The sequence below is a fragment of the Arthrobacter sp. OAP107 genome, assembly GCF_040546765.1.
Classification (GTDB): domain Bacteria; phylum Actinomycetota; class Actinomycetes; order Actinomycetales; family Micrococcaceae; genus Arthrobacter.
In genome coordinates this window covers 1-57,671 of the sequence record NZ_JBEPOK010000002.1, presented here as the reverse complement: position 1 = coordinate 57,671, position 57,671 = coordinate 1, and the positions used below count along the sequence as shown (strand labels likewise).

The following is a 57,671-nucleotide window of genomic DNA, read 5'->3' as shown; positions in this document are numbered from 1 at the left end:
GCGAAAGCCTTCAGGCGAGAGCCGCCCGGAACGGGAGAAATCCTGGGTCATGTACTCGGCCGTCAGCGACTGACTGGGTACGAGGATCTGGGTTGCCATACGGCGGCCCTTCCCGGATTGGGCTCGTGGATCGTAGCCCCAAAAATCGACCGCAAGACCCAACGCGCTGCCAACCGCGAAGAACAGCAGCTTCAGGACGACGGCGAGCCCGAAGTTGGCGGTGAGTAGGATCCATGACGAATCACCCATCGTCGACACGAGCGCTGCGACGACGGAGCCAAAGGACACCCCGCTTCGGCCGTACATTGACACGACTGCAATGACCCCGCTGCATCCAGGCGGGAGGGAGAGAACCGCGGCGAAGATCGGACCGGTCCGGCGAAACTTCGAGGCTATGCGCGCAACTGATGACGCCCAGCGGTATTGCAAACAGCTGAACACGGCGAGCATAGTCGCCACGAAGACGCCGACTTCCATGAATGAATCGACGAGTGAACCAACCGCAGCTTCAACCATCGTTGATTGCTACCTTTCGTATGTACTCTGCCCGAACTGACGAAACTGCAGGGCATGCAGTACTCCCGTGACTCGGTCGGCGCCTGAAATTCATTCAGCATGCACATATTTGGAGTCCGTAGTGTCTGGGATCACAATCTACCGGTACGCCCGCCCGATCGCAACCAAATAGCCTAAATGGGCGCCCCATTGCTCCTGATACTCAATGCCTCCGCATGATTGGTCAGGATGGGGATGCCGCCCTTACCTCTCAAATCCCCCCGGAATAAACCGAGACGTGGCCCTGGAGAAAGCCTTCTACCTTCGCAGGACGTCGTCGTCCGGAGCCATTACGAAGAGGCAGCGATAGGCCTTGGAGGTTGGTCTCCCTGTCCTAAACGGAAAGGTCAGAAGACGGCCAGCGGTTTGACGGTTTGACCACCGATCCCGTAGAAACCTTTGTCCTATTGGGGGCGCAGACGAAGAGGAACCCGTTGGTTCCGAGCCCCCACAGGCTTCCGGTTTTCTGATGAAAGAGGTGAACATCGCCCCGTAGAAGCCCCCATCTCCAGGACGCGGGCCAGCTCGACGACTTTGCCGTCACGAACCGGATTGATCGCGTCGAGCCTTCTTTCCGAGCTCGCTCGCTGCCCGAGCCAAACACATCATCTGCGCCGTAACCAGAGGGCCATCGTTGGTCCGTCGCCGAGGTGTTGGCGTTGAACCGGCCCTCAGCTGGGGGAAGGCCGTTGCTCGCTACCATCGGAGGTGTAGCAGGCGTCTTGTTTGCTTTTGGTTCCCTCGAGATCGTTGCCTCATTGGAACAGGTCGTAGATCAGGCTGTGCCAAAGGCGGGGTGACTCTACTTGCAACGCACGACGCTTTGCAACCTTTTGAGGAAAGGTCGGGACTACGCGCCCCCGTGGTTTCACCCTTTCAGCACGCTGAAAAAAGTGCCAACAAGCTTCCAGGCCGAACCATCGTTCCGCCGACTTGTTGAAATTTGGAGGCAGATTTGGTTGGCGGGAGGCACTCAAATGGTGTACCAATGACTTGTGGCTACAGCAACAAGCAGTCACTCCACGGACCGACCCGGAACATGCGACGGCCGTTGCTCACCTGATCAAGATCAAGAGGTGAGCCTGTAACAGCTGAAGTAGGCCAATATGTCCTTTCCCGAGGCCGCCTCTTCCGCGTAGCAATGCCGGCTTCCACCGGGGGCGTACGTGTTCTGAACGGATGACGCCGTGAGGAACACAGCCTCATACAGTCTTGGCAACAGAACTCCCACCCACCTGCATCTCTTCCTAAATGTCCCCCAGGAGCCGGCACCAGTAGTTCATTAAATAAGGAAAATGACACGCTCCTGAACGGACTTCAATCCGCTCCGAGACATCGGCGCCTTTGAGCGGGGCGAGGCATCAATGATGCGAACTGGCCAAGGAATACAAGTGAGTTGGTGGGTGGATCCATACGTCTTGCCTGGTCCAACTGATGGGCAAGCCGAAGTCCTTCGTTCCTGCAACCGATTCGCAGCTCCGAAGATCATTCAGGTGATAACCGACACTTCCGCGACAAGGCTGAGGCGACATTCCACTCAAAACGGTGCACCATCAGCCGATCGGTACATTCTCAGGCATATTTCCGCAGCTTTGACTCGTAGCCGGTCGCACCTTCAACCAATGACTGGCATGTAACGTGCGGAACACTTACTAGCACAGAAAAGGCGGTAACAATGAAAGAGTCAAATCAAACTGAAAGTACCATGACTTTCGAATCGAGTCATGCACCATCCCGAAGTAGTGACGATATACATCAGATGACCCGTGGTTCGCTCACGATGGCCTGGCAGGGAATGAGCGGGACGCTCTTCTGGGTTTACACAGGGGCCGTTTTGGCTGTGGCCTATGGGACGATGGACGCTCTGATTGGCTTGGTTTTAGCCGCGGCTTTCTACAGCATTGTCACAGCTGTCGTTTCGCGATATGCCATCGCCAATAGGACTACCGTCGCGGAGTTCTCCCGAACCATTCTTGGCGTCAAAGGCGCGATAATAACATCAATCATATTTGGTCTGGTTGCGATATACTATGCCCTCTTTGAGGGACAAATTGTCGCCTACGCCTTCCAAGCTACCTTCGGTGGCGAAACGTGGGTGTGGAATTTGGTAGTAGTGCTCTATTCGACGCCCCTCGTACTCGGTGGCGCCCGTAGGTTCATGGACAAAATCAATGGCTGGCTAATGCCGATATACTTTCTAGGGCTGATCGGTGCTGTGGTTTGGGCAGGTGCGGTCTACGGTTTTGGAGATGCGTGGATGCACCACACTGCTGCAAAACCCCTTATTTTCGCTGCAGGTGGACCGGGGTGGCTAGCGACTTTTGCCGGCTATCTTGGGGCTTTCGTCATCGTGATGTACGCAATGGATTTTGCCGCACTCGCTAAGCGCAAGGATTCCAAGTTCCACTTGGCCGTTAACTTTGGGCCGTTCTTCTATTTCTTCGGATTTGGCTTTAATGCCATTATTGGCATTCTGCTCACGTTCCTGATCCCGGGAACACAGGCCTCTGGTATCGGTGTTGCCGGCGGCATCATGAGCCTCATGGGGGTTCTGGGGCTAGTTGTATTGTTTGCCACCCAGACGCGTCCTAATGCGATTAACTATTATGTGGCAGCAGCGAATCTGCAGGCGTTTGGAAATAGGGTTTTCCGAGCGAATCTGCCTAATACTTTCTGGGTGGTCACTTCTGCAGTGCTCATCTACTTATTGATGACGCTTCCGGTTATTCAGTATGTGTTGTTGGCACTGTCTTGGCAGGGTGTGCTTTGTGCTGCGTGGGTCTCTATTGCCGTGACGCATGTTCTTCTGCTCAGAGGGAAGAATGAGGAGTGGGGCGGTATCCCCGATAGCCGCTATCGCCAGATAAATGCTTCTGGACTGATAGCGTGGTCAATCTCAACCCTGATTGGCGTTCTTGCGTTGCAGATCGGGGTCTTCATTCCTGAACTAGGACATCTTAGCTCAACGTGGAGCCCTATCTTTACTGCCGTATCTGCGGCGGCAATTTACGCTTTGTTGTGGAACTCCCCCTTAAAAAGGACAGGCCTCATCAACGAAGACACGGATTCCTTGGTAGTTTCAGTACGCTGACGTGTTCGAGTGCAGGGGACCCGGGCAGACGAAGCGGGTCCCCTTCACTGCGTCGCCGAAGCACCGTCTTCGTGTGACAAAACGGGGCATGGCAAGCGGCGGTGCGTTGAGCCGTGGATGAGTAGAATCCGGCCGCACCAGGGGCCCGGCCGAACTGTTGCCGCTGGGCGGCGAAGTGCACGGCCGCTTCATATCATGCGGTGGCGTGCCCAACGGCCGACCGACCAGGTAACCCCAAAGCTAGTGGCGAAAAGCATACGGGCGGTGTCCTTGAAGGAATTGGCGCCGGCAAGTTGGTTCTCCAGCTGGGTGTGAGCCTGCCAGGTTGGGCGCAGGCACATCTTGCCCTCAAACACACTTGCCGTATAACTCCGAAAATCCTGGGGACCAGTTAGCCGTGGACCGCCATCTTCAGCATGCGCAGACCACGGTGATGCCACCAATTTAGCGCCCGGAAGTGGGCACGGCCGTTGTTTCCAAGTCGACAAAGTCGGGCCCGTGGGTGGGTTGGGTTCGGTAAGTGCGAAGGCCCCGCAGTCATCGCCCCGGGATAGTGCCGTCAACCAGCGTTGTTCTGCTCATCCGACCCACACATGGCGGTGGAGCGCAGGGCCAGGCCGCCCTGCGCCTCAACTACGGCGCCTATGGACCTGCACCTCAACTACGGTGGCTAGGGAACCGTCACCGCGGCTGATTTCCATGTCACTACTAGGCCAGCGGCCATCTTGGACATCAGGGCAAAACCTTCCACCGCTATGCCGTCACGAAGCCACTCAAGTTCGCCCACGCGCTTGAGCAAGTGCAGCGTATTCTGCCCGCTCCCAGTATCCGTTTGTCACCGGGAGCTCCTCTGCCTGGACGATTTTACGCGCGGATCCCGGTAGCCGAGGCCTTCGGGCCTGGAGTGCCTTTAGGACAGAGGCCGGATCTGGGTCAAGGGCTTGGGTAAGACAATATATGGGTTCGATGGTTCCGGCGGGAAAGCCTTCCGGTGTCTCTGGTGATAACTGCTGGGAAGAGGGCGCCGAGATTGTCAGTTATCACTGATAAGAAGCCGGCGACAGCAGGAGGGTGAACCACAAGGATGCCCCGGCCGCGGAATTCGGCCAGCCTGGCCAGGAAAACGACCCAGCCCTGGTTATGCGCGCCGCGCCAGACTGCGGCTCCCAGTCAAGGTCCGCAAGATTATCCCGCTGATCCAGGTTCTCCCATGCCACCGGACTTCGCGCCCCGACAACATCGTTCAGTACGTGGGTGATCTCGTCTCGTGGGTTGGTCACACCGGCAAGGTCACCAACGATGAACAAAGCCGCCCCAGCGGAACCGATCGTCTGTCGTTGATGCCGATCACACCCGGCCGCGTCCGCCGGCGATAGCGTGTGTCTCAGGACGAGTGCCGTTGGTGACGTCCACGATGGCCACCAGCTCGCCTGGGATGGATGTCCCGCGGGTCTCGTATGCACGCTTTGCGTTGCAGGAACGTTTGAGCGGGACCTCGGCTTACGGGTGGACCTCGCCCGAAGAATTCCGGGGGTCGCTTGCGGCCGTAAACGCAGGCAGGAAAGGCGCGAAAACTTGGTATCCGTCGTCACGGAAAATCATCTGCCTCAAGTAGGGCCCTTCCGCTGAAATCCACAGAATTGAATCGTCCGGCGTTACAGCCTCCACCATTCCTTCCCGGATCAGTTCCCAGCCTCTCCAAATCTCCACACGCTGCCCGAGTGCACGTTGCCATTGTGGCTGTAGGTGAAGGTCCATAGTTTGCTCCTAAATACAGGCAGTGGGATTTGGACAGCTGTCGTGCGGACGGGCTGTGAACCGCCATGTGGATGATGTGATTAGTTGATGACCGGGCGGACATCCGGCACCCACGCTGAGATGGGCAGTTGAAGAAGTTACGGTTTGAGGGAGCACTGCCCGGGGCCGATGTAAGCGCTCAGCGATGGGCATGAACGTGGGGGCGTCGAAGCCCAGGAGGTGGGAGGTGAGCGCGGCGGGGTAGTCGAGGTTGGGCTTAATGGCCTTTGCCTCGTCCATGGCCTACTCGAGACCATCGCGGCCTTCATTGTAGGAACACGGGAGTCACCGTGCTTGTAGACGCAGTGTCCAAACCCATGACTTTTTTCGTTTTGCGCCAGGCGTCTTCCATCCAGGCCTTGGCTCCTGCCGCCGCCTCTTTTAGCGATTCATCGCTGCGGATGCCGATCTCGTCAAACGTGCGCATGACAGCCTCATTGGCTCCGCCCTGCAGGGGACCTTTGAGGGCTCCGCTGGCGGCTGTCACGGCCGAGTGCAGGTCCGAGAGGGTTGAGCTCACAACCCGGGCGGGGAAGGTGAGGCGTTGAACGGTGCTCTGCGTAAGAGTCATGGAGGCGTTGAAGCTTCGACGACCTCTTCCACGGGATTTTCGCCGAAGGTCATCCACAGGGAGTTGGCCGAATATCCGAGGTCGTCGTGGGGTTCCACTGGGTCCTGGCCGCGCCGGTGGCGCTGATCGTACGCCATGGCTGCCGGCATCGCTCCCCACAGATCGATGGCCTTGTTCATGTTGGCCGGGGGCGGAGTCCTCAGCCCAAGGGTGCCGCGCTCCGAGCACGGAAGCCACGGTGCGGCAGACGCCCATGGGATGGGCGTCGGTGGGCAACACGTCCATGATGGTTCTGAGGACCGGGTCGGGCGCGCGGCCGACCCTTTCGCGGGCCGTGAAACGGGCAAGCTGATCCTGAGTGGGCAGTTCGCCGTTCCAGAGGAGGTAGGCGTCTTCTTCAAAGCTGCACTTGGCGGCGAGCTCTTGGAGCGGGTACCCGCGGTACAGCAGCGAATTGGTTTCCGCGTTGACAGAGACGGCGGTGTCGTCCACTACGACGCCGGCGAGGCCCTTTTTGATCTCGGCGTCACTCATGTTGAGCTCCTTCAATGCAGTTCTTGGAGCGGTGGACGCCGGGGTTCTGGAAGTTGAAGATTCCGGAGTCGCATTTGTTGTAAGCCTCGTAGTCCAAGAGGTCGTAAAGGCGGGCCCGTGTGAGCATCTCAGGCACGCGTACCTGCTGCGTTCCCAGGCTCTTAAGCGTGTCCAGAATTCTTTCGGTGGCCCCCATGGCACTACGGAGCAGAGTCACTGGATAAATCGCCATGTTCACGCCAACACGTTGGAGTTGGTCCACCGTGAAGAGGTCGCTCTTGCCGAATTCGGTCATGTTGGCAAGAATCGGCACGTCCACGGCGTCGCGGATGGCACGGAACTCCTGCAAATCACGCATCGCCTCCGGAAGTATCGCATCGGCGCCGGCTTCGACCAAGGCTTTGGCCCGGTCCTTTGCGGCACGGAGTCCTTCCATGGCGCGGATGTCGGTGCGGGCGATGATGAGGAAATTCGGGTCTCGCCTTGCATCCACGGCGGCGTGGATGCGTTTGGTGGCGGTGTCCAGGTCCACGACGTTTTTGCCGTCGAGGTGGCCGGAGCGCTTGGGGTTGAATTGGTCCTCGATGTGGCAACCGGCGAGCCCGGCGTTTTCGAGTTCCTGCACGCTGCGGGCCACGTTCATGGGTTCGCCGAAGCCGGTGTCTGCATCCACGATGCAGGGCAGATCGGTCATGCGCGCGATCTGCCCTGCCCGGGTGGCCACCTCAGTGAGGGTGGTCAGACCGATGTCCGGCAGGCCGAGGTCGTTGGCCAGGACGGCGCCGGAGATGTAGACACCGGCGAAGCCCTTTTTTTGGATCAGCCGGGCGGAGAGCGGGTTGAACGCCCCGGGGAACTGCTGGATGGTGCCAGAAGCCAGCAGTTCGCGAAAGCGCAGCCGCTTCTGTTCCGGGGTGGTTTTGGAGTACAGCATTCAGAACAGCCCCTTGGGTGCAGCATTACGGTGGGTGACACTGGGCTCCACGGTGACGCGGTGCCGGTTCAGCTCGCCTCCCGCCAGTTCCGGGAGACGTCTGATGGCGGCGGGGAATGGTGCAATTTCATCCTTCGCTACCGGCCCGCCGACCAGCATTCGGAACTTGTTTATGCACTGCTCTGGAGTGACCGGGCGGGCGTAAAGCGGGGCCACCACGGCGATTGAGACGTGCTGCTGCTCGCGGGGGATGTTTCCCCCGGCTCTTGTATATGGGGACATCGTGTTCCGTACCATGTCGCTCCTTCTGGGCGGAGGTTCTGACAGCTTTGACGTGAGAAAGTCTGCAGTGCAGGGGACGTAGGCTGGGCCAAGGCTGAGGGCACCGGCCGCCATCGGCCCGAGAACTTGGTGTTCCTGCTGCGCAGTCAGGCGTTCCGTTGCTTCTGCGACCATTTGCGCTGATCCATCCGCCAGGGCCGTATCAGGGAGACTCCTCTTGTCCTCAGTGAGCAATGATCGGAGAAGAATCCCGAGGCGGCTGGCCTTTCCAACGACTTGTTTCGACCAAGAAAACACCGTTCTCGAAGACGCTCAGCAGGCCCACTGCAGCTTCCAACGAGTCCATACGCGGGAGGACCCGCATGGCAGAGGTGTTCATAATTTACGGCTGGTTCCGACATTGCTTGTTCTCCTCTCTGGAATGCAGCGTGGTCTCGCACCCACCTGTGGGCAACCCTGCGCGCGAACCGTACGTGGCGTGCGTCACAACATTTGTACACCAAGACCAACCATAAGACAAACCAATACGCTATCGAGGATCCAACCTAAAGTGCCCCCTGCGGTGTCGAGCTCCCGTAGGCCTCGCTTCCCAGTTTTCCAGAGCATGCCGCTCCGCGCCCACTGAGACCCTTGACGCCGGGCAGGGAGCGAGCTACCTTTACTACAACCGTTTACGACCATTTGCTCCTTATTTCGACCATTCGAGAGGGAAAATCATGACTCGGGAAGAGGCTTACACCAAGTGTCCTCCGGACGCGTATGTCGAGTTTTACGGCGGCCGGTGGCTCGTCGTTCCGTTTGCACTGGTCGAACAACCACAGTTCTTCGTTTGCTCGCCGAAGAGCATCGGGGACCGCCAAAATGCCCGCCGAGGCCAGTGAATCCTCCGCTTCCTTGATCAATCCTTGAAGCGACAAGCGACTGAGAGATACAGAAGCTACGGGTTACGTACGTACCGCATCTGTGAGCTCCTCCAAAACGGAAAATCGGCCAAGCGAAGGACCAGCGGCTTGTAAATGCAGGCGCCCAGTAAAGAAGACCTGTCCGAGCCAAGACGGCGCTGGGAAGTCCAGCACCGGAACCAGAACCCCGGAACGGCCCGGGTGCTAAGAAGGAGACAAAGATGACTGCAGCATTTGAGCCCAACCAGCAGACGCCCGAGCAGCAGGCCGCCGCTCTGGCAGTTGAGTGGGCTGCCAACCCGCGTTGGGAAGGTGTGACCCGGGACTACTCAGCCGCCGACGTCGTCCGTCTCCGTGGCCGGGTCTCCGAAGAGCACACCCTTGCCAAGCGCGGCTCCGAGAAGCTGTGGAAGCAGCTCACCGAGGAGCACAAGACCGGCGGCTACACCAACGCACTTGGTGCCCTGACCGGCAACCAGGCCGTGCAGCAGGTCAAGGCGGGCCTGCGCGCCATATACCTCTCCGGCTGGCAGGTCGCCGCCGACGCCAACAACTCCGGCCACACCTACCCGGACCAGTCCCTCTACCCGGCCAACTCCGTTCCCACCGTGGTCCGCCGCATCAACAACGCCCTCCTCCGCGCCGACCAGATCGAGTTCTCCGAGGGCATCCAGACCGTTGAGGACTGGCTGGTCCCGATCGTCGCCGACGCAGAAGCCGGCTTCGGCGGACCGCTGAACGCCTACGAGCTGATGAAGTCCATGATCCAGGCCGGCGCCTCAGGTGTTCACTGGGAGGACCAGCTCGCTTCGGAGAAGAAGTGCGGCCACCTCGGCGGCAAGGTCCTCATCCCCACCCAGCAGCACGTCCGCACCCTGAACGCGGCCCGCCTCGCCGCCGACGTCGCCGGCACCCCCTCCGTCGTCATCGCCCGCACCGACGCCGAGGCAGCAACCCTGATCACCTCGGACGTGGACGAGCGGGACCAGGAGTTCATCACCGGCGAACGCACTCCGGAAGGCTTCTACAAGGTCCGCAACGGCATCGAACCCTGCATCGCCCGCGCCAAGGCCTACGCGCCGTACTCGGACCTGATCTGGATGGAGACCGGCACCCCGGACCTGGAGCTGGCCCGCAAGTTCGCCGAAGCCGTCAAGGCCGACTTCCCGGACCAGATGCTCTCCTACAACTGCTCGCCGTCGTTCAACTGGCGCAAGCACCTGGACGACGCCACCATCGCCAAGTTCCAGCGCGAACTCGGTGCCATGGGCTTCACGTTCCAGTTCATCACCCTGGCCGGATTCCACGCCCTGAACTACTCGATGTTCGACCTCGCCCACGGTTACGCCCGCGAAGGCATGAGCGCCTACGTCGAACTCCAGGAAAAGGAATTCGCCTCCGAGTCCCGCGGCTACACCGCAACCAAGCACCAGCGCGAAGTCGGCACCGGCTATTTCGACGACATCTCCACTGCGCTCAACCCGAACGCATCCACCCTGGCTCTCGTGGGATCCACAGAAGAAGGCCAGTTCCACTAACGCTTTTGCCCATGTAAGTAGCAGTAAGTGTCGTTTTGGAGACTCAAAACGACACTTACTGCTCCCAGTTGGGCCTGTATTAGGAGCAATTGAAATGAATACCCTCACTGACAGCTCTACGATCAATGGCATTACTTTGACCGCTCAACCTATTTGCCGGCAGGACGAGGTTCTTACTCCGGATGCTTTGGAGTTTGTGGCTAAGCTGCACCGGGCCACTGCCGAGCGTCGGCAGGAGCTGTTGCAGGCCCGGCGCGATCGGCGGGCCGAAATCTCGGCCGGTGCCGATCCCCGGTTCCTGCGGGAGACGGAGGAGATCCGGAATGATCCGTCCTGGCGTGTGGCTCCCCCGGCACCTGGTCTGGAGGACCGGCGCGTGGAAATCACCGGCCCGGTGGATCAGAAGATGACCATCAACGCCCTGAACTCCGGCGCCAAGGTCTGGCTTGCGGACATGGAGGACTCCTCCACGCCCACCTGGCGCAACGTCATCAAGGGCCAGCTCAACCTCACCGACGCCTTGGAGCGCCGGATCGACTTCACCTCCCCTGAGGGCAAGGAATACAAGCTCCGCCCCGCCGGCGACCTGCCCACCATCGTTGTCCGGCCCCGCGGCTGGCACCTGCCCGAGAAGCACATGCTCATCGACGGCCAACCCATCGCCGGCGGCATCGTGGACTTCGGCCTGTACTTCTTCCACAACGCCCGCCGCCTCCTGGCCCAGGGCAAAGGCCCGTACTTCTACCTGCCGAAGATTGAGAACCACCTCGAAGCCCGGCTCTGGAACGACATCTTTATCCAGGCCCAGGACCTGCTCGGCATCCCGCAGGGCACCATCCGCGCCACCGTGCTGATCGAAACCATCACGGCCGCGTTCGAGATGGAAGAAATCCTGTACGAACTGCAGGAGCACGCGTCCGGTCTGAACGCCGGCCGCTGGGACTACATCTTCTCCCTCATCAAGAACTTCCGCACCCGCGGACCCCGCTTCGTCCTGCCGGACCGTGCACAGGTCACCATGACCGCCCCGTTCATGCGGGCCTACACCGAACAGCTGGTGCGCGCGTGCCACAAACGCGGCGCGATGGCCATCGGGGGCATGGCCGCCGCGGTTCCCAACCGCAAGGATGAGGCAGCCAACGCCAACGCCTTCGAGAAGGTCCGCGCCGACAAAACCCGCGAAGCCAACGACGGCTTCGACGGCTCCTGGGTGGCCCATCCCGACTTGGTGGCGGTCTGCCGCGAGGTGTTCGATGGCGTCCTGGCCGGCCGTCCCAACCAGCTGGACCGCCTGCGTGAGGACGTCACCCCCGATGACCACGCCCTCATTGATATTGCATCCCTGCACGGGACCATCACGGAACAAGGTATCCGGAACAACATCGAAGTGGGCATCCGCTACATCGAATCCTGGCTCCGCGGCAACGGCGCCGTCGCCATCCACAACCTCATGGAAGACGCCGCCACCGCCGAAATCTCCCGCTCCCAGCTGTGGCAATGGATCCACTCCCACGCCATCACTGACCACGGCGAAATCATCACCCACCACTGGATCGAGGAACTCCTCGAGGAAGAGTTTGCCCGGCTGGAACGCTTCGACGGCGACCGCTTCGAAGACGCCCGCGACATCTTCGAGGAAGTCACACTCGCCCACGAGTTCCCGTCCTTCCTCACACTGCCCGCCTACTCCCGCTATCTGACGGAGGCCCGTCAAAGTGCCACCGAAGAGGAAATCGCAACCGCCTAGGTTCTGGTCGCACATCAGATCCGGTCCGCCGGGCTGACACCACGCTTCGCAACATGCGCCTTCGAAAGCCGAGGAGAGCCGGCCCGGCGGCGGTCTGTTCCGGTAATGTTCAGGAAAGTTGTGCCCAGGGCCCGACTTCCTCTCTGGGACTTCCCGCTCTGGGAATCTGGACGGCATCCTGCACCTCGGGGAGTCGATGAAGTGACACCAACGTTGAACGGGCTTATACGCTCTCCGAGCGTTGCTGCATCGTGCGAGGACCATGCCGTAGTAGCCGTCCTCGGCGACCCAGTGCTATCACCCCCGAATAGTAGGAGGTTCCCGCCAAAGCCTTTACACGGCCCACGACACTCCGCAAAACATCGGGAACAGTCCCTGCGTGCAATACGACCTCAACACTGTTTACGAGGTGCCACCCGAACTCATCAAAGTCTGTGCCCGCGTCCGTGACATGGCGGAATCCATCATCGCCCCGGTACCCAGGCTGATGCGGACAGTGTCCAGGTCTGCGGTGACATCGACGAACCTGCCGATGGCCTGGGGGTAGACGGAGTAGTCGTTGGATCCCATCCGGACGTAGTAATCCCGTGGGAGCCTGACCCTCGCGGCGAACCCTGTCACCGGCGGAAGCGGCGGCAGTCCCAGCATCCCGCCTTGTCCTGAGGGAGCAGCTCCCGTGGGCCGGGACCAATCCGGCAAACCATCCGGGTGTTGGCTTTGGGCAGCCACTGCGCGAGTTGGGCGTAGAAGTCCTCCGGCGAAGCGAAGGACCGTCCGGGCAGGAACGAGGTTTCCAGGAATTGGTTCGTCCTTTCCACGACTCCTTTGCTCTCCGGGTCGTAGGGCTTCGCGTGCACGATCCTGGTCGCGAGCACGCCGGCGAACGCTGGAACCCCGGCGGCGAAGCTGTTCCGGCGCCCCCTGCCGGTTTCGTTGTCCCGGATCAGCCGCCTCGGAACGGCCCCCAAACCACCGAGGAGTTCCCACATGACGGCCAGCAGATCCCCGCCGGTCATGCGGGACGGCATCATCCGCGCCATGATGAACCGCGAATGCGAGGACACCATGACCAGCACCGGTAGGATCCTTGAGTTTCCGGCCCCGACGGGGATCCGCACCTCCGGGAACCACAGGTCGCACTGGGCCTGGTCGCCGGGTTCGTAACTGATCCGGTCCGCGGGATCCGCTGGTGCATACTCCGGCCGGATCCTGGCCACGTTTTCCCTAGGCCGGCGACCCGGCCCAGCCCACGCGCTCCGCGAGCACCGTGGTGGGCATTCGCGGGTTCTCCGTCAGCAGCGCCCGTATGGCCGGCTCGACCGCTTTGATCCCCGAGTCCCGAAGCGCCCGTACGTACGTCGGCGGACTCTCAGCGCTGACCGCTTCCGTGACCGTGTTCCGGAAATCCCAGCCGTGCCGCTATCGACCTCATCGACTCACCCTTGGCAAGATGCAACCGCCGAATAAGCGCCCTAGCCTCCACTGTGATCACCCACCCAATCGTTTGGAACGGGTGGCTCGGTTTTCGACCGTCACCGACAGTTCGTCCTCTGTTCCGCAGGTTCGGCAGTCGACGTTGAGTCGGATACTTGAGCATCGACGGCATACGGGCTAGTTATCGATGAGGCTGGGCGGGAGCCGCAGCTTCTACGGGGATGCGGTCAGGGCCGTAAAGCCGATAGTTTCCGGGGGCCTGACTAGCCTGAATCCGGTAGGGCGCCGTCAACTCACAACTCAACCTCGCGCTGGAAATCGGCGCCCGCATATGTTCTCTCACCGACCCTCACACCTGCGCCTACATCGAGCGGCGCACCGCGCCAAGGCAGGACACTGGGAAATTGTCCAATGCATCAAGCGCTTCATCGCCTGACAGATCTTCCGCCATTCCGGACACTCGTCGCCTGGCCTGTCGCTTAGAACGGGGTCGTCTACGAATGAAGTCGAAACTGCCTTGACGACGAAAACACGCCCCTGCCTCCCCCAGGCCTGCTAATTAAGGTGCAGGGCGTTGAAGCAAAGGTATGAACATCAGAATCTTCCTGAGCAAACCTCAGGTTGTCTTGACGACCGAGCTTCCTCTGTCGGGTCACTGCCGAGACCTGCTCCACGCGTCGTCCTCGGAAACCTGGTGGACCCGCTTCGTCAAAGTTCCTGACCGGGATGCTGCCCGGGCTCCCGCACCAGGAGGGGATGCAACGAGCGCACCCGCGGCGCCGGTTCGTCGATTGCCGCCCGCCCTTAGCGCTTCGTGCACCGCACCCATAGCCGGCTGGAGATCAACGGCGAAAAGCTCCGCCCTCGCCAGTGATGCCGGTACGGCTACTGCGGCCGCTCATTCCTGGTCCCTTTGGAGATTGCACCTGTACCTGCTCGCGGCCCTGACGGCATGCCCGGGAGTGGCATATCCGAATCTTCGCGAACGCGAAGTCACCCGGGTGCTCCTTCCACGCCAAGTACCGCCTCAGGCCAGGCCATCTTCTCCAACATGGCTTGGCCGCCCGGGATTTCGAGGCCTTCGTCACCGAAGCCCTCGGCGCCTTCGGTGCTGATCGATCCCGTGACTGAGAAATTTGTCGATCAGAAGGAGCTTGCGGAACGGTTGCACGCGCAGGCCAAAGAGCAGTGCGTGCGCATGGTAGGCCCGGGCAGGCTGCTGAAACCATACCCGCTCACTCGGAAGGCCACCTGAGCGCAAGGCGCTCGGGGAAACGGACGAAAAATGTTGCATGCCACAAATGACGCTCCCCGTTCGTGTCAGCAGAGATTGCGGTCCCTGCCATCCCCGGATGTACGTTTCACATGACGCGGTCGCCTCGCAAAACGCTGTGGTCCTGAACGCCATTCAGGACCACAGCGTGGGATTCGTCGCTAAGGACGATCGCCCCTGGAATAAGTATCGGTGACGTCTTCGTTCCCATGGATGACGTAGACGACGTTGCCGTCCCCGTCGAAAACGGGGGCGTTCAAGGCTCGGAACCACCTCTCTTCATAGCCGCCCCCCTGATCCTCGGGACGCGCGATGGGGTAACGTACCGCGCCGGGCAGCCACTCCGCCTTCCGGGTTTCCTTGGCTTGCTCAATACCAGATCGCAGTGCCTCCGTTCCCTTGGCTTCCGGATCGTCGGGGTTGTCGGGGAAGGCCTCGAGGATGTTCTGTCCAATGAGCCCTTCGCGGGTTCGCATGGCCATGGCTAGATAGCCGTTGGTGGCCGCCACAATGCGCCATTCATCGTCCACCACAACGTAATTGACCGGGGCCTGCTCGAAGATTGTCTGGAAGTCGGGTGATAGGGATTCCATTGAAGTTCCTTTCTGTGCCATTGCGTGGTTATTGGTGCCAGACCAGGACGAAGGCGATGGAGCCGATCGTCACGACCGGAACGGTAGTTAGGACGTCGATGGGAGGATCGACGAAGGTCTCGATGAGGTCAGGCACAGGGGGGCATTTGTACCGGAGCGACTGCACCCGCAGGCACAGGATGGGGCTGACCGTCCTCGGACCGCAGAGCGTGGATATCGAAGGCGAACCACGTAGGGTCATCGAGATAGCGGCGGGCGAGTGAAGCCGTCTCAGATGCGAAGTGCGACGCAAGTGTCTGCGCGGGTTCCGACTCGGGATGCGTCCCGAGCCAAGCGGTAACCGTCAGCCGGCGGAGCATGATAAACGTGGGGATCTCAGCAATCGCCGCATCGTCCAGCTGACCCACGCTCAAGTATCCGCGCAGCCACTCCTCAATGGTTGAGTGAGCACCGGGTGTGGCTTCATTCCAGGTGGTCACGGCGGCCAAGTCCGTGAGGAACCAGGACCACCCACAGTCATCGAAGTCAATGACTATGATTTCCCCTTCGTGAACGATGAGGTTAGACATTCTGAGGTCGGAATGGACCAGCCCGAATCGATCCGGGCTGGTGCCAAAGCGGTCGATCCGCTCTCGGATAACCCGTTCAGCTGCCTCGATCACCTCACGATCGGACGCAGTCAGATTAGGTGCATCTCGCCAATCACCCCACCGGGCGGCGTTCCCTATCATAGAGTCAAGATCCCAACGGAAGCGGACGAATCTGGCGGGCGGCACCCACGACTGGACATGGTGGTGCAGTGCCGCAGTGATGGCACCGAGCTCGCGGAAGCTGATGCCTGACTCCTCATCCTCGGCGCTGATCCCTGGAATAAACTCGAAGACATCTACGAGTCGTTCCTCGTCGCCGAGAATGACGGCGATCACGCTGCTGCCATCGCGTGCGCGCCTGAGTTCGGGTGTCCGAATTGATGAAGTCATACGCACGCTCTCCATCCAAGCGAGCTCAGATTCCACCTCAGCGGGACCGTTGTAGTCGGGTCGATGGACTCGCATTACAACTCGCTCATCATTGAGCTCAGCCAAATACGTAGCGTTCTCCGAAAAGCTCAGCAAGCTCAGGCGCGCGTTTTCGAGCCCATAACGTGGAAGCGCCGCCCGGGCAAAGGGTTCGTAATCAGTAGCCGTTCCCGACATCTTCTAGCTCCTCAAGCACAGTTGGCAGCTCCAGCGCTGCCAAGAATGAACACGGCTTCATAGGCCGCGGTGACGTCCGCCACACAGGTTAGTCCACCATATTGCAACCATAAACAAACCACAACAGCATCCGAATGGCTTTGTGATACAAAAATTGCTTCGTTGCCGGCATTGTGTTTGCCCCCGTGGGCCGCTCGCGCCCCGGAGGTCGCGCCCTCGCTCGGCAGGCGGGCCGCGACAGAGCATCGCGGCTTTTCAGTGCTATTACACCGCCGCATCAAGCGGGGGCACCGAGGGCGATAGGGGTTGAGGAGGCATCAATACAGCGGTTGACACACCCCTGCAACCATGAGAGCGTGAGAGCAACCGTTTACAACCGTTTAATTTCTCCAGCGGGATCACGCAGGCAACGAACCGCCCTCCGGTTCAAAGAACAAGAGCCTTATCCTGCAAGTTTCGATCCCATCGACCATATGCATTCATGAAAGGCCAAGGACCCGTGATAACACCAGAACCTGAACTTTCGGCACTCTACGATGCCGTGCTGGACCGAGCACGCAGCGCGGCGAAGGCATTCTCGGTCTTCGACCGACCGAAAGTCGATCGTATTGTTCGCGCCGTCGCAGAGGTAGCGCACCAGAACTCCCGACAGCTTGCACAGAAAGCTGCAGACGAGACCGGGTTCGGTGTCTTTGAGGACAAGGTGGCGAAGAACGAAGGGCTTTCTGCCGGCTTCATGCGTGAGTACGGCAACCTGGACTTGGTTAGCCACCGGACCGACAGCGAGAAGAAACTGGTTCTCGACCCGATTCCGGCCGGAGTGATCTTCGCGGTCACCCCATCGACGAGTCCTGTAGCCAACTTGTACTTCAAGGTCCTCTCCTCTCTGCTCACCAGGAACGCCATTGTGATCAGTCCGCACCCTGCTGCGGTGAAGACCAGCATCGAAGCCGCCCGGATACTTAGTCGGGCTGCGACCGATGCCGGTGCACCCGAGGGAGCCATACAGATCCTGGAGGAGCCCTCGGTCCCGCTGGTCGAGGCGGTTATGGGCGACGCCCGAGTGAACCTGATTCTCGCCACAGGTGGCGGGGCGGTGGTCCAAGCGGCGTACCGATCAGGAACCCCTGCTATTGGGGTCGGCCCCGGTAATGCACCGGTAGTGGTCGATGATACGGCAAACCTTGAGCAAGCAGCGGACGAGATCTGTGCCTCGAAGGCATTCGATAACTCCGTTCTGTGTACGGCGGAGTCCGTGCTCATCATGGTCGAGCCCATTGCATCCCGGATGAAAGAGCTGCTGGTTCGGCGCGGAGCCTACCTCTGCCGTCCCGATGAGACGCGACGTCTTCGCGCATACATGTATCCCAGCGGGAAGTTCAATACCGAAGTCGTGGGCCGGCCCGCACGAGAGATCGCTAAGAAGGCCGGAATTTCAGTTCCGGAGAACACCCAACTTCTGCTCGCGACCATCGACAGCATCAGAGACGATGAGCCGTTCACACACGAGAAGCTGAGTCCGGTACTGGCAGTAATCACTGTGGAGGACTTCGAACAGGCTCTAACCGCTGCAGCTTCTCTCGTTGACATCGTCGGCGTGGGGCATTCGGCGGTCATCCATAGCGAGGACCCGCAGCACGTACTCGACTACTCGCATCGTATTCCAGTCCACCGGGTCGCGGTCAACATTGGGGGGAGCCTGGGGAACGCAGGTATCGGCACGGGCCTGCCCTTGACGATGTCCATCGGAACAGGCTTCGTGGGCGGAAGTTCACTCGATGAGAACCTGTCCCCAGAACGGTTCGTGCAGTGGAAGCGCACGGCCTACCCAGTGGGAGCGAAGTTCCCCGAGTTCTCATCGCTTCAGCCGACCCCGGCGACGGGTTCGTCGGTGCCGGGCATCGCGTTGGGTGATGATGCGGTGCGTGAGGAGTTGCGGCGCCTGATCGTTGAGGAGTTGCGCGGGTTGGTTGGGCAGAGTCGTGGCTGACCTCCGCTCGTTCATCTTTATTGACAAGTTGCAGCCCCAGACGATGTGTTATTTGGGCACGTCCGTTCGGGGGAGCTTGCCGAGAACGAATATGTCGGCGCAGGTTATCGAGGTCGCTCCTGGCCTGGGGATCGAGCCGCTCACGGACGTCGCTTTGAAACACTCGCAGGTCAGTGCCGGCATGCTGGTGGTGGAACGACAGTTCGGCTACCTCGAGATCCACTCACGTTCGGCAGACGCCGTGCGAACGGCAGCTGGCGCCGTTCTCGACGCGCTCGGTGCTTCAGAGACTGATGCACGTCCACCCGAGGTGATTGCCTCGAAGATTATTTCCAATGTCGATGACGAGCATGCGTTTCTGGTTAACCGCAACAAGTCCGGGTCGATGTTGTTGCCGGGTGATTCGCTTTTCGTCATGGAGATGCAGCCCGCGTCGTATGCGATCCTGGCAACCAACGAAGCCGAGAAGGCCAGCCCGATCAAGGTCGTCGACTATCGCATGATCGGAGCCTCGGGAAGGGTTTACCTGGCCGGCGCCGAGGATGCGGTACGGACAGCGGCGGATGCTGCCGAGGCCGCGTTGGAGATGCGGCGATGACTGCGCCCCTGCCAGGCGACCTGCGTGCCTTGGTACGCGGGCTGATCAAGGAGATCATTCCGCAGCTGGATCTCCTGGCCAGGCCACAGCGGGTGGCGATTACCAATGATGATGAGCTCGCCGGCTTCGTACGCCATGTCCTGGGGCTGGCGGATGACCCTCTCATGGGCGCGCTCCTGCGTTCAGGTCAGCTCCGTTTCCAGCTGGGCTCCGGCGACGCCTCGGCCGATACAGCGCCATCAGCTCCCGGCACCCCCAATGGCCAGGTCATCGAGATCCAGCGAGGGGTGCTGACCGAACGCATCGTTTCCCGCGCCGTCACCGAGGGTGCCCAGTTGGTCCTCGGGCGCAAGGTCGTCATCACTCCCCTGGCACGCGAACAAATCCGGAAGGCTTCGGTCGAGGTGGTTAGACGGTCATGATCAAAGCCACTGTTCTCGGACCGGTATGGGCGACCAAGCGAATCGACTCTTTCCCGCAGGGAGCACTGCTTGAGGTGCAAGGAGACGAGACTTACCAGCACTACGTGGCCTTGGATTACCTCGGCAGCGGGCCAGGAGATCACGTTTTGGTCGCCCTCGGCAGCGCCGTTTCACGCCATTTACCCGGCACGACTCCGGCCGATGCACTCATCATCGGAGTCCTCGACCCACCCCGAACCCCAAACCCCTAACCCAGCACACCACCAAGAAAGAAGGCACATCAAATGAGTGATGCAATCGGCATGATCGAAACCCGCGGCTACGTCGCCTCTCTGGCGGCAGCGGACGCCATGGTCAAAGCAGCAAACGTCACCCTCCTGGGTCGCGCAGAAGTCGGCGACGGGCTCGTCGCCGTCATCATCAACGGCGACGTCGGAGCGGTGAAAGCAGCCACTGAGGCCGGCTCGGAAACCGCCGCCGCGATTGGCGAACTTGTCTCGGTCCACGTCATCCCCCGCCCCCACGCCGACCTCGCCAAGCACTTCACCGTCCACGGAAACCAGTAATGACGACATCGACCGCCAAGCAAGCTGTCCCTCAACAGCGGGCCACAGCTCCAACTCCATCCGAAGCCACCGGACCGTCCACCGAGCTGCGTGTGTACCTCCGAATCGAAGGCCTTCAGCGCCAGTTCGCGGCCACGCTGGCCACGCCGACCCGAGCTAGGGGGTATCCTCCGAAAGCTGGGGATCATTCGTTGATCGTGGAGGTTGCGCCGGCATTGGCGATCCAGCGGGTCATCGACGCCGCGTTGAAGGCTACGCCCGAAGTCGAGCCGGGCCTTCTCTACGTGGAGCGGCAATACGGCATCCTCGAGGTCCACAGTCGTAGTGCCGAGGTCGTGGAACAGGCGGGCCAGGCCATTTTGAAGACCCTCAACGCCAAGGCTGAAGATCAGCTCAGGCCGAAAATCCTCTACAGCGACATCATCGAAGAGATTGGTGATCAGCACGCTGTCATCTTGAATCGCACCCGTGACGGATCCATGTTGTTGCCAGGGTCTGCGTTGTTGGTCTACGAGATGGCTCCGGCGTTGTTCGCAGCTGTGGCCGCAAACAGCGCAGAGCGAGTTGCACCGAACCTGACGTTGGTCGACGTACAGATGATCGGGGCGGCGGGACGTCTGTTCATCTCCGGGGATCTGGCAAGCGTCACTACTGCCCGTGACGAAATTACGCGGGTCCTCAATGACGTGATCGGACGATGAGCTCGCCGCTAGCCTCTCCAGCGGTCACTTGGCCTACGAGCGTTCCGCGGCTCTTTGCGCGGCCGCGCCAATTTTGAAAGAAGTCGATGCATGCAGAAAGATTCGATCGCCAGTCCCGAGCGTACCGAGATTGTCACCCTGAACACGCTCAGCGCGGACACCCTGTCCACGCTCGACAGTCAAACGCGTGACTTGGTCGAGCGACGCGGGCGCGTGATGGGCCCGGCCTACCGATTGTCCTACGAAGAGCCATTTCAGCCGGTTCGTGCACAGGGAACAAAGATCTTCGACGTCCACGGAGACGAGTACCTCGACGCGTACAACAACGTTCCCAGTGTCGGCCACAACCATCCCCACGTCGTCGATGCTGTCTGCCGCCAGCTTCGGACGATCAACACGAACACCCGTTATTTGCAGCGAGACATCATCGAATACGCCGAGAACCTTGTGGAAACGCATGATCCGGAGCTGGATAACGTCATGTTCACTTGCACTGGTTCGGAGGCCAACGACTTGGCACTGCGCATCGCCCGGACCGTGACAGGCGGGACGGGAGTCATCGTGTCGGAATACGCGTACCACGGATGCACCCGTGATGTCGCCTCGTGGTCACCGTCCTCGGGGAGCGGTACGGTCTTGGGTTCAGACGTACGACTGGTGCCTCCTCCCGATACTCTCCGATTGGACCGGGACGAACTCGAGACGCATTTCCTCGACCATCTCCAGGCCCAGATCGACGACCTGAATCGACGGGGTGTTCGTTTGGCGGCTCTGATGGTCGATAGCATGTTCTCCTCAGACGGGATCTACCCTGACCCAGGAGTTCTGAGTGCTGCCGCCGATTTGGTCCATCGCGCCGGTGGCCTGGTTGTCAGCGATGAAGTGCAGTCAGGGTTCGGCCGCACCGGGGCAGCCATGTGGGGTTACCAGCGAAGCAACATCGTTCCGGATTTGATCACTATGGGAAAGCCCATGGGAAATGGTATGCCCATCGGCGGCGTGGTCGCCAAGAGCGCCCTCGTGGACAAGTTCGCTCGCGACGTCGCCTATTTCAACACGTTCGGCGGTGAAAACGCGCCTGTAGCGGCAGCACAGGCAGTTCTGGAGGTCATTCGCGACGAGGATCTGATCGCCAACGCGAAAGACAAGGGTGACCAACTCGTCCTAGGGATGCGCGACATTCTCAGCCGTAACGATTTTGCCTTCGATGTTCGGGGAGCGGGACTTTATATTGGTGTCGAATTCGTGTCAGACATGGACACGAAAACACCGGACCGCGATACCACTTTGGCCTTCGTGAACGGTTTGCGGCGTCAGAAAATCCTGACGAGTACGGCCGGCAGCTACGGCAATGTGATCAAAGTGCGGCCACCGCTGGTCTTGAGCCAGGCCGACACCGACCGAATGCTCACCGAGTTCGAAACCGTTGCTCGTCAATTGGGTCGCCACTCCAGAACGAATGGCAGCCAGAAACATAGTTCATATCCGCTTCCGACCTCGGCGACGGGTTCGTCGGTGCCGGGCATCGCGTTGGGTGATGATGCGGTGCGTGAGGAGTTGCGGGGCCTGATCGTTGAGGAGTTGCGCGGGTTGGTTGGGCAGAGTCGTGGCTGACCTCCGCTCGTTCATCTTTATTGACAAGTTGCAGCCCCAGACGATGTGTTATTTGGGCACGTCCGTTCGGGGGAGCTTGCCGAGAACGAATATGTCGGCGCAGGTTATCGAGGTCGCTCCTGGCCTGGGGATCGAGCCGCTCACGGACGTCGCTTTGAAACACTCGCAGGTCAGTGCCGGCATGCTGGTGGTGGAACGACAGTTCGGCTACCTCGAGATCCACTCACGTTCGGCAGACGCCGTGCGAACGGCAGCTGGCGCCGTTCTCGACGCGCTCGGTGCTTCAGAGACTGATGCACGTCCACCCGAGGTGATTGCCTCGAAGATTATTTCCAATGTCGATGACGAGCATGCGTTTCTGGTTAACCGCAACAAGTCCGGGTCGATGTTGTTGCCGGGTGATTCGCTTTTCGTCATGGAGATGCAGCCCGCGTCGTATGCGATCCTGGCAACCAACGAAGCCGAGAAGGCCAGCCCGATCAAGGTCGTCGACTATCGCATGATCGGAGCCTCGGGAAGGGTTTACCTGGCCGGCGCCGAGGATGCGGTACGGACAGCGGCGGATGCTGCCGAGGCCGCGTTGGAGATGCGGCGATGACTGCGCCCCTGCCAGGCGACCTGCGTGCCTTGGTACGCGGGCTGATCAAGGAGATCATTCCGCAGCTGGATCTCCTGGCCAGGCCACAGCGGGTGGCGATTACCAATGATGATGAGCTCGCCGGCTTCGTACGCCATGTCCTGGGGCTGGCGGATGACCCTCTCATGGGCGCGCTCCTGCGTTCAGGTCAGCTCCGTTTCCAGCTGGGCTCCGGCGACGCCTCGGCCGATACAGCGCCATCAGCTCCCGGCACCCCCAATGGCCAGGTCATCGAGATCCAGCGAGGGGTGCTGACCGAACGCATCGTTTCCCGCGCCGTCACCGAGGGTGCCCAGTTGGTCCTCGGGCGCAAGGTCGTCATCACTCCCCTGGCACGCGAACAAATCCGGAAGGCTTCGGTCGAGGTGGTTAGACGGTCATGATCAAAGCCACTGTTCTCGGACCGGTATGGGCGACCAAGCGAATCGACTCTTTCCCGCAGGGAGCACTGCTTGAGGTGCAAGGAGACGAGACTTACCAGCACTACGTGGCCTTGGATTACCTCGGCAGCGGGCCAGGAGATCACGTTCTGGTCGCCCTCGGCAGCGCCGTTTCACGCCATTTACCCGGCACGACTCCGGCCGATGCACTCATCATCGGAGTCCTCGACCCACCCCGAACCCCAAACCCCTAACCCAGCACACCACCAAGAAAGAAGGCACATCAAATGAGTGATGCAATCGGCATGATCGAAACCCGCGGCTACGTCGCCTCTCTGGCGGCAGCGGACGCCATGGTCAAAGCAGCAAACGTCACCCTCCTGGGTCGCGCAGAAGTCGGCGACGGGCTCGTCGCCGTCATCGTCAACGGCGACGTCGGAGCGGTGAAAGCAGCCACTGAGGCCGGCTCGGAAACCGCCGCCGCGATTGGCGAACTTGTCTCGGTCCACGTCATCCCCCGCCCCCACGCCGACCTCGCCAAGCACTTCACCGTCCACGGAAACCAGTAATGACGACTGGGTGTTGTGGCTTGCGCAGCACGTCACACCACGTACTGGTCCGGGCGCGACAGCGAAATATCAGTGCGCCGCCGTAGGCCTGTGGGTCATGAGCGGTCCGTTACAACGGTGCCGAAGCAGCTGACGTGCCCTTGGATCCGTTTGGCCAGAGTCACAACCATTTGTTAGTATGGTTGGAAGGAGGGTGTATCCCGTGACAAGCAACGAAATGGGTAGTGACCTGCCCGATCCCAAGGGCACATCTGCGGAGGAACTCGTCTCCACGATTCGGTCGATCATTACAGAGCGTTCGTTGCAACCGGGTGAGCGTCTGGGGGCCGAACGTGAGCTCTCGGATAATCTTGGCGTGAGCAGGTGGGCCATCCGCAAGGCGCTCGAACAACTCGAAAATAACAACGAGATTCTCCGAACGCATGGGCGAAGTGGAGGAATCTTCGTTGCACCCAAGAAACTGCTGCGTACAAGTCCTGTCGTGGGATTACCCCAATACTTGCGGGCGCAGGGAGTTGAATCGGGTTCGACCATACTGGGTACTAGGGTTGGTAGACCGGACGATGAGGCGGCAAACCAGCTCAGCTTGGAGTCAGACGCCTGGGTCTTCCACATAGACCGACTGCGACTCGCGGACGGGTTGCCCTTGGCCCTCGAAACGGCTCGTTTTCCATGTGATCTCTTTCCAGGCCTACTCGAGAAGCCGCTGAAAGGATCGTTGTACGAACTGCTGGAAACAGAGTACAACGTGCATCGTGGAATTGCGGTCGAGACGATCACAGCTACTGCAGCAAGCCGCGAGGTTGCGGGCTTGCTGCAGGTATCCGTTGGAGCCCCCCTGATTTCCATTACGCGTACGACATGCCTCGATAGTGGTCGCCCATTCGAGTATTCCAACGAGCTGTACCGAGCCGACCGTACGTCTATAACAGTCCGGAACGACGGCGAAGGCGCATATACCACCGTCGCCTCATGAGGGCCCAATAGGCCAGCGGCAAACCACATACGTTGGCGTTGCCCCGTTACATTTATTCCGTCCCCGAGGGCCGAGGATTTGGTCGCCGGACCTTGGTATGATCCGGGGGTGTTGTCGCCAGGTTCGGAGACACGCGTTGACTGCTGATAGGGACACGGCCGGCTCCTTCCGCGGGGTCAGGTCCCTTTGTAACGTGGGTGCCAGCATCGGGTGTCGTGACCTTCACCTCCGCCGGACACCTCGCCGCCTACGCAGGCATTGCCCCAGTCACACGAGGCTCCGGCACCTCGATCCGCGGTGAGTTCCCGGCACGATCGGGCAACAAGCAGTTAAAGAACGCCCTGTTCAGATCCGCCTGGATCGCCAGCTGCCACCACCCCGCTCGAAGGCCTGCTGCCAAAAGAAACAGGACCAAGGAAAGAAGCACAACGCCGCTGTCATCTGCCTGGGCCGGCGCAGTTGCGACGTCATCTACTCCATGCTCACGCACGGCACGCTTTACGAGGAGAAACCAGCCCAGGCCGCTTGACCAAAAGCCATAGGGACACCCCCGAAGGACCCTGCTCCGCCTTAAGTCTTCGGGATCTATCTGCGATACGTCTTGCCCAGACTAAGCGCCCGGGCGTCAGCGAATTCCTAGTCGGATCCCCTAGGCTGCCATCCAGGGCTCACAGGCCTGCCCTAGCCAAGCCGTCTGGCCGGTAGGTACCCAGCCCACGAATGACGCATGGGAACGGCCGATGGGGCGTCTTCCTTTGTTTGTCAATCGTTCTGCCAAGACACCCATGGTCCACCCACATCCCGCCATATTCATCTATACGCCCATTTGGCAAGTATTGGTTGCATATGGTTGGTTTATTCATTATTGTGAGGGGAGTCACTCGGATCTCTCCAATGCACAACACGAGTGATTCGCAATTCTCGGCAAAAGTACGGAGGAATTATGTGCATGGCGTGTGATGTAACCAATTCAGGAACCTCGGGTGAGGGATCTCCCAACCTCAAACCCTTTGCCAATACCGGCACTTCGACTTACGACGGAACTGGGAAGAACAGTCCACAATGGTGGCCCTCACGCTATGGAGAAGGCGATGAGCTCGGCGCAGGCAATGAACTCGGCCCCGATCTCACGCTTGAAGCTATTCAGCTGGTGCGTGAAGGACGAATCGTGGAACTTGCCCGTGTACTCGAGTTTGGTGCGCCCACATGGTCACCGCCAGGCAAGGAGGGGGCACGTTGGTACCACCAGCTTATCGCCGCTCACGGGCAGATGGACGCAATGCCGCTGGGCGAAGGCAATGATATGGGGTACATGGAGGAGCACGTCTCGCAGATCTACCACATCGGTACTCATCTCGACGGCTTCGGTCACATCGGGATCGGCGGTAGGTACTACAACGGTCTTCACTACAAAGACTTCTACGCACCCGCCGCTTTGAACAGACTGGGCATACATAATGTGCGACCTTGGGTCTCAAGGGGCGTCCTTCTGGACGTCGCCGGCGTCGAAGGCGTCGACATGCTCACCGAAGGGTTTGTCATCACCCCCGATCACCTTGAGAAGGCCTGCGCCCGCCAAGGTGTCGAGGTTCGTCGCGGAGACGCCGTCATTCTTCACACCGGATACGGGGCGCTTTGGATGGTGGACAACGACCGCTACAACTACGACGAGCCCGGAATTGGTTGGGATGCTGCCCACTGGCTAACCGATCGACGCGTGTCTGTTGTGGGTGCCGATACCTGGGCAGTCGAGGTGCTACCGGGCGAGGTTGAGGGTGCCCCATTTGTCATCCATCAGCATCTGCTTACGGAAACGGGAACTCACATCCTTGAGAACGTGAAGACTGAGGAACTGCTCCAAACCGGCCGTTCTGAGTTTCTTTTCATCATGGCACCGGTGAAGACAAAGGGTTCTACGTCCTCCATGGTGAACCCCCTGGCTGTTCTCTAGGTCATTTTTAGATTAGGGCCGGCGCCGGACATAAGGGACCTCCGGCGCCGTCCCGACTGTACCGACCGCCTTGTCTTGCTTGGCAACCCGCCGTGTCGCACAGCGTGCGCGGTTGACGGTCCAGGCCTTAACTGCTCTGAGCACAGCATCGTGCGCTAAAGGATTGTGGAATATGGAACCGTTCATCACCCAGCTGACGCCTTTGTCGTTCCTGCGGCGGTCTGCCGACGTCTACCCCGAAAAAGTGGCAGTTATATACGGTGACATGACGCTGACCTACCGCGAACTTGCTGAAGCAGTGGAACTCCGTGCCCATGCGTTCCGTGCGGCTGGCGTTGTTCCGGGAGATCGCGTGGCGTACTTGATGCCGAATGTTCCCGAGATGTTGATCGCTCACTACGCAGTGCCTTTGGCCGGCGCCGTTCTGGTGGCAATCAATACTCGTCTGTCCGGCGAAGAGATTCGGTACATTGTGGATCACAGTCAGTCGGTGATGCTCGTGCTCGATAGTGCATTGACTGACTCGATCGCAGATGTGGCCGCAGAGTTTGAGACTGTGAAGTCGCTTGTCATTGTCGCCGACAGTGGCAGACAGACAACCACCGGGCTAGCCGGGGCTCAAGAGCTCCAGGATCTCCTGCTACGTGTTCCCTGCGCGGATAAGCTTCCGCTGGAGTGGGCCGTCGATGATGAGAAGTCGTTGATCTCGATCAACTACACTTCCGGCACTACAGGAAAACCGAAGGGGGTCATGTACTCTCATCGCGGAGCGTACCTCAATTCTCTGGGCGAGCTGATTCACTCTAAGCACCATGCGGAGAGCGTTTACCTGTGGACGCTCCCGATGTTCCACTGCAACGGCTGGTCGACCGGGTGGGCACTTGCTGCCGCGGGCGGCACCCAGATTTGTCTCCGTGAGGTTCGGGGCGATGAGATCTGGAACATCATCGACCGGCACGGCGTCACCCACCTCAATGGCGCTCCTACGGTCCTCATTTCCATTCTGAACAGCAATCGAGCGCACGCTCTCGACCGGTGCGTGGTGGCCACCACAGCTGGTGCGCCGCCGAGCCCGTCGACCATCGAACGGGTAAAGGACATGGGCTTCGAGCTCGTTCACGTTTATGGGCTGACCGAGACGTACGGTCCGTACTCGGTCTGCGAACCGCAGAACAGCTGGAGGTCTCTGGACGCGTCCACCCAAGCCAATCTGATGGCCCGTCAAGGGGTCGGGATGGTCCAGAACGAACGCATGCGGGTTGTATTCACAACCGGTTCGGAGGAGGAACTGGTGGACGTCCCCGCCGACGGTCAAACGATGGGCGAGATCCTCATGCGCGGCAATAATGTGATGACGGGATACTTTCGGAATGCCGAAGCGACGCAAGCGGCGTTCCGCGGCGGCTGGTTCCACTCCGGTGATCTGGGAGTCATGCACCCCGACGGTTATGTCGAACTTCGTGACCGCGCCAAGGACATCATCATCTCCGGTGGAGAGAATATTTCAACCATTGAAGTGGAACAGGCCTTAATGTCACATCCAGCCGTGATAGAGGCAGCCGTGGTGGGCGTCCCGGATGATCGGTGGGGCGAGCGACCGAAGGCGTTTGTTGTTCCCTCGGTCCCCGACGGGGTGACGGAGGCAGAGCTCATCGAGCACGTGCGAACACGTATTGCCCGGTACAAGGCACCCCGCGAAATTGTCCTGGTCACAGATCTACCCAAGACCTCCACCGGCAAAATCCGCAAACTCGAACTCCGCGAGCCAGCGTGGAGCGAACACCGGGCACGGATCAACTGACGGGCCGTACCTCCGACAACCTTCCATCCCTGCGACTCCTTACGGTTGGCTCGGCGCGACGACCATACGAGGGCAGCGCCGGCTGAACCCATCTTCCTGCACACTCACAACGAAAAGACTCTCATGATCACGGTCCAAGATGACCACAAAATCACCACAATCCGCCTTGAGAATGGAAAGGTTAACACTCTCGACCTCGATATGCTTGCCGATTTGTCCGCAGTGTTCCGGTCGCTCCATGGCCGAGACGAGGGCGCCGTCATCCTAACAGGGGTCGGTTCTTCGTTCTCCGCGGGGGTCGACCTGCGTAAGATTATCGACGGCGGCAGTGACTACATCCACGAGTTCCTCCCTGCTTTATCCGCGGCAATCCTGAACGTCTTCCAGTGCCCCTTACCGGTGGTCGCTGCCGTCAATGGCCATGCAGTTGCAGGTGGATGTCTCCTCGCTGCTGCCGCTGACGTGCGACTTATGGGCAAGGGCCGGATTGGCGTCCCCGAGTTCGCGGTCGGAGTCCCGCTTCCCGTAGCCGGGATCGAAGTCCTGCGCTCAGCAGTAGGCCATCATGCCCATACTCTGATAACGAGTGCTGAAATGGTAACGGTTGACGAGGCAGAAAAGCTTGGTCTTGTCACCGCCGTCGCACCAGATAACTTGCAGGAACGCGCCCTCGGGGAGGCGCGTCGACTGGCTGAGGTATCCCCCAGTGCTTTCACTGCCACGAAGACACAACTCCACGCTCCGGTTCTGGCCCTCATCGAGGCCAATGCAGCTCTTGATCAGCAAGTTGCTTCCGGATGGGTTACAGCGCTGAAAAATGGGCGCATCGGCAAGTATCTGGCTTCTCTGACGCGGTGACATCGGGATCAGCTCGTCCAGATCAACAGCAGTGTCACCGACTCGTGCCCTGACCTTGTCGTCTTCTGGGAACCGATTTTGCTGCAGGCTTCGATGCCCGCTGTTTTGGGAGGAATGAAAAACTCGTGGCCACATCTTCGCGAGCTATAGAGATAGCGAACTGCAGCAAGGCGACAGCTTGTTGGTTACGTCTTAACAGGTCAGATGGCCAGGTGGACGAAGTAGGAACCCCAGCTTGACCTCGCGTGGATCTAGGACGCGATGTGACACCGCAAAATGTTTGGAGGTGCAGGATGTCGTATCGTCCGACTGCCTCATACCGATTTCCCAAGCAGTTGGCTCTTCGTAGACCGATTCGTTAAGAGCGCACATCTACAACCGAACCCCGAAATTCTCACGTAGCAATTAGTCCGAGCGGATCGTGTCTGGAGGATCATCGAACGAGCCACGACGCAGACCTGAGTTGAAACGTGAAGACTAACGCGACGACGTCCCAAAGGAAAACCTATGCCAGAAGAATCTATGACCCGCACCCACACTACATACCTTGAACACAGCGGTTTTCGGTTCGCCCTCCTGAGACTAGACAACGGGACTTCCAGGCCCATTACGCTCGGACCGGACTCACTGGAGGATCTGTCCGCCGCTATCCGCTCGCTGGACATCACTTCCGTGGATGCCGTGGCCGTAACGGGGACACGGGAGGTCTTTTGTGCCGGTGCCGATCTGGGGAATATGACGGAGGCGCGCACGCTGGACGAGGCCCAGGAGGTGGCACGCCAAGGCTTGCGGTGTTTTGCCGGATTGGCGACACTGCCGGTGCCAACGTTTGCATTCCTCAACGGCCTGGCCTTGGGCGGAGGGCTCGAACTTGCCCTCCACACCGACTATCGCACGGTTTCGGCCACGGCCAAGGGACTGGGCTTTCCCGAAGTGCGCCTCGGGCTGATCCCGGGCTGGGGAGGCTTGGACCGGGTCCTCGAACTGCTGGGACCGGATACGGCTGCACGGCTGGCAGTCCTCGACCCGCTTGTAGGAAAGAACCTGACGCCGGCCGCCGCCCATGATCTCGGCCTGGTCGATGCCGTTCTTCCGGCCGTGGATTTCCTGACCGCATCATTGGAATTTGCCGCTGGCGTTCTGGCAGGAACTACTGCCCCGTGGCGCCGGCAGCCCACGGAGAATGGCCCGGGAAGCCTTGACCGCCTGCGCGACAAGCTCGATGCCATGCTTCACGGGGCTGCACCGGCGCCCTACCGCGCACTGGACCTCCTGATGGAACGGCTGCCTGATCGGAACCCACCAGCTTTTGCGGAGCACACGGATCCAGACAACACGACGGCTCGAGCTTTTGGCGAGCTCTTGCTCTCGGACCAGGCACGGGCTGGGATCTACGCCCTGCGCCTGACCCGTTCCCTCGCCCGCACCCCTGCTGGGCGTCCTGATGCCCCGGCTCGTCCCTTACGCTCGATAGGCGTGGTTGGCGCCGGGCTGATGGCCAGCCAGCTGGCTTTGCTCTTCGCCCGGCAGCTGCGGGTGCCGGTCCTCATCACCGACCTGTCCCGCGACCGGGTTGACAAGGCGTTGGAATGGATCCGCGCCCAACTGGACAGGCAGGTCGAGCGCGGCCAGCTGACGGCCGATGCAGCCTTAAACATCAGCGGACTGGTCCAGGGAACCACGGACAAGACCGACTTCGCGCAATGCGATGCGGTGATAGAGGCGGTCTTCGAAGAGCTTGAGGTCAAGCGTGCCGTTTTCGCCGAACTCGAGTCGATCCTGCGTCCAGACGCCCTGCTGCTGACCAACACCTCGGCCCTGTCCGTTGAAGACATTTGCGCGCAGCTGGCCCACCCCGAGCGGCTGGTCGGTCTTCACTTCTTCAACCCCGTGTCAGTGCTTCCGCTGGTGGAAGTCATCCCCACCACACGGACCGCAGAAACTTCCCTCGCCACCGCGTTCGAAATGGCCAAGGGGTTGGGCAAAACGGCCGTGCTCGTTAAAGACTCCCCTGGATTCGTGGTCAACCGGATACTCACACGGTTGATGTGTGAAGTGCTCTCGCTGATTGACGGCGGCCTCGAGCCCGAAAGCGTGGACCATGCACTGGATCCCGTGGGCTTGCCCATGACACCGCTGGCTCTGTTGCAGTTCATCGGCCCCGCGGTCCAACTGCACATCTGCGAACGCATGCGGCAGGCCTACCCGGACCGCTTCGCGGCCACGCCCGGCCTGACCGCCATCGTCAACGCGGGGCTGCCCGGTTTCTTAGACGCAAATGGCGGAATTTCCTCAGAGGCTGCAGTGCATCTTCCGCCGCCGGCGCCTGCCGATCAGTCAGCTATCCGCAGCCGTCTCCTTTCTACCTTGGCCGACGAAGTTGGGCACATCCTCCGCGAAGGAGTCGTTGCTGGACCCGAACAGGTCGACCTGTGCATGATCCTAGGCGCGAACTATCCCTTCCATACCGGCGGCCTCACGCCCTTGCTGGACCGGATAACCGGCACCAATTACCACCCCGGACTGCGGATACCCCTGTCTGTGCGCCAACCCTCCCCCGCATCAAGGTTTTAAGGAGCTTTTCATGAACCACGGTCAGGATGTCGTCATCATCGGAGCGACCCGAACACCTCAGGGCAAGTTGATGGGACAGCTCTCGGCGCTTTCCGCAGCCCAACTGGGTGGGGCTGCGATTGCCGGTGCCCTCGAGCAGGCCGCTGTCTCTGCCGACAGCGTGCAGGCTGTGATCATGGGCCAGGTGCTCCAGGGCGGGGCGGGCCAGAACCCCGCCCGCCAGGCTGCCGTCGCCGCCGGCATCCCACTACATGCCCACGCCCACACCGTGAACAAGGTCTGCCTGTCCGGGCTCAGCGCCATCGTCGAGGCCACCAGGATGCTCCGCCTCGGCGAAGCCGATATCGTAGTGGCCGGTGGCCAGGAATCGATGAGCAACGCCCCCCATCTGCTCCCGGACTCCCGTGCAGGCCACCTCTACGGCCATACGGCATTGATCGATTCACTGGCGCACGACGGTCTAAGCGACGCATTCAGCGGGGAAGCCATGGGCTTGGCCACTGACCAGGCAAACATGGCTCTGGGAATCCCCCGCTGTGAACAGGACAAGCTAGCAGCCGATTCGCACCGACGCGCGGCCGAGGCGCAATCGGGCGGGCTCTTCGAAGCGGAGATCATCCCTGTCAAAGTATCGCGCAGGCGGGGGACTGAGCTCATCGACACCGACGAGGGGGTGCGCACCGAGAGTACCCCGGGGATTCTGGGGAAGCTCAGGCCGGCCTTTTCCCCTGAAGGCAGCATCACTGCCGGAAACGCCTCGCCGCTCAGTGATGGCGCCGCCGCCGTGGTCCTCACCACGCGTGGACACGCACGACTGCACGGGCATGAAGTACTGGCCACCCTTGGTGCCGTTGGCCAGATTGCCGGTCCCGACACAACCCTGCCGGACAAGCCCGCCCGTGCCATCCGCAAATGCCTTGACACCGCCGGATGGGCTCCAGGTGACCTGGATTTCGTGGAAATCAACGAGGCGTTTGCCTCCGTAGTACTGCAGTCGGCAGCTGACCTGGGCATTGGCCTAGAGAAGGTCAACATCAACGGTGGCGCCATTGCCCTGGGCCACCCTATCGGCGCTTCGGGGGCACGCCTGGTGGTCGCCGCCGTCCATGAGCTGGCCCGCCGGCGCGCCGGCAAGGCGGCCGTGGCCCTGTGCGGCGGCGGCGGCCAGGGCGAGGCACTCCTGCTCAAACGGTAACCCGGTCCGTCCGGGGCTGCCCTACCGGGCGGCCCCGGCGGCACGAATGCCCCGCCGAGCCTCCGGCGGTCGCAGGGCAACCCGGTCTTTTACTGGCCCCCGCCTCCCGTCCGCACAACCCCGGGCATGTTCACAACGCCGAGCGAAACGCCCCGGTCGACAGCGCGGCCAACGCTTGACTGAGCGGCGCGTCAGAGGCCGGGATCCAGCAACTTCCGATGCGGGTGCCGGTCGTATCGGTACGCGATGCTTTCGACCACCTAGAACTCAATCTGACACGTTTGGAGGCACCAGTGGCTGGTCAGCGATTCGGCACGTCGAGGTGAGTACATTGATCAGAACGGTAAGCGTCAGCTTGACGGCCAGGGTCTGGACAGGGTGTTTACGAGGCGTCTGGCAGGGATGCCGACAGGCACCACTGTCCGAGCTTTTGCGTTTCGCGCGCGACGGGGAAACTCTCGTGGTGCACAGCATGGACCATCTGGGCCGCAACCTGGACGACCTGCGCGCTCTGGTCCAGCGCCTCACGCGCAAAGGTGTGAGGGCGGAGCTCGTCAAAGGAAGTCTGGTCTTCACTGGCGAGGACTTCCCGATGGCCAACCTCATGCTCTCCGTCATGGCGGCCTTCGCCGGATTCGATTGCTCCCTCATTAGCGAACGGCAGCATGAACGCATCGCCCTGCTCAAGCAGTGCGGCGCTTACCAAGGACGGAAGAAGACCCTCCCTCCGGAACGGGCCGCCGAAAGTCGCCCAGCGAGCGGGCAGCAAAGTCCCGCAGTCAGTCCTCGCCCGCGATTAGGGGATCAGCCGGGAGACGGTGTGCCAGTACCTCCTCCAGGCCCCGCTGACCTGAACCCCTCCCCTGCCTCGGAGCCACCCGAACTGGAACCGTCAGCTTGACGGAACCACTATCGGCGTTGGGTAGCAGTAGGGATTCCAGTGCTCGGTATCCTCAGCGCACCCGACCCCGTCCGCGAGCGAGACAAAGCAAGAACCTCTCACCTGCCCTCACCGCAAATGGACGACCAGCATCATGACTCCTGTATCAGCATGAGCTTACGCACCGGGAGACACATGCCGATACGCCTGCACCAGAGCGGAGCCGCCGCCTGCTGGCCCCTCAGGCCTTGATTTCCCTCGTAAGCACTTCGAACTCCTCCACCTCAAGGATCTCCATATGTTGCTCGGCACTGGTCTCAGAACGGATTCGGTCGGCTACCTCCCGACTGCCTTCGAGGGCCTTCTCGTCATCCCAGAGCGTTATGGACAGCGACTTGTTGTCTTTCTTGAACAAGTAGTAGATCCCGCGGCATCCTTGCATATCCAGCACCTGTCTGACGGTATCTTCGGATGGCGCACCAGTGCGGTCAGGTGCAGGACGGTAGGTGCTTACTCTCGCGAACATCTTGTTCCTCCCAAAGACGCGCCATGGAGACTGCCTGTCGTCAAAGCAGAAATGCCTCCGCTTGGCCTTGTCCAACTAGTAGGCATCCATTTGGATCTCGGCGCAAGCATAAACGTGGAAGCGGGGAAGACGGCGCGCTGCTGTTACGGTTCGATCTGGCGGCGGGTTTCACCCGTTGCGCTGACCATCCCGTGACACCGGTCGTCGAGCACTTGGTCGCCGTTAAGCAGTGAGGCAGCATCATCGGCGATGACGGCCATGCATCGCTGCTCGCGTCCTATGAAGCGGACTCGTGCGAACGATTTTCAGAGTCCGCGCTGCACGCGCCTACGCACAAAAACGCGCGATACACACGTCCGCACCCATGCGCGACGGCAATGGTGCTCAACCCGGTGCGGTGACTCGTCCCGCCGAACCGAAGGTTTGCTTTGTCAGCACATGATTCATGCTGAGTACGCTCAGCTTCAAAGTAAGGGAAGGCAAAGTGGTGGTGGCCAAGTATTCCGGCATCTCGGGTTGGCGAAGCCATCCTCACCCGCGACACTCGAAGACGAGGGTGAAAGCCTGATGGGTTATCCACCTCTACCGCTGGCATGCATACACGAACTCAAACTATTCGTGTCTTCTAAACGACTGATGGACCAAGCCCCTTCAAAGTTGGGCGATGTGGAGCACGGGTGTGCGGCGCTCCAGCAGCCAGTCCGGGAAATAGGAGCCCTGCCGGAGCTTGGGGATGGCGACGTCCAGGATGCCGGTGCGGGTGTCCAGGTCCCGGTGCCGGTAACCGTTCCGGGAGTTGGTGCGGGCCTCGGAACGGGCACAGTGTTCGGCGCCGCAGACCGCGTCCGCTTCGGCGCTCATGAGCGCGTGGATGAACGTGGTCAGCATGGATCGCATGAGATCCGGAGAGGCCTGCTCGAGTTGCTCGGACAGGAAACGGGCAGGGTCGATAACATGAGGTGCGGTCATCGCGTGGAAACTCCTTGAGAGAAGACTTTGGTCGGTCTTTCCAAGAATCACGCGATGGCCGCCTCACGTTCGGGAACAACACGCCCGGGGCCGGGCCGTTACACCACGCTAATGGGCACTACCCCGCTAATTTGCCGAAGCACGTACTGTGACATGCCTCATTGGCCTTTTTCCACCCTGTTCGCCGGTCCGTCCTCGACTTCACCCCCAGCGACAGCACAAAACACCAGGTCAGAGGCTGGCCGGAGGTGTGAAAGGGCACTACCCCGCAGTTGATGAAGCACCTACGTCAACATGCTTCGCTTGCGGTGTTTGCGGACGTTGCTCCCTTGGACACGGACGTCACAGGCACACCATGTCTGGTGTTTAGGCACAGCCAGCTCGCCTCTCGCACGCAACCAGTCGAATGTTCTTTGACTGCCGCCGCGCTCGGTGGCGGCGTAGGCAGCCCAGCACGCAGGGTTTTCCATGACGGACCCCCTCGAGGCTGTACTTTCCTGGCGGCATCTGGACGCTCTCTTGAAATCTGTTCTGCAGGCTAGGAAAGGCCAACGCCCTCCCCCAGGCGTTCGCCGAAGCTGATCCGTTGCCGGCCGATGTTGGCGGCTCGGCCGGCAACACGGGTGATCAGTGCTGGGTCGGTGAAGCCGCGAGTTTGGCGTGAACTTCTGTCATGTCCAGCGCGGTGATGGCCTCAACGATGTTGCCCAGCTGGGGTTCGCTGAGAACGCCTGAATGGGAGAACACAAGGACGTTCTCGCGGAAGCCCATGACGGTTGGGATTGAAGAGATCTTCAAGGCTGCGGAGAGTTCCCGTTCGGTTTCTGTGTCGACCTTCACAAAAGCCACGTCGTCATGCTTTTCCGAGACCTTCTCAAAGATCGGGCCGAATTGGCGGCAGGGTCCGCACCAAGCGGCCCAAAAATCAACGAGGACAATGTCGTTGCCCTCGATTGTCGCGGTGAACTGTTCTCCGGTGATGTTGGTTGTCGCCATGATGTTCCTTCCGTTGAAAATTTAGGCCCGGGTCGGGTACGGCCGGTCTTAGCCGAGGCGGGTGACGACTGGGACCGGGTTCGCCAGAGTGTCGCGGATCGGCGAGGTCGCTTCGAGCGCGCCGATCAGGTCTTCAAGGTCCTCGCGGGACGTGCCGGGGCTGTCGATTTGGACGTCCACAGTGATCTGCTGGGCACCCTTGCGGACGCTGCCGTCAATTCCGAGGAAACCGCTCAGATCGATGTCGAAGCCCAGGGTCAACGCGACGTGCTTCAACGGGATGTTCCTGGCTGCAGCCAGGGACGCCAGGGTGACGATGTAGCAGCCTGCCAGGGCTTTGAGAATGTATTCAGCCGGGCTGACGGCTGTGTCGGTTCCCAGCAGGGAGACCGGTTCGTCGCTATGCAGTGTGAATTTGCCGCGGCGTGATTCGTCGGCGATGCCTGCCTGGGTCAGGGGTCCGGTGACGGTCTCGGCGGTCAGCCCACCGGCAGACTCGCTGAGCATACTGAAGCTGACCTTGCCAAGTTCGCGCTGCTCGGTGACGGCTGCCACTGTCGCTTCGATGGCAGCGAGGTCGGCGAACGGCTTCGTGGTGGTGGTCGTGTTCATTTTTTCTCCTTGATTTATTTTGACGATTGTCTGGCTGAGGGAACGATTGATCCACGCCCCGATGATTGCCGGCATGACTTGTTGGGGCTGTGTGATGCTCAGGTGCGTGGTTTGGTTCGGGCATGACGGGGTAGGGAATTGTTCATTGCTGGTGATCCGCAATGATGAAGGCTAGAGCTCCAGGAACCCGGGTAACGCTGGATTCTGTCGGGGTTTAGGCTGTCTCTTCGACCTCTCCGCCGAGCTCGTTGAGGTAGTTGTAAATGGTGAATCGGGTGACCCCGAGCGCGGCGGCCGCTGTCTCGGCAGCCTGCTTTACAAGGAAGAATCCGCGACGTTCGAGCTCCGCCACGACCTGCACTTTGTGTTCCTTGCGCATTTGCTCAACGGGGATCCCAATGGCGACGATCGCGGCCTCGACGAGCTTGGAGCTGAGTTCCTCCACGCTGTGCGGGAAGTACTCGCTCCCCTGGGGGCCGACCGACGTCGCCCTGTGCGCGGTAGGGGGCGCGAGCATGGAGCTCCCGTCGTGGCCGAGAACGAAGCGGTCCAAGGCCGAGCGGAGCGTGACCCAGGCTGACACGTCAGCGTTCAGACACAGGGCTGCGGCGGCCCGGCCTTCCCTGTCGATGTAAATGATCGTCGTGCTCTGCAGGATTCTCCCGTCAGGCAGTTGCGAGCGGTAGCCGATCTCATGGGAGAAGTCACCGGCTGCCACGCGTTCGAGCAATTTGTCGGTAGGCGGGTCACCGATCTGACGGCGGGTGACGTCTCCGGCGATAGCACGGACTGTGTTAGGGATTCTCTGCAGGTCGTGCAGGACGACCTCGGTGGGCTGAGGCACCGCGGCCTGAAGGGGTGCCACCAGGAGCTCGAGGACCAGGTTGATGGACTCGGCGTCCATGCCGTGCAGCGCGTCCGGAGATGGAGCTGCTGGTCCGACCGAACCAATCTGGGTCATTGCTGCTGTCCTTCCGATGAGGAGGCGATCCGGGTTCCCGGAACGGCCGTAAATTGTGCCTTTTGTTGAAGCGTATCCGCTATTGTCCGTCATCGCCCCCAAGGGAAGTCCTTTCTTCTTCAACATGCTGTTGCAGTGCAAGGCTCATTCTGGTTCTCCCATACGCGGACTCCCACTGGTAGTTGAGCCAAACTTCGAAGCCCTCGGTCCGCTGGAACATGGCCCGTGGCTGCACCCGCCGCCGGCGATCCAGAGAACCGAGTCGTCCAGGGTGACTGCGTCGACGATACCTTCGCGCACGATGATGCCTCCGCGGCGCATCTGGACTCTTTGGCCGATGACAGGATGCCAGATGTGGTGGATACGCAAGGCCATCGTGTTCTCCGTGGTCGGCGGGGTTGTATTGCTGGACCTTCAGGCGCGGTCCGATGAAGTCTGGTTCAATCGGCGTGGGCGGCTCGGCCCATCCGGGTGATGGCCTCGGTGAGATTGGCCTGGGAAGTGGCAAAGTTGAGGCGAACATGTCCCGCCCCGCCCGTGCCGAAGACGTGGCCGGAGCTCAGGGCGACCCTCGCCTTGTCGAGGAACATCTTGGCCGGCCCGGCAAGCTCGGCAACGGTGGGGAGGCCTTCGGGGCCGGGTGACGAATCGAGGGCGAGATGGCTGCAGTCCAGCCACGCCAGGTATGTCCCCTCGGGAGCGGTGTACCCGACGTCGGGAAGATGTTCGGCGAGCAGCTTTCCGAGGAGAGTCCTGTTCGCATCGAGGCCTCGGAGGAGTGCATCCAGCCATTCTTCACCATCACGGAACGCGGCGGTGTGGGCGATGAGTCCCAGGTGGCTCGGTCCGTGGCTGACCTCTTCGGGCATGCGGTCCAGATCATCGGCCGCCTCGGGTCCGGCGATTGCGAGTGCTGCCTTGAGGCCGGCGAGGTTCCAGGCCTTTGACGCGGACGTGAGCGCAAACGCGTTCTCTGCGCCGGGCACGCTGAGATATGGCGTGAATTTTGCTCCCGGAAGGACGAGCGGGGCGTGGATCTCGTCCGAGACGACCCGGACCCCGTAGTTGCGGGCGAGGGCCGCGACAGCTGCGAGCTCTTCAGGGCTGTGAACCACCCCCGTGGGGTTATGTGGATTGCTGATCAGGTACGCGGCATTCCGTCCCTGCGACCGCGTGTACTTGAAAGCTTCCTCAAGACTGCCGAGGTTGATCCGGAGATCTTGTCCCAGCGGCGCTTCAATGATCCTGCGCGAATCATGGGTGATGAAAGCGTAAAAGGGCGCATAGACCGGGGAATTGACGACAACGGCGTCTCCTGGATCTGTGATCAGCCGCAGGATTTCGACGACGCCCATCATCACGTCGGGCACGATGGCCGTGCGCTCCACTGCCAGCCCATCCCAGCCCCAGCGCCGGGAAGCGAACGCACCTATCGCCTCGGCGAACTCCGTCCCAGCAGGGTATCCGGTGTCTCCGGCATCGATGGCGTGGTGTAGCGCTTCCGATACGGGCGGCGCGAGCCGGACGTCCATCTCAGCAACCCACAGAGGCAGCACGTCGGAGGGATGAGTGCGCCATTTCATGCTCGTGCGCTGGCGGAGCTGTTCGAGGGAGAGCTCTTCAAGCGGGTTCCCGATTGTCGTGAAGCTGGGGGCTTGAGTCTGCTCGGCCGTCCTTAGCACTGGACAGTCATTTCAATCTCGACGCATGCACCCAGCGGCAGCGAGGCTACTCCCATTGCCAACCGCGCATGGTGCCCTTTTTCTCCAAGGACATCGAGGGCGAGCCGGGACGCACCATCGACCACGGCGGGCGCATCGACGAATCCTTCCCCTGCTGAGACATACCCTCCGATCCGGACGATACGCTTGACCGCGTCCAAGGACCCGAGTTCGTCACGGATGACGTCCAGGCATCGGCTGGCAGCGAGCACTGCAGCCTCACGCGCCTGCTCGACGGTAACTTCCTGGCCCACGCGCCCGGGATAGAGCAACCCACCATCTCCGATAGGGAGTTGGCCGGAGACAAAGAGCAGATCCCCCACACGGACCGCGCGTTCATAGAGCGGTGTGGACGTAACGGACTCAGCCATGAGAAACCTTCCAGACGTTCGAGAGACAGACGCGGCGCAGCAAGCACGCCACGTCGATCCACTTCCAAGAGTATTCAACATACAGTTTGGGTGAAGCGGGACTTTCTACAATTATTACACATTTCGTTTACATGCGGTAGACCGAGCGTTATCCGCTACAGCCCGTCATTTCGCTAGTTCCCTTGGCATCGCGCCAAGAGTCATCAAAATCTATCCAACAAGATGTTGATCTTTGGATGTGATATGCCGCATACTCTCAACTGTGATTTGAATCTCTGACAGTCGGGGTTCAGGTCTTGCCATATCCGTCGTTCCGCTCATTACCGCCCAACCGCGGGCCCGCCCAGAACGGCAATCACCTCCAATGCTTTGAAGCCCCGCAAAGGGCGGACATCCGCCGGCCCGACCCCACTTCGGCGGTTACGCCGTAGACCATCAGGCCTCGCAGTTCGAGCTTCACACCCACAGGAAGGCTTCCCATGTCGATTCAGCCGCCCGTCACAGACTCCGGGCACGCACACGCACCTGACCAAGTCCTGCACGCCGAGGATGCCGGCTACCAGAAAGGACTTAAATCCCGACAAATCCAGATGATCGCCATCGGGGGCGCGATCGGCACCGGCCTGTTCCTCGGCGCAGGTGGCCGCCTTGCCGCAGCCGGGCCAGCACTCTTCATCGCCTACGCAATCTGCGGAGCCTTCGCCTTCCTGATCCTGCGCGCCCTCGGTGAACTCGTACTGCACCGGCCGTCGTCGGGCTCGTTCGTCTCCTACGCCCGGGAATTCTTCGGGGAGAAGGCAGCGTTCACCGTGGGATGGTTCTACTGGCTGGTTTGGGCCGCGACGACGGTCGCCGACACGACCGCTGCCGCGCTCTACATGAGCTTCTTCGGCAGGTACGTCCCCTGGATCGCCGCTGTCCCGCAATGGAGCTGGGCCCTCACCGCCCTGGTGCTCGTCCTTGCCCTCAACCTTGTCTCCGTCAAGGTCTTCGGCGAGATGGAATTCTGGTTTGCCCTCATCAAGGTCGCCGCACTGGTCGTGTTCCTCCTCGTGGGCATCTATTTCGTCGTCTTCGGCACCGCTACCGGTGGCCCGGTCGGCTTCCAGCTCATCTCCGACAACGGCGGGATCTTCCCGAACGGCATCCTGCCGACGATCCTGCTCATGTCGGGAATCATCTTCGCCTACGGCTCAATTGAGCTCGTCGGCACCGCCGCCGGCGAGACCGAGAACCCGGCCAAGGTCATGCCTAAGGCGATCAACGCCGTAATCGCCCGCATCGCGGTCTTCTACGTGGGATCCGTCGTCTTGCTCTCACTGCTGCTGCCCTACACCGCCTACGAAAAGGGCGTGAGCCCGTTCGTGACGTTCTTCAGCTCAATCGGCATCAATGGCATCGACTCCATCATGAACCTCGTCGTGCTCACAGCCGCCCTGTCTTCACTCAACGCCGGGCTCTACTCAACCGGACGAATCCTTCGCTCGATGGCAGCCGCCGGCTCAGCGCCGAAATTCGCGCTCCGAATGAACAAGGCGGGCGTCCCCTACGGCGGCATTGCCATCACCGCAGCAGTCTCCTTCCTCGGCATCCCGCTGAACTACATCGTCCCCGGCGACGCGTTCGAGATCGTCCTCAACATCGCGGCTGTTGGCATCATCGTCGCGTGGGCCGCGATCGTCCTGTGCCAAATCCAGTTTCAGCGGTGGAGCAGGAAAGGTTGGACCCAGCGTCCCTCGTTCCGCATGCCCGGAGCCCCATTTACCGGCTATCTCACCATTGCCTTCCTCGCCGTGGTCCTTGTCATGATCCTTATCGACTCCCCGTTGACCATGGTCGTAACCGCAATCGCCGTCGCTCTCATGATCGCCGGCTGGTACGCATGCCGCGGGCGGATCCGCCAGATCGCCGCTGCACGCGAGGTCCACACCGGAGCTGCACCCATTGTCACCCACTCCACAGCCCGGCAGCCGTAACAGGACAGGACAACAGGGCGGACGACCATGACCCGGCAGTGGTCGTCCGTCCCGTCCCGATCGCTCTGCTTTTCACTCCTCACACCACAGTTGCGAGAGGGAGCCGATGAGTTCCACGCAGACGCACCGTGCATGGACCGATTTTGGTTGTTTCGACACCCCTTCCGGACGCCCGAAGGCGGTAGACATCAGTCCCTATCAACGCATGTAAGCGCACACGTGAATGAGACGCAGCCAAGCCGATTCCGGAAGCATCAACGTCTATTTGACGGCCGGTCAGCCATTGCTCGCACGGTAACCACGGTGAAACCGAACTCCGGGCACGCCTGCTAGCGAGTCACTACAGGAAACGGCAGCAACGAGAATATCTGCGACTGTAGTACTAGTAGCCCAAGGGCCTTGGGGCGGTTTGGCGGTCATAGGAATCCCGGGCTGACAGCACGTCTTCGATGTGTTGTTCGGCCCAGCGGCCCAGCGCCGTCAACGGTTCTCGCAGCGTTTGGCCCAGAGAGGTCAGTTCATATTCAACGCGTGGGGGCATTTCGTCATAGGCCGTCCGCTCTAGGATCCCATCGCGCTCCAGATCCCGCAGGGTATCGGCCAGGACCTTGCCGCTGATGCCGTCCACGGCGTGACGCAATTCGCCGAACCTCAACGGACCGCCACTCAGGGCGATGATAATCATGGCAGTCCACTTGTTGGCGATTTTCGCCAGGGAAGTCCGCGACGGGCAGGTGGCCACCATGACGTCCCAGTCGGGTGCGTTCATGGTTCCGGCTCCTTAGTTACGTTGATGTAACAGGTTACCGAATGTAACCATGAGCTTCGTAACTCAAATCAAGGAGAGCACAATGACTGACCAGACACCCGATGCCATAGCCGGATCATACTTCGACGCCCTCGGCCAGGGCGATGTCCCCTCGGCAATGGCATTGCTCAGCCCCGACGTCGTCTGGCACCAGCCAGGCTCGAACCGCTTCTCCGGCGAACACAGGGGAATCAACGGTGTGGGGGCGCTGCTCGGCGGGATGATGGAGACAAGCCAGGGAACCTTCGAGCTCGCCGTCACCGGGCCTGCGATGACGAATGGCGAATTCGCCGCTGTGCCGGTGCAGTTCTCCGGCAAGCGCGCGGATGCATCGATGGACATGTCCGGCGTCGATCTCCTCACGATCCGTGATGGAAAGATCGTGGAGGTCAGGCTCTTCTCGGCGGACGGACAGGCGGAGGACGCCTTCTGGGGTCAGCCCTAGCTGGCGGTTTGTTGGGCGAGTGTGGGCGAGGCGGTAGGAGTCGGTGCCAGTTTCGATGATGGTGCCGTTGTAAGTGAGGCGGTCCACGATCGCAGCACAGAGGCGCGGGTCGGTGAAGGTTTTGTTCCAGCCCGAGAAGGATTCGTTGGTGGCGATCGCGACGGAGGCTTTTTCTTCGCGTTCGGTGAGGACATGGAAGAGGAGCTCGGCTCCGCGTTTGTTCAGTTCCATTACCCGAGCTCGTCGATGCAGAGCAGATCCGCTCGTCCGTAGCGGGCGATGGTCTTGGCCAGGGCTTTGTCGTTCTCGGCCTCGACCAGTTCATTCACGAGCCTGGTCGCGAGGGTGTATTTGACCCTGAAGCCTTGTTCCGCTGCCGCGGTGCCAAGGCCTATGAGCAGGTGCGACTTGCCGGTTCCTGAGTCGCCGATGAGGCGCAGGAGCTGGCCTTGCGAATCCAGGCGCCTTTGGCCAAGGTGTGGATGGTTGCTTCGTTGATGTTCGGGTTCGTGTCGCAGTCCCCGAGACATTTATCTCGTGGGAAGCCAGATTTGACTCTTCTGATCGAGGAACGCCTGTCCCGGTCATCGCACTCTGCCAGAAGCAGTTCCGCGAGGAACCCTTGATAGCTCAGTTGTTCTTTGCCAGGGACGGAGAGCGCTTCGTCCAGCACGGCCCTGATAGTTGGCAGGCGGAGCCGGCGGCAGTTCTGGTCGTCCGCGGCAACGGCGGGTTGTTCAGTCAGGCCCCTGCCCCGGCGCAGGGATTGGGACACGACAAGTGGCGAGGTTGGGCTCATGAGATCGCAGCGAGACCCGTACTTCGCGGTTGATGAACCCTTGCCGGGACGGAGTACTTCATCGAACGGACTGTGACCAGCGAGGAGCGATCCACCCGGGGAGTCAGGACCAGGCCCGGATCAAAGGATTCTGCCGGTAAGGCCGAGAGCAGTGGCTGTTCGACGGCGAAGTCCTGCCCGATCGTGCGGAGCCTCTGGGAGATCCTGCGGGCATCTTCCTCCTCATCCCAGACCTGGATCTTGTCGTTGAGCTCGACCAAGGTCTTCGCTGCCGGGACCGGGGTGAGGAAATTCTACCGGAACGTGCCAACTTAGCCTTCATTTCCGCCCTTTTCATGGGCGCTGGCGATGCCTGGCTCGCAGTAGAAAGCATCGAAGCCAAAGTGAGATTTGAACAGCACCCAGCGCTCGTTCTCCACACGCTGCCGGCCGGCACCATACCGGCGGCGACCGTGGCCGCCCTGACAGCGGGATACGGTATCGCGCTGCTTGTGGCGGCGCCGTCGTACTTGGGCGTGGCGGAGAAGTTGCGGCGACGACGGCCAGCAAGGCGAGACGAGAGCGACGCCAATCTGCTGGGCCGAGTTAAGCAGTGCGGAGGCGATCCCGGCGTTGTCCTGGTCACGAGGCAGACGGCGGCCTGCGTGAGCGCTATGACGCCCAGGCCAAATCCGAGGGCCAGCACGATCTCGCTGTGATCGGATCTCGGGAGCTGTCCGGGGCGGCGCCGGAAAGAACGGGCCGCGCCGAACAGGTGGCCGCGGACTGGATTCGACACCGGCAGGCAACGAAGAAACGAACCAAGAAGTAAAGTAACGATTTGGTAAACAGACCGACTACTCGGTCTGTTAGTGTTACCGTGGTACTCATCACTTCGGGCATTGATGCCAGATGTTCCCCACTGCAATCCACAGAAAGCGATGAGACCCATGGTTGTGTCTGATCCGGCTGCAGGAGCGACGTTGCCGTCGCCCACGGCCTTTGCTCCCAAAGAAAAAGCCAAAGCAAACGTGATTGCCACGATGGTGCTGGCCCGGCTTGGACTTCTGACGGCTCTTTCCGTGCCCATCGTGGCCGGGATGACGCTCAAGGTGCAGTCCTTGGTGTCCCCGGCGGACGTTGCCCCGACCCTCGGTTTCGTCATCTCCATGGGCGCCTTCGCTGCCCTCCTCTTCGATCCCGTCTTTGGCCGGCTGAGCGACCGGACCATTGGGCGTTTTGGCCGCCGTCGCCCATGGCTGGTCGCTGGAGCCGTCGGACTCCTGGCAAGCCTGACCGTGATCGCCCTGGCACCGAATGTCGTGGTTCTGGCCATCGGCTGGTTCTTCGCACAGGCCCTTGGCAACGCGGCTGTCGCTGCCCATACGGCCTCCCTGGCAGACCAAATACCTCAGTGGCAGCGCGGCAAAGTCAGCGGCATGATTGGCATCGCCTCCCAGGCCGCGGGCCTGGGGGCGGCGTACTCGGCAAGTCTTCTCGGACAGAACATGCTCCTTCTCTTCCTGGTTCCCGGGATCCTGGGGCTGATCCTGGTCCTCGTCTTTGCATTCGTGCTGCCGGACCAGCCCATGAAACGCCGACCTGCATCCGAGGATGGCTTCCGCACCGCCTTGAAGACCTTCTGGGTCAACCCGGTCAAACACCCGGACTTCGCCTTCGCCTGGATCTCACGCTTCCTTGTCGTCCTGGCACTGTTCATGTTCGTCACGTTCCGCCTCCTCTACCTGCAGCAGGACCTGGGCCTCTCCAAACAAGACGCAGCAGGCGCTTTGGCGACCGGTGTCCTGATTTATACCCTCGCGCTCGTTACGGCGGGCCAAATCGCCGGATGGATCTCGGACAGGCTCGGGCGCCGAAAGGTCTTCATCTGGATCTCAGCCATAATCTTCGGCCTAGGCACATGGATGCTCAGCCTGGCAGGCTCCACAACCGGGTTCTATTGGGCGGAACTGGTCATCGGCATCGGCTTCGGCACCTACATCGCCGTTGACCTTGCCCTCGTCATCGATGTCCTCCCCAACCCGGATGACACAGCGAAGGACCTCGGCGTCTTCAACATCGCCATGGCCGGTCCCCAGACCCTTGCGCCGGCAGTATCAGCAGCACTGCTCACAGTGGGTGGAGGGAGCTACGACCTTTTGCTGGCCGTAGCAGCCGTGATCGCCCTGCTCGGTGCGCTGACCATTCTCCCGGTAAAGAAGGTCCGATGAGCGAACACCACACCTTCACGAGCACAGACAGGCAGGAGACCGCAGCAATGAACCAGGACACTGTCGGCGCCATCGAACAGGCACTTGCCACCTTGGACCTTCCTTCGAAGGTAAGGCTCCTCTCCGGGGCAAGGATGTTCAGCTTGTCCGATGAACCCGCGATCGGCCTGCGGGAGATCGTCATGTCCGATGGGCCCTCAGGGGTACGGGGGCCGCTGGTGGTCGGAGGGCGGGTCGCTTGCCTGCTGCCCAACGCAACGCTCATTGCCCAAAGCTGGGACCTGGACCTGATGCGCGAGGTCGGGCAAATCCTTGCAGACGAAGCAGAGGACCAAGAAACCCATGTGGTCCTGGGTCCCACGGTAAACCTTCACCGGACCCCTCTGGGCGGACGCCTGTTTGAATGCTTCAGCGAGGACCCTGTCCTTACCGGCCATCTCGGGGCGGCCTACGTACAATCCCTGCAGGAACGGGGAATCGCGGCGACGCCGAAACACTTCCTGGCCAACGAAGCCGAAACCGAGCGCACCACCGTGGACTCGGTGGTTCCAGAAGATGCCCTCCGGGAGTTGTATCTACTTCCCTTCCAGATCATGGTCGAAGACGCCCGGCCCTGGACGATCATGGCCTCCTACAACAAGATCAACGGAACCACGGCCACCGAGCACGACGAACTCCTGAACCAGATCCTCAAAGAGGAATGGGGCTTTGACGGGCTGGTGATCTCCGATTGGCTTGCCACCAAAACAGCCGTGGAAAGCGCCAACGGCGGACTGGACCTCGTCATGCCCGGACCGGACACTCCCTGGAGCCGGTCCCTGGCTGCGGCCGTCCAGAAAGGTGACGTCTCCGAGGACACCATTGATGACCACCTCCGCAGACTTCTCAGGCTCGCCTCCCGGGTGGGGGCCTTCGCCGGCGGCCGAAAGTGGACAAAGCATCTGCCCCGGCCCGACAGCCCGGAACGCCGCGAACAGCTGCGCCGGCTCGCCGCCCGCAGCATGGCCGTCCTGGTCAACCGCGACAACACTCTTCCACTCCGCAAGGACTCCATGGAAGGCGTCGTGGTCATCGGCCGTCACGCCATCGATACCGTGGCGCAAGGCGGCGGCTCAGCCATCGTGCGCCCGCCCCACGTAGTCAGCGCCGCCACGGGAATAGCGCGGGTCCTCGGCGAGGACCGCGTAACTGTCGTCGATGGGGTCCAGACCCGCACGCAATGGCTCGCAGCGAACCCGGAACTCCTCCGCGACCCGGAAACCGGGACCCGCGGTGCACGCGCACGCATCTTCGACGAACAAGGGAATCTGCTCGGCACCCGCCATCTTGAAGTCCCGGAGCTTGAAGTCAGTGGGGAAAGCTGGGCCTCGGGAGCGTCGTCCATCGAACTCTCAGCCGAGCTGGTACTGGATAAGCCTGCCAGGATGATGATCGGCACCCGGGGGGCCGGCAATTGGCACATAACTGCACCCGGCTACCGCGAATCGGTACGGACCCCCTTCCACGACGGCCCCGGCGGCGGATTCTTCCGCCCCAAGAGCCACGCCGCACCACGGGACGTCGATCCGGGCGCGCGGATCACGGCGACCACTGACGCGGAGGACGAGAACCGCCTCATCGGTTTGGTCGCAGAACCTGCGCTGAAAAACAGCGCCGCCGCCATCCGGGACGCTGTGGCGGCCGCCGCTGACGCCGACGTGGCCGTCGTCGTCGTCGGTTACACGCAGGAACAGGAAACGGAAGGCCAGGACAAGAGCACCCTCGCCCTGCCCGGGGACCAGGATGCCCTCGTGGCGGCGGTGGCAGCCGTGGCGAAGCGGACCGTCGTGGTCCTGAATGCCGCCACACCAGTTCTCATGCCTTGGATCGCGGACGTGGACGCCGTGCTGTTTGCCGGCCTGCCCGGACAGGAAGCGGGCGACGCCATAGCCGCGGCACTGACCGGCGACGTCGAACCTGCAGGACGCCTGGTAACCACATTCCCTGCCCGGGACGGCCAAGGCCCGGCATGGTCAGTGACACCACGCGGCGGCAAGCTCCCGTACTCGGAGGGAACAGGAGTGGGATACCGCGGATGGAGCAGCTCCGCCGAGCAGCCCCTGTTCTGGTTCGGACATGGCCTCGGCTACACAGAATGGGACTACGAGGCCGCCAAGATCACGTCCATGGAACAGGAAACCGTGACATCCGTACGCGTGACAATCCGCAACGTCGGGAACCGCGCAGGTACAGAAACAGTGCAGGTCTACCGCTTCCCCGAGGACCCCTCCGTTCCTCCACGGCTCATCGGCTGGGCGCAGCTTCACCTGGAACCCGGCGGGCAGGCAAGCATCGACGTCAGCTGCGACCCCCGCGCGCAACGGCTGTGGAACAGTACCGCGCGTCGCTGGGACGACATCGCCGGAGGCCCGATCGTCGTCGCACGTGGACTTGGCGATGTCAGACTGGAACTGCCTCCCACAGGGCGCGAGGCCATGGCGGCCGGAACAAGCAAGGAGTAAACCATGTCGTACCCAGCCGGATACCGGATAGAGCGGGAGCACCCCCGGCGCCGCCGCAATGGCGAAACAGCAAGGCTAAAGGCAATCCAGGCCGCGATTGAGCTCTTCGCAGTGGGCGGTTACGGTGGAACGTCCATCGCCGATGTCGCGGCGAAGACCGGACTCTCGCAATCCGGCCTGCTCCATCATTTTCCGTCCAAAACGGCCTTGCTTTCGGCAGTGCTCGAACACCGCTCCAAGGAAGACGCAGACTTCCTTTTCGACGGAGAGCAGGCTCCACTGCGCTGGGCAGCCTTCGATGCCCTGGTGTCCCTGGTTGCGCGAAACTCCACCCGGCCCGACTGGGTGGGACTTTTCGTGAGGCTCTCCGCCGAAGCCACCGAACCGGGACATCCCGCGCATCAATGGCTTCTGGACCACTATTCGAGCCTGCGCCAGTGGCTTGGCGAAGCGTTGGAAGACGGAAAGACCCACGGGGACGTCGCACAAGACGCACCCGTGGAAGCAATCGTCAACAACACCATCGCGGTCCTTGACGGCATGCAGCAGCAATGGCTCTGCGCTCCCGGAAGTTTCTCCATGGTGGCGCAGTTCAGAACGTTCATCGAAAGCATCAAGACCACCTGGGGCTAAGGCCCGGCACCGGGGAAGTTCCGTTGATCCGCGGACCTTCCCCTCTGTTGCCGTGCCCGGTTCACGGAGAAAGTCAGAAAACATGGAAACTCCTGCCACACAGCAAGTAGCGGTTGAAACGGACGCCCCGGACCGGCACGGAGGCCAGCGGCGCACCATCGGCGTTCTTATCGCAGGACAAATCCTCGGCGGACTAGGAATGGGAGCCTCGCTCTCGCTCGGTTCCCTTCTTGCCGTCCAGGTTTCCGGTTCGACGGCCTGGTCCGGAATGGCCGCCACGATGAACACACTCGGGGCCGCCGCCTTTGCCATCCCCCTGGCCCGCGCGGCCGTAAAACGGGGAAGGAGAGTCTCGCTCGCGGCCGGATCACTGACCTCCGGATTCGGTGCAGCCATCGCCATCGCTTCGGCGGCACTGTCTTCCTTCCCGGCCTTACTGATTGGACTCATCCTGCTTGGTGCGGGAACCGCTGTGAGCTTCCAGGCCCGCTTCGCTGCCACGGATCTGTCAACGCCAAAGACCCGTGGCCGCGACCTCTCCATCGTCGTATGGTCAACCACCATTGGGGCAGTTTCGGGCCCCAACCTCTTCGAACCCGGAGAGGCCTTCGGCGCACTGCTCCACTTGCCGACGCTGACGGGCGCGTTCGCGTTCACAGTGGCAGCCCAGTTACTTGCCGCCCTGGTCTTTTATGCGGGCCTCCGGGTCAAGCCTCCAGTGGAGGGCTACCCAGCCAGAGACGACAGCGGCATCACCACCAAACCTGATTCCGGCTTCTCGATCCTTCGCCGTATTCCCGCCGCCCGTTACGCCGTTACGGTGGTGGCGCTCAGCCACGGCACCATGGTGGCACTCATGTCGATGACCCCGGTGCATCTGCACGACAACGGGGCAAGCCTCGCCGTCGTCGGCATGACCATCAGCCTCCATATTGCGGGGATGTTCGGCCTTTCGCCGCTGTTCGGATGGCTCTCAGACCGCCTTGGCCGGATTCCCGTGCTGCTGACGGGGCAGGCAATGTTGCTGGCTTCCCTAGTGCTCGCCTGGCTCGCCCCGCACACCATGGTGACTCCAAGCCTGATCCTCCTGGGTCTGGGCTGGTCGGCATCCATCGTTTCCGGTTCGGCCCTGGTGGGCGATTCGGTGTCAGCAGCCGAACGAGGTCCCCTACAAGGTGTTTCAGACCTCCTCATGAACCTCACCGGAGCAACCTGCGGAGCCCTGGCAGGACCCGTCCTCACCACCGTTGGCTATTCCGGCCTAGGCACCGGAGCCATGGCACTGGTCGCCACCCTCACCCTGTGGACCCTTTGGCAATTGCTCACGGGCCGCCGGACTTCCAGCCAGCTGACATGACCACCGTCGGCTGTGCGGCACAGGCTGAAGCAGCCGCCGGGATATTCACAGCAGCCCAGCAGGAAATGGAGTTCCGTTCACGCATTGCCGTGGCGCCCCACCACTTGGAAAAAACGTGCTTGCCGGTTTCTCTGCCACGGTAGCCGCCGCAGATCCTGAAGGCCTGGCGGCCCTCCTTCGGCGAGCCCGCCTTATCGCGGAAGAACACGGCGGCGGATGAGGCTCTTAGCCGGCTTGCCCCCGGTGGGCGGCACGTCGTCCTCACCACAAGCAATCGCAGCCTTATGTTCCAACGGGCCAGACGTCGAATACCACGGGCACATACCAGTGCTGGACGCCGGAGGCGGGACCGGAGTGCGTGCGCCTTGACACCCTAGGCGGGCGCTTTGTTACCGGGCCTCAGGTCTGGAGATGGTGGGAGCACCTGTTTCGTTTTCCGTTCCTGGATGGCGCGCCTGGAGAGCTGTTACGACCCCATCTGACACTCCTCTCACGGGCGAGGAGTTCGTCTGGTTGAAGCACACTCCAACCTGACAAACTCCTTGGCGGACCGCAGAAGCCGTCGGAACTGATTCTCCGCTCCACCGTGGATTAGGCGTGGCTTATTGCGAGGCAGCGAAGGCGGCGTCGCGTTCAGATTCCAGCTCTCCGGGCTTGCCTTTATGGGCGGCGGGCAGCCTTGCGCTTTTGACGGTGAGCAGGCGTGAGAGCCGGTGGGCCGTGGAGACTACGGCGCTGGTTAGCTCTGTTGGTGGGGTTCCGGCTGCACGGTGGTTGGGGACCGTGACGGTGACCGACCCTCGAATGATGCCGTTGACGAAGAATGGTGCGGCGATGCCGTGGGCGTCAGGGACTCGTTCGCTGTCGGTGGCAGCCCAGCCCTGGGAGCGGATAAGCTCAAGCTCTTGTTCTGAAACTCCCGCTTCTTTGCCTATCCTGGCGCTTACGTGTCCGGGCAGGTGGGCGAGGATGACTTTGCCCGCAGCTCCGGCGGTCAATGGAATTTCTTCGCCTTCTTCCAGAACGTAGCGGACATTCCGGGCCCCGGCGATTGTTCGTCCGATGTGGGCAACTTCGGTGTCCGCGTCGTAGAGGGCCAGGGTGGTGGTTTCGCCCGTTTGCCCGCTGAGTCCGCGCAGATCCTCGTCCACCAGTTGCGGAAGGTCGTGACCGGAGCCAAGCGAGGCTGACCACCGCAGCAGCGTCGGGCCGGCCGTCCAGGCTCCGTTGTCCAGCGTGGTCATCAGCCCCACCTCGCGGGCTGATTCAGCAAGCCGGCGGGTAGCCACCGACCGGGTTCGCCACAAACTCGAAAGGTCCTGCAGCGTCAGCTCGGCCATCGGCTCGGAACAGAACATCGCGATGATGGCCGCGATCCGCTGAATGAGTGCGGACGATTCGGCTTCAGGCAGGACCTGCCCCTTGTTCCTGCTGCCGGCGCGCTCGGTGAGCAGGGACTCGAGTTTCCGGGCAGCTTCGCTGAGCAGCTCGGCGCCGGCTTCGATGTCTGATTCCTTGAATTCGTTCCGCGGCCGGGACAGCGACAGGGACCCGAACAGCCGGTCGTTGACGGTGAACGGCACGCCGAGGCCGGCGGCGTCGGGAATGTGCTGGCCGATGCTGACGACTGCGCCCACAGTGGCGTAGCTCTGCAGCGCATTCTCTATACGTGTCCTGCTATCCATCGAGGCTTCGGTGTACTTCTTCAGTTCCTCGGGCAGTCCTGCCGTTCCGCGGCGGGTAAGGATAGCTAACCCAAGGGCACCTGCATGGGTTGGCAGGTTTGTACCTGCCGGAAGCGTGTACCGGACGGGCGCATCAGGTTCCACGGAGGCCAGGACGAAGCACTGCTCCGGGTTGCCGCTTTCGACGGCCATCAGAGCTGTTGCCCCGGACGCCCGGCTCAAGCGCTCAAGAATTTTCGTCCCCTCGGCAAAGAGAGGATGGCCTTCCTGCAGCGCTGCGGACAGGACCTTCAGCCGCGGTCCGATGATATAGGCGCCACTGACGTCCCTGGACACCAGGCGTTCCTCAACAAGACGGCTGAGGATACGGTTGACGGTGCTTCGGCTCGCGCCAAGTTCCTCGGCCAGCTCCCGAACGCCCCATCCGTATCCGGCGCGGTTGATGACGGCCTCAAGGACGGCGACTACTTCTTTAGAGCCGTCCCGCTGTGCCGACTGGTCCAGTTGCTCCATATTTGCAGTATCCCACGGCACCGGCTGCCCTCCTCCTTGAGTGAACCCTGCATCCACCCGCCACTTGACAGTGGCCTGGGACACAGGCATTCTTGAATCAATCCCCCAAGTGAGACACTGTCCCACTTTTCTAAACCAAAAGACAGAGAGGTCTTCGGATGACCATCCCCACACTGGCAGTCCCTGACGCCGCCCGGCGCACCAAGGCAAAGAAGGCGACAGGCGTTGCCGCTTTCGGTACCTTCATCGAGTACTACGACTTCAGCGTCTACGGCTACGTGGCCGCCACGCTGGCAATCGTCTTCTTTCCCGGCGATGACCCAGTCATCGGTCTGCTGAACACCCTGCTGGTGTTCGGATCCGCATTTGTCGTCCGCCCGCTCGGCGCCGTCTTCTTCGGCCGCCTGGGTGACCGTAAAGGCCGCCGGACCAGCCTGATCGCGAGCATCACCTGCATGGGTGTCGCCGCGACCTTGACCGGCCTGCTGCCGGGCTACGCACAGATCGGTGTGCTCGCCCCGATCCTGCTGGTGCTGCTGCGCATGCTGCAGGGCTTCTCCACCGGCGGGGAAATCGGCGGTGCCGCCGCCTACATCCATGAATGGGCCGCCCCGAACCGCCGCTCCCTCTTCGTCTCACTCATTCCCAGCATCGCCCAGCTCGGCAAAGGCCTGGCCGCCGGCCTGGCAGCCCTCGCCGCAGCCATGATGCCGGCAGCTGACCTGGCAGCATGGGGCTGGCGCATCCCATTCCTCCTCGCCCTCCCTCTGGGCATCCTGTGCCTGGTCATGCGCCTAAAGGTCGAAGACAGCCCGGAATTCCAGGCCATCAACAAAACCACGGAAGGAACCTCCAAGGCTCCGTTCAAGGAAGTCCTCACCAAGTACCCCAAGGCACTGGCCAAGGTCACCTCCATCTCCCTCGTGCAAAACCTCGGCACCTACATCGGCACCGTGTTCGTCGCCGTCTACTTCAGCGAAGTCCTCGGCTTCACCAAGGGCGAGGCCTCCACCATCGTCCTCTTGGCAGTCCTCTTCGCGGCCCTCCTGATTCCCATGGCAGGCCAGCTCGGCAGCCGCATCGGCAGCAAGAAGGTCCTGCTCTGGTCCTACGTCGCCTACGTCGCCGTCACCATCCCGTCCTTCGCCATGATGAACCAACACTCCTTCGTGCTGGCGCTCCTGGGCCTGGGCCTGGGCATCATCCCCTACGCCCTCTGCCAGGCCGGAACCTACGGCGCCATGCTCGAGTTCTACCCCACCCGCGTCCGCCACACCGGCGTCGCGTTCGGCCACAGCGTCGGTGCCGTCATCGGCGGCGGCGCCGGGCCCTACCTCGCCACCTGGCTTATTGACCTGACCGGCAACACCTTCGTGCCCGCCTTCATCCTCGTCGGCGCAGGCGCCCTCGGACTGCTGGTTGTCGGCCTCACCGTGCGGGCCAACTCCGATCCCTCCTCCCATCTCTACCGTTAGGCCCGCACCGTGACCGAAATCTACATCTCCGACGTCATCCACGAGGACGCCCTGGCAGACATCCGCAAGAACGCCATCGTGCACGTCGGCTACGGCCCCGACAAGGTCAACTACCTCGACATCAGCGAGAACATTGACGGAGTCATCCTGCGGGCGGAAACCTTCACCCGCGAAATGATCGAAGCCTCGCCCCGCCTGAAGATCATTGCCCGGCACGGGGTCGGCACCGACAACGTCGACATCCCGGCAGCATCAGAGCATGGTGTCTGGGTCACCAGCACCCCGGGCTCGAACAGCAACGCCGTCGCCGAGCACGTCTTCTCTCTTCTGCTCTCCCTGACGCGCCGAATTGTCCCGGCCGCTAACCGTGTCCTGGCCGGCACCTGGGCCGAGGGCCGCGGAGACCTGGTCGGTTTCGAACTCTCCGGCCGCACCCTCGGGATCGTGGGCTTCGGAGCCATCGGCAAGCGTGTCGCCACCATTGCCAGGGGCTTCGGGATGCGGGTCCTCGCCTCCGACCCCATCGCCACGGCAGCCGACGTCGCGGCCGCGGGCGCTGACCTGGTTGAACTGGACACCCTGTATGACGGGGCGGACATCATCACCTTGCACGCCCCACTGCTGCCCAGCACCCGCCACATGATCTCCACCCGCGAACTGGCCCTGATGAAACCCAGCGCAATCGTCATCAACACCTCCCGCGGCGGCCTGATCGATGAAGACGCACTGGTCATGGCCCTTACCAACGGCACCCTCGCCGGCGCGGCCCTTGACGTCCTCGAAGCCGAAAGCATCGATATGAAGGACCCGCTCTCCAAAAACAAGGTGCCCCTGCACGAAGTGCCCAACCTGCTCGTCACCCCCCACATCGCCGGCCAAACCCAGGAAGCATTCAAGGAAGCCGGCACCCGCTCATGGTCAGAAGTACAGGCCGTCCTGGCAGGGGCGACCCCCGCCTTCCCTGTCAACGCTAACGATCTTGGCAAAGTCCCTGCCTGATCCGGCCTACCACACTCCAAGGAACAACACGTGTACATCAACGCCTCCGCCGAAAACATCACCGTCTACCCCGAATGGCCCCGCCCCGAACAGGGGCTCGTACAGTCCCTCGCGGCTTACCCCCCGGCGCTGATCGGTGACGTACGCAAACGCCTGGACATGATGTCCGCCGACATCCGCTGCCTCACCCCCGGTGCCCGGCTGGCCGGGACCGCCCTCCCCATCCAGATCTGGGAAGGCGACAACCTCGCCATCCACCGCGGACTCGACGAAGCCAAACCCGGGGACGTCCTGGTCATCTCCGGGAACGGCGTCACCAACCGGTCCGTCTTCGGCGGCATCCTCGCCGAAATCTGCCTCCATAAGGGCGTCACCGGCGTGATCGTCGACGGAGCCGTTCGTGACATCGAAGAGATGAACGAGATGGGCCTTGCCGTCTTCGCCCGCGCCGTAGTTCCCGCCGGGCCCTCCAAAAACGGACCCGGGTACGTCGGCAAACCGGTCGCCTGCGGCAACGTCGTCTGCAACCCAGGGGATGTCGTCATCGGCGACCAGGACGGCATAGTCGTCATCCCACAATCAGAACTCAACGAAACTCTTGCGGCCCTCCCCGCCCAGGAAAACCTCGAACGCCAGATCCGCGACCGGATCAAAGAAGCCGTCGCCTCCTAGAGGCCACCACGGCTCCCTCCCCGCGGAAAAGAGTGGCAGCGGCCCGGTGTATGGGCCGCTGCCGCTCTTGTAGACCAGAACCGGAAAGCCCATGACTCTGAACCAAGCAACACCGCGTAAACACGGTGACTGGAACCTGCTGATCAACGCTTTGGTTGAAATCCGCCAAAACGGCCAGGTGATCAGAACCGGGTTCGTCGAAGACGTCATGCCCGACTCCTCCCTACTCTGGCTTGCGGCCGACCGCAACAACCCCCGCCAAATGTTCGAAGCGTGCCAAGGCCACCAGGTCTGGGTCACGCCACAAACGCTCTCCGGCGAACTCAACTACCGGATGACAACCAGGCAGATCTTCGGCAAGAACCCCACAAGCTGCGGGTCTGTCAATTATTCCGTGTAACCGGGGTTGTTTCTTGTTCTAATTCCTGCCGGCGGACAGGCGTCCATCGAAAGTGATCTCGAAGGCGTTCAGGGCGGCCTTCCAACGGTTGCTCCAGCGTTTTCGGCCCTTGCCGGTGGGGTCCAGGCTCATGACCGCCAGGTAGACGCATTTCAGCGCGGCTTGTTCAGTGGGAAAATGGCCGCGGGCGTTCACAGCTCGGCGGATCCGTGCGTTGATGCTCTCGATCGCGTTGGTAGTGCAGATCACTGTGCGGATCTCGTTGTCGAATTGCAGGAACGGAACGAATTCCGCCCACGCGTTGGTCCAGAGTCCGACGATGGCCGGGTACCGCTTCTCCCACTTGCCAGAGAACTCCGCAAACCGGTCCAGCGCGGCTGCCTCGCTCGGCGCGGTGTAGACCGGCTTGAGGTCCTTGGCGATCTGGCCCCAGTCCTTCTTCGAGGCATAGCGGAAGCTGTTGCGCAGCAGGTGAACGATGCATGTCTGCACGACGGTCTGCGGCCACACCGTCGCGACTGCATCGGGCAGGCCCTTGAGGCCGTCACAGACCACGGTGCAGCAGTCGGCCACGCCGCGGTTCTTGATCTCGGTCAGCACCCGCAGCCAGTACTTCGCGCCCTCGCCGTCGCCGTGCTCGCCGGCCCAAAGTCCGAGGATGTCCCGGGTCCCGTCCACCGTGACGGCCAAGGCGACGTAGATCGGTCGGTTCGCGACCTGGCCGTCGCGGATCTTCACGTTCACGCAGTCGATAAAGATCACGGGGTACACCGGGGTCAAGCGGGCGGTTCTGCCACTCGCCCATCCCCTCCAGCACCCGGTCAGTGATCGTGGAAATGGTCTGCTTGGACACCTCGGCGCCATAAACCTCGGCCAGGTGCGC

The 57,671-nt window shown here is 61.5% G+C and carries 45 protein-coding genes and 8 pseudogenes (1 of these 53 running past the window's edge); 32 read left to right on the top strand and 21 right to left on the bottom strand.

Features of this window, described 5'->3' with window-relative positions; all coding sequences use genetic code 11:
* Nucleotides 1-516, bottom strand: the 5' end (the start) of a protein-coding gene (locus ABIE00_RS24995) for a putative manganese transporter (RefSeq protein WP_354263618.1). It extends 693 nt beyond the left edge of the window; the window shows 516 of its 1,209 coding nt (coding positions 1-516); the start codon lies at nucleotides 514-516; its stop codon lies beyond the left edge, outside the window.
* 1,714 nt (nucleotides 517-2,230) lie between these two features.
* Between ABIE00_RS24995 and ABIE00_RS24990 the strand changes: the two genes are divergently transcribed.
* Entirely contained in the window at nucleotides 2,231-3,646 is a 1,416-nt protein-coding gene (locus ABIE00_RS24990; protein ID WP_354263617.1) for a purine-cytosine permease family protein, read from the top strand.
* A gap of 1,336 nt (nucleotides 3,647-4,982) precedes the next feature.
* Here the strand turns inward: ABIE00_RS24990 and ABIE00_RS24985 are convergent.
* From ABIE00_RS24985 to ABIE00_RS24970, 4 genes and pseudogenes are all read right to left on the bottom strand, one after another.
* Nucleotides 4,983-5,083 (bottom strand): annotated as a pseudogene (locus ABIE00_RS24985) (aspartate 1-decarboxylase); the annotation flags it as partial.
* Nucleotides 5,084-5,413: 330 nt separating this feature from the next.
* A pseudogene (locus tag ABIE00_RS24980) lies at nucleotides 5,414-6,548 on the bottom strand (citrate/2-methylcitrate synthase).
* Nucleotides 6,541-7,482 (bottom strand): methylisocitrate lyase, encoded by a 942-nt coding sequence (gene prpB, locus ABIE00_RS24975; RefSeq protein ID WP_354263616.1) that lies wholly within the window; start codon nucleotides 7,480-7,482, stop codon nucleotides 6,541-6,543. The pseudogene ABIE00_RS24980 and the gene prpB overlap by 8 nt, the downstream one beginning before the upstream one ends.
* Complete coding sequence (locus ABIE00_RS24970; RefSeq protein WP_354263615.1) at nucleotides 7,483-7,779, bottom strand: hypothetical protein; 297 nt, start codon at nucleotides 7,777-7,779, stop codon at nucleotides 7,483-7,485. It abuts the gene before it with no gap.
* 1,108 nt (nucleotides 7,780-8,887) lie between these two features.
* Between ABIE00_RS24970 and aceA the strand changes: the two genes are divergently transcribed.
* Both aceA and aceB read left to right on the top strand, forming a co-directional pair.
* Nucleotides 8,888-10,204 (top strand): isocitrate lyase, encoded by a 1,317-nt coding sequence (aceA, locus tag ABIE00_RS24965; RefSeq protein WP_354263614.1) that lies wholly within the window; start codon nucleotides 8,888-8,890, stop codon nucleotides 10,202-10,204.
* Between the two features lie 94 nt (nucleotides 10,205-10,298).
* Nucleotides 10,299-11,951 (top strand): malate synthase A, encoded by a 1,653-nt coding sequence (gene aceB / locus ABIE00_RS24960; RefSeq protein WP_354263613.1) that lies wholly within the window; start codon nucleotides 10,299-10,301, stop codon nucleotides 11,949-11,951.
* Between the two features lie 402 nt (nucleotides 11,952-12,353).
* Here the strand turns inward: aceB and ABIE00_RS24955 are convergent, their stop codons facing one another.
* The 4 genes from ABIE00_RS24955 to ABIE00_RS24940 all read right to left on the bottom strand — a co-directional run bounded on the left by ABIE00_RS24955 (nucleotide 12,354) and on the right by ABIE00_RS24940 (nucleotide 16,447).
* Nucleotides 12,354-12,599 carry a Mu transposase domain-containing protein gene (locus tag ABIE00_RS24955; protein ID WP_502914305.1) on the bottom strand — a complete coding sequence of 82 codons (246 nt, stop codon included), beginning with the start codon at nucleotides 12,597-12,599 and terminating at the stop codon, nucleotides 12,354-12,356.
* Nucleotides 12,569-13,168: a hypothetical protein gene (locus tag ABIE00_RS24950; protein ID WP_354263610.1), complete on the bottom strand. Its 600-nt coding sequence runs from the start codon at nucleotides 13,166-13,168 to the stop codon at nucleotides 12,569-12,571. The genes ABIE00_RS24955 and ABIE00_RS24950 overlap by 31 nt, the downstream gene beginning before the upstream one ends.
* 1,651 nt (nucleotides 13,169-14,819) lie before the next feature.
* Complete coding sequence (locus ABIE00_RS24945; protein ID WP_354263609.1) at nucleotides 14,820-15,251, bottom strand: PAS domain-containing protein; 432 nt, start codon at nucleotides 15,249-15,251, stop codon at nucleotides 14,820-14,822.
* A gap of 128 nt (nucleotides 15,252-15,379) precedes the next feature.
* Nucleotides 15,380-16,447: a phosphotransferase enzyme family protein gene (locus tag ABIE00_RS24940; protein ID WP_354263608.1), complete on the bottom strand. Its 1,068-nt coding sequence runs from the start codon at nucleotides 16,445-16,447 to the stop codon at nucleotides 15,380-15,382.
* 499 nt (nucleotides 16,448-16,946) lie between these two features.
* Between ABIE00_RS24940 and ABIE00_RS24935 the strand changes: the two genes are divergently transcribed.
* The 19 genes and pseudogenes from ABIE00_RS24935 (at nucleotide 16,947) to ABIE00_RS24845 (ending at nucleotide 34,079) form a co-directional block, all read left to right on the top strand.
* Nucleotides 16,947-18,437: an aldehyde dehydrogenase family protein gene (locus tag ABIE00_RS24935; protein WP_354263607.1), complete on the top strand. Its 1,491-nt coding sequence runs from the start codon at nucleotides 16,947-16,949 to the stop codon at nucleotides 18,435-18,437.
* The gene (locus ABIE00_RS24930) at nucleotides 18,430-19,035 is read left to right on the top strand and encodes a BMC domain-containing protein (protein ID WP_502914304.1); all 606 of its coding nucleotides are present in this window, start codon (nucleotides 18,430-18,432) and stop codon (nucleotides 19,033-19,035) included. The genes ABIE00_RS24935 and ABIE00_RS24930 overlap by 8 nt, the downstream gene beginning before the upstream one ends.
* Nucleotides 19,032-19,457, top strand: a complete 426-nt coding sequence (locus ABIE00_RS24925; protein WP_354263599.1) for a hypothetical protein — start codon at nucleotides 19,032-19,034, stop codon at nucleotides 19,455-19,457. Before ABIE00_RS24930 ends, ABIE00_RS24925 begins: the two co-directional genes overlap by 4 nt.
* Nucleotides 19,454-19,708 carry a EutN/CcmL family microcompartment protein gene (locus tag ABIE00_RS24920; protein WP_354263597.1) on the top strand — a complete coding sequence of 85 codons (255 nt, stop codon included), beginning with the start codon at nucleotides 19,454-19,456 and terminating at the stop codon, nucleotides 19,706-19,708. The genes ABIE00_RS24925 and ABIE00_RS24920 overlap by 4 nt, the downstream gene beginning before the upstream one ends.
* A gap of 33 nt (nucleotides 19,709-19,741) precedes the next feature.
* Nucleotides 19,742-20,023 (top strand): BMC domain-containing protein, encoded by a 282-nt coding sequence (locus tag ABIE00_RS24915; protein WP_354263605.1) that lies wholly within the window; start codon nucleotides 19,742-19,744, stop codon nucleotides 20,021-20,023.
* Nucleotides 20,023-20,724 (top strand): microcompartment protein, encoded by a 702-nt coding sequence (locus ABIE00_RS24910; protein WP_354263603.1) that lies wholly within the window; start codon nucleotides 20,023-20,025, stop codon nucleotides 20,722-20,724. Before ABIE00_RS24915 ends, ABIE00_RS24910 begins: the two co-directional genes overlap by 1 nt.
* A 90-nt stretch (nucleotides 20,725-20,814) precedes the next feature.
* Nucleotides 20,815-22,338 carry an aspartate aminotransferase family protein gene (locus tag ABIE00_RS24905; protein WP_354263602.1) on the top strand — a complete coding sequence of 508 codons (1,524 nt, stop codon included), beginning with the start codon at nucleotides 20,815-20,817 and terminating at the stop codon, nucleotides 22,336-22,338.
* Nucleotides 22,331-22,936, top strand: a complete 606-nt coding sequence (locus ABIE00_RS24900) for a BMC domain-containing protein (protein WP_502914304.1) — start codon at nucleotides 22,331-22,333, stop codon at nucleotides 22,934-22,936. Before ABIE00_RS24905 ends, ABIE00_RS24900 begins: the two co-directional genes overlap by 8 nt.
* A complete protein-coding gene (locus ABIE00_RS24895) occupies nucleotides 22,933-23,358 on the top strand; it encodes a hypothetical protein (protein WP_354263599.1) in 426 nt (141 codons plus the stop codon). The genes ABIE00_RS24900 and ABIE00_RS24895 overlap by 4 nt, the downstream gene beginning before the upstream one ends.
* Nucleotides 23,355-23,609, top strand: a complete 255-nt coding sequence (locus ABIE00_RS24890; RefSeq protein ID WP_354263597.1) for a EutN/CcmL family microcompartment protein — start codon at nucleotides 23,355-23,357, stop codon at nucleotides 23,607-23,609. The genes ABIE00_RS24895 and ABIE00_RS24890 overlap by 4 nt, the downstream gene beginning before the upstream one ends.
* Before the next feature lie 33 nt (nucleotides 23,610-23,642).
* Nucleotides 23,643-23,924 (top strand): BMC domain-containing protein, encoded by a 282-nt coding sequence (locus ABIE00_RS24885; RefSeq protein WP_354263596.1) that lies wholly within the window; start codon nucleotides 23,643-23,645, stop codon nucleotides 23,922-23,924.
* A 202-nt stretch (nucleotides 23,925-24,126) separates the two neighbouring features.
* Nucleotides 24,127-24,900 (top strand): GntR family transcriptional regulator, encoded by a 774-nt coding sequence (locus ABIE00_RS24880; protein WP_354263594.1) that lies wholly within the window; start codon nucleotides 24,127-24,129, stop codon nucleotides 24,898-24,900.
* A 221-nt stretch (nucleotides 24,901-25,121) separates the two neighbouring features.
* A pseudogene (locus ABIE00_RS24875) lies at nucleotides 25,122-25,429 on the top strand (transposase); the annotation flags it as partial.
* Nucleotides 25,430-25,849: 420 nt separating this feature from the next.
* The gene (locus tag ABIE00_RS24870) at nucleotides 25,850-26,851 is read left to right on the top strand and encodes a cyclase family protein (protein ID WP_354263593.1); all 1,002 of its coding nucleotides are present in this window, start codon (nucleotides 25,850-25,852) and stop codon (nucleotides 26,849-26,851) included.
* A gap of 172 nt (nucleotides 26,852-27,023) precedes the next feature.
* The gene (locus tag ABIE00_RS24865; RefSeq protein WP_354263591.1) at nucleotides 27,024-28,652 is read left to right on the top strand and encodes a long-chain-fatty-acid--CoA ligase; all 1,629 of its coding nucleotides are present in this window, start codon (nucleotides 27,024-27,026) and stop codon (nucleotides 28,650-28,652) included.
* A gap of 123 nt (nucleotides 28,653-28,775) precedes the next feature.
* Complete coding sequence (locus ABIE00_RS24860; RefSeq protein ID WP_354263590.1) at nucleotides 28,776-29,510, top strand: enoyl-CoA hydratase/isomerase family protein; 735 nt, start codon at nucleotides 28,776-28,778, stop codon at nucleotides 29,508-29,510.
* Between the two features lie 507 nt (nucleotides 29,511-30,017).
* Nucleotides 30,018-32,084, top strand: coding sequence for a 3-hydroxyacyl-CoA dehydrogenase NAD-binding domain-containing protein (locus ABIE00_RS24855; protein ID WP_354263588.1), 2,067 nt, complete (start codon nucleotides 30,018-30,020; stop codon nucleotides 32,082-32,084).
* 10 nt (nucleotides 32,085-32,094) lie between these two features.
* Nucleotides 32,095-33,279: an acetyl-CoA C-acyltransferase gene (locus ABIE00_RS24850; RefSeq protein WP_354263587.1), complete on the top strand. Its 1,185-nt coding sequence runs from the start codon at nucleotides 32,095-32,097 to the stop codon at nucleotides 33,277-33,279.
* A 293-nt stretch (nucleotides 33,280-33,572) separates the two neighbouring features.
* Nucleotides 33,573-34,079, top strand: a pseudogene (locus ABIE00_RS24845) (recombinase family protein).
* A 321-nt stretch (nucleotides 34,080-34,400) separates the two neighbouring features.
* Here ABIE00_RS24845 and ABIE00_RS24840 read toward each other — a convergent pair.
* From ABIE00_RS24840 to ABIE00_RS24810, 7 genes and pseudogenes are all read right to left on the bottom strand, one after another.
* Complete coding sequence (locus ABIE00_RS24840) at nucleotides 34,401-34,760, bottom strand: hypothetical protein (protein WP_354263586.1); 360 nt, start codon at nucleotides 34,758-34,760, stop codon at nucleotides 34,401-34,403.
* Between the two features lie 606 nt (nucleotides 34,761-35,366).
* Nucleotides 35,367-35,654: pseudogene (locus tag ABIE00_RS24835) on the bottom strand (transposase); the annotation flags it as partial.
* Between the two features lie 627 nt (nucleotides 35,655-36,281).
* Nucleotides 36,282-36,650 carry a thioredoxin gene (trxA, locus tag ABIE00_RS24830; RefSeq protein WP_354263584.1) on the bottom strand — a complete coding sequence of 123 codons (369 nt, stop codon included), beginning with the start codon at nucleotides 36,648-36,650 and terminating at the stop codon, nucleotides 36,282-36,284.
* Nucleotides 36,651-36,698: 48 nt separating this feature from the next.
* Complete coding sequence (locus tag ABIE00_RS24825; protein WP_354263583.1) at nucleotides 36,699-37,262, bottom strand: OsmC family protein; 564 nt, start codon at nucleotides 37,260-37,262, stop codon at nucleotides 36,699-36,701.
* A 214-nt stretch (nucleotides 37,263-37,476) separates the two neighbouring features.
* On the bottom strand, nucleotides 37,477-38,223 hold the full coding sequence (locus tag ABIE00_RS24820) for a helix-turn-helix transcriptional regulator (RefSeq protein ID WP_354263582.1): 747 nt from the start codon (nucleotides 38,221-38,223) through the stop codon (nucleotides 37,477-37,479).
* A gap of 440 nt (nucleotides 38,224-38,663) precedes the next feature.
* Complete coding sequence (locus tag ABIE00_RS24815; protein WP_354263580.1) at nucleotides 38,664-39,806, bottom strand: MalY/PatB family protein; 1,143 nt, start codon at nucleotides 39,804-39,806, stop codon at nucleotides 38,664-38,666.
* Nucleotides 39,807-39,898: 92 nt separating this feature from the next.
* Nucleotides 39,899-40,315, bottom strand: a complete 417-nt coding sequence (locus ABIE00_RS24810; protein WP_354263578.1) for a RidA family protein — start codon at nucleotides 40,313-40,315, stop codon at nucleotides 39,899-39,901.
* Between the two features lie 479 nt (nucleotides 40,316-40,794).
* On the opposite strand from ABIE00_RS24810, the gene ABIE00_RS24805 reads away from it, so the two are divergent.
* Nucleotides 40,795-42,291, top strand: a complete 1,497-nt coding sequence (locus tag ABIE00_RS24805) for an amino acid permease (RefSeq protein WP_354263577.1) — start codon at nucleotides 40,795-40,797, stop codon at nucleotides 42,289-42,291.
* Nucleotides 42,292-42,673: 382 nt separating this feature from the next.
* On the opposite strand, the gene ABIE00_RS24800 is transcribed toward ABIE00_RS24805, so the two are convergent.
* Nucleotides 42,674-43,060, bottom strand: coding sequence for a winged helix-turn-helix transcriptional regulator (locus ABIE00_RS24800; RefSeq protein WP_354263576.1), 387 nt, complete (start codon nucleotides 43,058-43,060; stop codon nucleotides 42,674-42,676).
* An 82-nt stretch (nucleotides 43,061-43,142) separates the two neighbouring features.
* Between ABIE00_RS24800 and ABIE00_RS24795 the strand changes: the two genes are divergently transcribed.
* Nucleotides 43,143-43,544 carry a nuclear transport factor 2 family protein gene (locus ABIE00_RS24795; protein WP_354263756.1) on the top strand — a complete coding sequence of 134 codons (402 nt, stop codon included), beginning with the start codon at nucleotides 43,143-43,145 and terminating at the stop codon, nucleotides 43,542-43,544.
* Nucleotides 43,545-43,559: 15 nt separating this feature from the next.
* Here the strand turns inward: ABIE00_RS24795 and istB are convergent.
* Together istB and ABIE00_RS24785 are read right to left on the bottom strand one after the other, a co-directional pair.
* Nucleotides 43,560-44,343, bottom strand: a pseudogene (istB, locus tag ABIE00_RS24790) (IS21-like element helper ATPase IstB); the annotation flags it as partial.
* Nucleotides 44,339-44,845, bottom strand: a pseudogene (locus tag ABIE00_RS24785) (Mu transposase domain-containing protein); the annotation flags it as partial. The pseudogenes ABIE00_RS24785 and istB, both read right to left, overlap by 5 nt.
* Nucleotides 44,846-45,353: 508 nt before the next feature.
* On the opposite strand from ABIE00_RS24785, the gene ABIE00_RS24780 reads away from it, so the two are divergent.
* The 4 genes from ABIE00_RS24780 to ABIE00_RS24765 all read left to right on the top strand — a co-directional run bounded on the left by ABIE00_RS24780 (nucleotide 45,354) and on the right by ABIE00_RS24765 (nucleotide 51,044).
* Nucleotides 45,354-46,553, top strand: a complete 1,200-nt coding sequence (locus ABIE00_RS24780) for an MFS transporter (RefSeq protein ID WP_354263575.1) — start codon at nucleotides 45,354-45,356, stop codon at nucleotides 46,551-46,553.
* Complete coding sequence (locus ABIE00_RS24775; RefSeq protein ID WP_354263573.1) at nucleotides 46,550-49,054, top strand: glycoside hydrolase family 3 C-terminal domain-containing protein; 2,505 nt, start codon at nucleotides 46,550-46,552, stop codon at nucleotides 49,052-49,054. Before ABIE00_RS24780 ends, ABIE00_RS24775 begins: the two co-directional genes overlap by 4 nt.
* Nucleotides 49,055-49,057: 3 nt before the next feature.
* Complete coding sequence (locus ABIE00_RS24770; protein WP_354263571.1) at nucleotides 49,058-49,687, top strand: TetR/AcrR family transcriptional regulator; 630 nt, start codon at nucleotides 49,058-49,060, stop codon at nucleotides 49,685-49,687.
* Between the two features lie 82 nt (nucleotides 49,688-49,769).
* The gene (locus tag ABIE00_RS24765; RefSeq protein ID WP_354263570.1) at nucleotides 49,770-51,044 is read left to right on the top strand and encodes an MFS transporter; all 1,275 of its coding nucleotides are present in this window, start codon (nucleotides 49,770-49,772) and stop codon (nucleotides 51,042-51,044) included.
* 602 nt (nucleotides 51,045-51,646) lie between these two features.
* Here ABIE00_RS24765 and ABIE00_RS24760 read toward each other — a convergent pair.
* The gene (locus ABIE00_RS24760; RefSeq protein WP_354263569.1) at nucleotides 51,647-53,242 is read right to left on the bottom strand and encodes an IclR family transcriptional regulator; all 1,596 of its coding nucleotides are present in this window, start codon (nucleotides 53,240-53,242) and stop codon (nucleotides 51,647-51,649) included.
* A 158-nt stretch (nucleotides 53,243-53,400) separates the two neighbouring features.
* Here ABIE00_RS24760 and ABIE00_RS24755 point away from each other — a divergent pair, with 158 nt between their 5' ends.
* From ABIE00_RS24755 to ABIE00_RS24740, 4 genes are all read left to right on the top strand, one after another.
* Nucleotides 53,401-54,717 (top strand): MFS transporter, encoded by a 1,317-nt coding sequence (locus ABIE00_RS24755; RefSeq protein ID WP_354263567.1) that lies wholly within the window; start codon nucleotides 53,401-53,403, stop codon nucleotides 54,715-54,717.
* 9 nt (nucleotides 54,718-54,726) lie between these two features.
* Complete coding sequence (locus tag ABIE00_RS24750) at nucleotides 54,727-55,716, top strand: hydroxyacid dehydrogenase (RefSeq protein ID WP_354263566.1); 990 nt, start codon at nucleotides 54,727-54,729, stop codon at nucleotides 55,714-55,716.
* Nucleotides 55,717-55,746: 30 nt separating this feature from the next.
* The gene (locus ABIE00_RS24745) at nucleotides 55,747-56,388 is read left to right on the top strand and encodes an RraA family protein (protein ID WP_354263565.1); all 642 of its coding nucleotides are present in this window, start codon (nucleotides 55,747-55,749) and stop codon (nucleotides 56,386-56,388) included.
* A gap of 91 nt (nucleotides 56,389-56,479) precedes the next feature.
* Nucleotides 56,480-56,788 carry a hypothetical protein gene (locus tag ABIE00_RS24740; protein WP_354263564.1) on the top strand — a complete coding sequence of 103 codons (309 nt, stop codon included), beginning with the start codon at nucleotides 56,480-56,482 and terminating at the stop codon, nucleotides 56,786-56,788.
* An 18-nt stretch (nucleotides 56,789-56,806) separates the two neighbouring features.
* On the opposite strand, the pseudogene ABIE00_RS24735 reads toward ABIE00_RS24740, so the two are convergent.
* Nucleotides 56,807-57,671, bottom strand: a pseudogene (locus ABIE00_RS24735) (IS256 family transposase); the annotation flags it as partial.

What these genes read in the sequence shown, in the direction of transcription:
- ABIE00_RS24990 (WP_354263617.1), top strand. Translation starts at nt 2,231, where the DNA reads ATGAAAGAGTCAAATCAAACTGAAAGTACCATGACTTTCGAATCGAGT.
- prpB (WP_354263616.1), bottom strand. Translation starts at nt 7,482, where the DNA reads ATGCTGTACTCCAAAACCACCCCGGAACAGAAGCGGCTGCGCTTTCGC.
- ABIE00_RS24970 (WP_354263615.1), bottom strand. Translation starts at nt 7,779, where the DNA reads ATGGTACGGAACACGATGTCCCCATATACAAGAGCCGGGGGAAACATC.
- aceA (WP_354263614.1), top strand. Translation starts at nt 8,888, where the DNA reads ATGACTGCAGCATTTGAGCCCAACCAGCAGACGCCCGAGCAGCAGGCC.
- aceB (WP_354263613.1), top strand. Translation starts at nt 10,299, where the DNA reads ATGAATACCCTCACTGACAGCTCTACGATCAATGGCATTACTTTGACC.
- ABIE00_RS24955 (WP_502914305.1), bottom strand. Translation starts at nt 12,599, where the DNA reads ATGCTGGGACTGCCGCCGCTTCCGCCGGTGACAGGGTTCGCCGCGAGG.
- ABIE00_RS24945 (WP_354263609.1), bottom strand. Translation starts at nt 15,251, where the DNA reads ATGGAATCCCTATCACCCGACTTCCAGACAATCTTCGAGCAGGCCCCG.
- ABIE00_RS24940 (WP_354263608.1), bottom strand. Translation starts at nt 16,447, where the DNA reads ATGTCGGGAACGGCTACTGATTACGAACCCTTTGCCCGGGCGGCGCTT.
- ABIE00_RS24925 (WP_354263599.1), top strand. Translation starts at nt 19,032, where the DNA reads ATGACTGCGCCCCTGCCAGGCGACCTGCGTGCCTTGGTACGCGGGCTG.
- ABIE00_RS24920 (WP_354263597.1), top strand. Translation starts at nt 19,454, where the DNA reads ATGATCAAAGCCACTGTTCTCGGACCGGTATGGGCGACCAAGCGAATC.
- ABIE00_RS24915 (WP_354263605.1), top strand. Translation starts at nt 19,742, where the DNA reads ATGAGTGATGCAATCGGCATGATCGAAACCCGCGGCTACGTCGCCTCT.
- ABIE00_RS24910 (WP_354263603.1), top strand. Translation starts at nt 20,023, where the DNA reads ATGACGACATCGACCGCCAAGCAAGCTGTCCCTCAACAGCGGGCCACA.
- ABIE00_RS24905 (WP_354263602.1), top strand. Translation starts at nt 20,815, where the DNA reads ATGCAGAAAGATTCGATCGCCAGTCCCGAGCGTACCGAGATTGTCACC.
- ABIE00_RS24895 (WP_354263599.1), top strand. Translation starts at nt 22,933, where the DNA reads ATGACTGCGCCCCTGCCAGGCGACCTGCGTGCCTTGGTACGCGGGCTG.
- ABIE00_RS24890 (WP_354263597.1), top strand. Translation starts at nt 23,355, where the DNA reads ATGATCAAAGCCACTGTTCTCGGACCGGTATGGGCGACCAAGCGAATC.
- ABIE00_RS24885 (WP_354263596.1), top strand. Translation starts at nt 23,643, where the DNA reads ATGAGTGATGCAATCGGCATGATCGAAACCCGCGGCTACGTCGCCTCT.
- ABIE00_RS24870 (WP_354263593.1), top strand. Translation starts at nt 25,850, where the DNA reads ATGGCGTGTGATGTAACCAATTCAGGAACCTCGGGTGAGGGATCTCCC.
- ABIE00_RS24865 (WP_354263591.1), top strand. Translation starts at nt 27,024, where the DNA reads ATGGAACCGTTCATCACCCAGCTGACGCCTTTGTCGTTCCTGCGGCGG.
- ABIE00_RS24860 (WP_354263590.1), top strand. Translation starts at nt 28,776, where the DNA reads ATGATCACGGTCCAAGATGACCACAAAATCACCACAATCCGCCTTGAG.
- ABIE00_RS24855 (WP_354263588.1), top strand. Translation starts at nt 30,018, where the DNA reads ATGCCAGAAGAATCTATGACCCGCACCCACACTACATACCTTGAACAC.
- ABIE00_RS24850 (WP_354263587.1), top strand. Translation starts at nt 32,095, where the DNA reads ATGAACCACGGTCAGGATGTCGTCATCATCGGAGCGACCCGAACACCT.
- trxA (WP_354263584.1), bottom strand. Translation starts at nt 36,650, where the DNA reads ATGGCGACAACCAACATCACCGGAGAACAGTTCACCGCGACAATCGAG.
- ABIE00_RS24825 (WP_354263583.1), bottom strand. Translation starts at nt 37,262, where the DNA reads ATGAACACGACCACCACCACGAAGCCGTTCGCCGACCTCGCTGCCATC.
- ABIE00_RS24820 (WP_354263582.1), bottom strand. Translation starts at nt 38,223, where the DNA reads ATGACCCAGATTGGTTCGGTCGGACCAGCAGCTCCATCTCCGGACGCG.
- ABIE00_RS24815 (WP_354263580.1), bottom strand. Translation starts at nt 39,806, where the DNA reads ATGAAATGGCGCACTCATCCCTCCGACGTGCTGCCTCTGTGGGTTGCT.
- ABIE00_RS24810 (WP_354263578.1), bottom strand. Translation starts at nt 40,315, where the DNA reads ATGGCTGAGTCCGTTACGTCCACACCGCTCTATGAACGCGCGGTCCGT.
- ABIE00_RS24805 (WP_354263577.1), top strand. Translation starts at nt 40,795, where the DNA reads ATGTCGATTCAGCCGCCCGTCACAGACTCCGGGCACGCACACGCACCT.
- ABIE00_RS24800 (WP_354263576.1), bottom strand. Translation starts at nt 43,060, where the DNA reads ATGAACGCACCCGACTGGGACGTCATGGTGGCCACCTGCCCGTCGCGG.
- ABIE00_RS24795 (WP_354263756.1), top strand. Translation starts at nt 43,143, where the DNA reads ATGACTGACCAGACACCCGATGCCATAGCCGGATCATACTTCGACGCC.
- ABIE00_RS24775 (WP_354263573.1), top strand. Translation starts at nt 46,550, where the DNA reads ATGAGCGAACACCACACCTTCACGAGCACAGACAGGCAGGAGACCGCA.
- ABIE00_RS24770 (WP_354263571.1), top strand. Translation starts at nt 49,058, where the DNA reads ATGTCGTACCCAGCCGGATACCGGATAGAGCGGGAGCACCCCCGGCGC.
- ABIE00_RS24765 (WP_354263570.1), top strand. Translation starts at nt 49,770, where the DNA reads ATGGAAACTCCTGCCACACAGCAAGTAGCGGTTGAAACGGACGCCCCG.
- ABIE00_RS24760 (WP_354263569.1), bottom strand. Translation starts at nt 53,242, where the DNA reads ATGGAGCAACTGGACCAGTCGGCACAGCGGGACGGCTCTAAAGAAGTA.
- ABIE00_RS24755 (WP_354263567.1), top strand. Translation starts at nt 53,401, where the DNA reads ATGACCATCCCCACACTGGCAGTCCCTGACGCCGCCCGGCGCACCAAG.
- ABIE00_RS24740 (WP_354263564.1), top strand. Translation starts at nt 56,480, where the DNA reads ATGACTCTGAACCAAGCAACACCGCGTAAACACGGTGACTGGAACCTG.